44 protein-coding genes, 1 tRNA gene, 1 riboswitch and 1 other annotated feature are annotated in these 52,407 nt (G+C 38.9%); of the genes, 25 read left to right on the top strand and 20 right to left on the bottom strand.

The genetic code is table 11. The features are described from left to right. Positions 1-965: DUF1998 domain-containing protein (locus tag GXZ13_05745; protein ID NLX75316.1), on the top strand; the 965-nt coding region annotated here is incomplete at its 5' end. Positions 966-991: 26 nt separating this feature from the next. On the opposite strand, the gene GXZ13_05750 is transcribed toward GXZ13_05745, so the two are convergent. Both GXZ13_05750 and GXZ13_05755 read right to left on the bottom strand, forming a co-directional pair. After that, a complete protein-coding gene (locus GXZ13_05750) occupies positions 992-1,762 on the bottom strand; it encodes a prepilin peptidase (GenBank protein ID NLX75317.1) in 771 nt (256 codons plus the stop codon). Between the two features lie 90 nt (positions 1,763-1,852). Further along, on the bottom strand, positions 1,853-2,713 hold the full coding sequence (locus tag GXZ13_05755; GenBank protein NLX75318.1) for a hypothetical protein: 861 nt from the start codon (positions 2,711-2,713) through the stop codon (positions 1,853-1,855). 172 nt (positions 2,714-2,885) lie between these two features. Here GXZ13_05755 and GXZ13_05760 point away from each other — a divergent pair, with 172 nt between their 5' ends. Then, positions 2,886-3,266, top strand: a complete 381-nt coding sequence (locus GXZ13_05760; protein ID NLX75319.1) for a RidA family protein — start codon at positions 2,886-2,888, stop codon at positions 3,264-3,266. 89 nt (positions 3,267-3,355) lie between these two features. On the opposite strand, the gene GXZ13_05765 is transcribed toward GXZ13_05760, so the two are convergent. Next, complete coding sequence (locus GXZ13_05765; GenBank protein ID NLX75320.1) at positions 3,356-4,990, bottom strand: acyl--CoA ligase; 1,635 nt, start codon at positions 4,988-4,990, stop codon at positions 3,356-3,358. A gap of 72 nt (positions 4,991-5,062) precedes the next feature. Further along, positions 5,063-5,323: a binding site (T-box leader), on the bottom strand. Between the two features lie 367 nt (positions 5,324-5,690). Between GXZ13_05765 and GXZ13_05770 the strand changes: the two genes are divergently transcribed. The 14 genes from GXZ13_05770 (at position 5,691) to GXZ13_05835 (ending at position 22,414) form a co-directional block, all read left to right on the top strand. Further along, positions 5,691-5,766: transfer RNA gene (locus GXZ13_05770), tRNA-Asn, on the top strand. A 281-nt stretch (positions 5,767-6,047) separates the two neighbouring features. Beyond that, complete coding sequence (locus GXZ13_05775) at positions 6,048-9,137, top strand: efflux RND transporter permease subunit (protein ID NLX75321.1); 3,090 nt, start codon at positions 6,048-6,050, stop codon at positions 9,135-9,137. A 19-nt stretch (positions 9,138-9,156) separates the two neighbouring features. After that, positions 9,157-10,461 carry a TolC family protein gene (locus GXZ13_05780; GenBank protein ID NLX75322.1) on the top strand — a complete coding sequence of 435 codons (1,305 nt, stop codon included), beginning with the start codon at positions 9,157-9,159 and terminating at the stop codon, positions 10,459-10,461. Further along, positions 10,434-11,672, top strand: coding sequence for an efflux RND transporter periplasmic adaptor subunit (locus GXZ13_05785; GenBank protein ID NLX75323.1), 1,239 nt, complete (start codon positions 10,434-10,436; stop codon positions 11,670-11,672). Before GXZ13_05780 ends, GXZ13_05785 begins: the two co-directional genes overlap by 28 nt. A gap of 30 nt (positions 11,673-11,702) precedes the next feature. Next, a complete protein-coding gene (gpmA, locus tag GXZ13_05790) occupies positions 11,703-12,452 on the top strand; it encodes a 2,3-diphosphoglycerate-dependent phosphoglycerate mutase (GenBank protein NLX75324.1) in 750 nt (249 codons plus the stop codon). A 118-nt stretch (positions 12,453-12,570) separates the two neighbouring features. Beyond that, positions 12,571-13,947, top strand: a complete 1,377-nt coding sequence (locus tag GXZ13_05795; GenBank protein ID NLX75325.1) for a purine/pyrimidine permease — start codon at positions 12,571-12,573, stop codon at positions 13,945-13,947. A 196-nt stretch (positions 13,948-14,143) separates the two neighbouring features. Next, a complete protein-coding gene (locus tag GXZ13_05800; protein NLX75326.1) occupies positions 14,144-15,808 on the top strand; it encodes a phospholipid carrier-dependent glycosyltransferase in 1,665 nt (554 codons plus the stop codon). A gap of 2 nt (positions 15,809-15,810) precedes the next feature. Next, on the top strand, positions 15,811-16,977 hold the full coding sequence (locus tag GXZ13_05805; GenBank protein ID NLX75327.1) for a DegT/DnrJ/EryC1/StrS aminotransferase family protein: 1,167 nt from the start codon (positions 15,811-15,813) through the stop codon (positions 16,975-16,977). A gap of 1 nt (position 16,978) precedes the next feature. Then, a complete protein-coding gene (locus GXZ13_05810) occupies positions 16,979-17,914 on the top strand; it encodes a glycosyltransferase (GenBank protein ID NLX75328.1) in 936 nt (311 codons plus the stop codon). After that, positions 17,904-18,776, top strand: a complete 873-nt coding sequence (locus tag GXZ13_05815; protein NLX75329.1) for a formyltransferase — start codon at positions 17,904-17,906, stop codon at positions 18,774-18,776. The genes GXZ13_05810 and GXZ13_05815 overlap by 11 nt, the downstream gene beginning before the upstream one ends. Before the next feature lie 3 nt (positions 18,777-18,779). Next, on the top strand, positions 18,780-19,799 hold the full coding sequence (locus GXZ13_05820; protein ID NLX75330.1) for a bifunctional UDP-4-keto-pentose/UDP-xylose synthase: 1,020 nt from the start codon (positions 18,780-18,782) through the stop codon (positions 19,797-19,799). Beyond that, entirely contained in the window at positions 19,799-20,686 is an 888-nt protein-coding gene (locus GXZ13_05825) for a 4-deoxy-4-formamido-L-arabinose-phosphoundecaprenol deformylase (protein NLX75331.1), read from the top strand. The genes GXZ13_05820 and GXZ13_05825 overlap by 1 nt, the downstream gene beginning before the upstream one ends. Continuing rightward, positions 20,687-21,058, top strand: coding sequence for a hypothetical protein (locus tag GXZ13_05830; protein NLX75332.1), 372 nt, complete (start codon positions 20,687-20,689; stop codon positions 21,056-21,058). Between the two features lie 18 nt (positions 21,059-21,076). Next, positions 21,077-22,414, top strand: a complete 1,338-nt coding sequence (locus GXZ13_05835) for a UDP-glucose/GDP-mannose dehydrogenase family protein (protein ID NLX75333.1) — start codon at positions 21,077-21,079, stop codon at positions 22,412-22,414. A gap of 52 nt (positions 22,415-22,466) precedes the next feature. Here GXZ13_05835 and speB read toward each other — a convergent pair whose 3' ends face one another. The 10 genes from speB to GXZ13_05885 all read right to left on the bottom strand — a co-directional run bounded on the left by speB (position 22,467) and on the right by GXZ13_05885 (position 35,763). Beyond that, a complete protein-coding gene (gene speB / locus GXZ13_05840) occupies positions 22,467-23,312 on the bottom strand; it encodes an agmatinase (protein ID NLX75334.1) in 846 nt (281 codons plus the stop codon). Further along, positions 23,305-24,162, bottom strand: a complete 858-nt coding sequence (gene speE, locus GXZ13_05845) for a polyamine aminopropyltransferase (GenBank protein ID NLX75335.1) — start codon at positions 24,160-24,162, stop codon at positions 23,305-23,307. Before speE ends, speB begins: the two co-directional genes overlap by 8 nt. Positions 24,163-24,164: 2 nt before the next feature. Next, positions 24,165-25,610, bottom strand: a complete 1,446-nt coding sequence (locus tag GXZ13_05850) for an aminotransferase class I/II-fold pyridoxal phosphate-dependent enzyme (protein NLX75336.1) — start codon at positions 25,608-25,610, stop codon at positions 24,165-24,167. After that, the gene (gene speD, locus GXZ13_05855; protein NLX75337.1) at positions 25,603-26,421 is read right to left on the bottom strand and encodes an adenosylmethionine decarboxylase; all 819 of its coding nucleotides are present in this window, start codon (positions 26,419-26,421) and stop codon (positions 25,603-25,605) included. The genes GXZ13_05850 and speD overlap by 8 nt, the downstream gene beginning before the upstream one ends. A gap of 521 nt (positions 26,422-26,942) precedes the next feature. After that, a complete protein-coding gene (locus tag GXZ13_05860; GenBank protein NLX75338.1) occupies positions 26,943-28,466 on the bottom strand; it encodes a pyruvate carboxylase subunit B in 1,524 nt (507 codons plus the stop codon). A gap of 72 nt (positions 28,467-28,538) precedes the next feature. After that, on the bottom strand, positions 28,539-32,066 hold the full coding sequence (nifJ, locus tag GXZ13_05865; protein NLX75339.1) for a pyruvate:ferredoxin (flavodoxin) oxidoreductase: 3,528 nt from the start codon (positions 32,064-32,066) through the stop codon (positions 28,539-28,541). A 417-nt stretch (positions 32,067-32,483) separates the two neighbouring features. Beyond that, positions 32,484-33,098 carry a M23 family metallopeptidase gene (locus tag GXZ13_05870; GenBank protein NLX75340.1) on the bottom strand — a complete coding sequence of 205 codons (615 nt, stop codon included), beginning with the start codon at positions 33,096-33,098 and terminating at the stop codon, positions 32,484-32,486. A 134-nt stretch (positions 33,099-33,232) separates the two neighbouring features. Then, the gene (locus GXZ13_05875; protein NLX75341.1) at positions 33,233-34,063 is read right to left on the bottom strand and encodes a hypothetical protein; all 831 of its coding nucleotides are present in this window, start codon (positions 34,061-34,063) and stop codon (positions 33,233-33,235) included. A gap of 55 nt (positions 34,064-34,118) precedes the next feature. Next, positions 34,119-35,042 carry a phosphate butyryltransferase gene (locus tag GXZ13_05880; protein NLX75342.1) on the bottom strand — a complete coding sequence of 308 codons (924 nt, stop codon included), beginning with the start codon at positions 35,040-35,042 and terminating at the stop codon, positions 34,119-34,121. A gap of 109 nt (positions 35,043-35,151) precedes the next feature. Then, entirely contained in the window at positions 35,152-35,763 is a 612-nt protein-coding gene (locus tag GXZ13_05885) for a DUF502 domain-containing protein (GenBank protein NLX75343.1), read from the bottom strand. 92 nt (positions 35,764-35,855) lie between these two features. On the opposite strand from GXZ13_05885, the gene GXZ13_05890 reads away from it, so the two are divergent. Further along, positions 35,856-36,506 carry a 1-acyl-sn-glycerol-3-phosphate acyltransferase gene (locus tag GXZ13_05890; protein NLX75344.1) on the top strand — a complete coding sequence of 217 codons (651 nt, stop codon included), beginning with the start codon at positions 35,856-35,858 and terminating at the stop codon, positions 36,504-36,506. Between the two features lie 64 nt (positions 36,507-36,570). Next, entirely contained in the window at positions 36,571-37,848 is a 1,278-nt protein-coding gene (locus tag GXZ13_05895) for an HlyC/CorC family transporter (protein NLX75345.1), read from the top strand. A gap of 100 nt (positions 37,849-37,948) precedes the next feature. Here GXZ13_05895 and GXZ13_05900 read toward each other — a convergent pair whose 3' ends face one another. Genes GXZ13_05900 through GXZ13_05910 form a run of 3 tightly spaced genes read right to left on the bottom strand, consistent with a single transcriptional unit; the run spans position 37,949 to position 39,877 of the window. After that, positions 37,949-38,506 carry a Gx transporter family protein gene (locus GXZ13_05900; GenBank protein NLX75346.1) on the bottom strand — a complete coding sequence of 186 codons (558 nt, stop codon included), beginning with the start codon at positions 38,504-38,506 and terminating at the stop codon, positions 37,949-37,951. Further along, positions 38,440-38,811, bottom strand: a complete 372-nt coding sequence (locus tag GXZ13_05905) for a NusG domain II-containing protein (protein ID NLX75347.1) — start codon at positions 38,809-38,811, stop codon at positions 38,440-38,442. Before GXZ13_05905 ends, GXZ13_05900 begins: the two co-directional genes overlap by 67 nt. Beyond that, on the bottom strand, positions 38,798-39,877 hold the full coding sequence (locus tag GXZ13_05910) for an FAD:protein FMN transferase (GenBank protein ID NLX75348.1): 1,080 nt from the start codon (positions 39,875-39,877) through the stop codon (positions 38,798-38,800). The genes GXZ13_05905 and GXZ13_05910 overlap by 14 nt, the downstream gene beginning before the upstream one ends. A gap of 316 nt (positions 39,878-40,193) precedes the next feature. Here GXZ13_05910 and hydF point away from each other — a divergent pair, with 316 nt between their 5' ends. Together hydF and GXZ13_05920 are read left to right on the top strand one after the other, a co-directional pair. Further along, entirely contained in the window at positions 40,194-41,423 is a 1,230-nt protein-coding gene (hydF, locus tag GXZ13_05915; protein ID NLX75349.1) for a [FeFe] hydrogenase H-cluster maturation GTPase HydF, read from the top strand. 220 nt (positions 41,424-41,643) lie between these two features. Then, entirely contained in the window at positions 41,644-43,281 is a 1,638-nt protein-coding gene (locus GXZ13_05920) for a nucleoside kinase (GenBank protein ID NLX75350.1), read from the top strand. Positions 43,282-43,368: 87 nt separating this feature from the next. On the opposite strand, the gene GXZ13_05925 is transcribed toward GXZ13_05920, so the two are convergent. From GXZ13_05925 to GXZ13_05935, 3 genes are all read right to left on the bottom strand, one after another. Beyond that, positions 43,369-44,406, bottom strand: a complete 1,038-nt coding sequence (locus GXZ13_05925) for an ABC transporter ATP-binding protein (GenBank protein ID NLX75351.1) — start codon at positions 44,404-44,406, stop codon at positions 43,369-43,371. After that, the gene (locus GXZ13_05930) at positions 44,394-45,104 is read right to left on the bottom strand and encodes an ABC transporter permease (protein ID NLX75352.1); all 711 of its coding nucleotides are present in this window, start codon (positions 45,102-45,104) and stop codon (positions 44,394-44,396) included. The genes GXZ13_05925 and GXZ13_05930 overlap by 13 nt, the downstream gene beginning before the upstream one ends. A gap of 76 nt (positions 45,105-45,180) precedes the next feature. Continuing rightward, positions 45,181-46,017 carry a solute-binding protein gene (locus GXZ13_05935; protein ID NLX75353.1) on the bottom strand — a complete coding sequence of 279 codons (837 nt, stop codon included), beginning with the start codon at positions 46,015-46,017 and terminating at the stop codon, positions 45,181-45,183. Positions 46,018-46,106: 89 nt separating this feature from the next. Continuing rightward, positions 46,107-46,224, bottom strand: a riboswitch (molybdenum cofactor riboswitch). 304 nt (positions 46,225-46,528) lie between these two features. Between GXZ13_05935 and GXZ13_05940 the strand changes: the two genes are divergently transcribed. From GXZ13_05940 to GXZ13_05950, 3 genes are all read left to right on the top strand, one after another. Beyond that, a complete protein-coding gene (locus tag GXZ13_05940; protein ID NLX75354.1) occupies positions 46,529-48,238 on the top strand; it encodes an adenosylcobalamin-dependent ribonucleoside-diphosphate reductase in 1,710 nt (569 codons plus the stop codon). Positions 48,239-48,421: 183 nt separating this feature from the next. Further along, complete coding sequence (locus GXZ13_05945) at positions 48,422-49,924, top strand: hypothetical protein (GenBank protein NLX75355.1); 1,503 nt, start codon at positions 48,422-48,424, stop codon at positions 49,922-49,924. A gap of 88 nt (positions 49,925-50,012) precedes the next feature. Beyond that, a complete protein-coding gene (locus tag GXZ13_05950) occupies positions 50,013-51,356 on the top strand; it encodes an MATE family efflux transporter (GenBank protein ID NLX75356.1) in 1,344 nt (447 codons plus the stop codon). 141 nt (positions 51,357-51,497) lie between these two features. Here GXZ13_05950 and GXZ13_05955 read toward each other — a convergent pair whose 3' ends face one another. Next, positions 51,498-51,662, bottom strand: coding sequence for a hypothetical protein (locus tag GXZ13_05955; protein ID NLX75357.1), 165 nt, complete (start codon positions 51,660-51,662; stop codon positions 51,498-51,500). Between the two features lie 213 nt (positions 51,663-51,875). On the opposite strand from GXZ13_05955, the gene GXZ13_05960 reads away from it, so the two are divergent. After that, the gene (locus GXZ13_05960; protein ID NLX75358.1) at positions 51,876-52,247 is read left to right on the top strand and encodes a cupin domain-containing protein; all 372 of its coding nucleotides are present in this window, start codon (positions 51,876-51,878) and stop codon (positions 52,245-52,247) included. Between the two features lie 24 nt (positions 52,248-52,271). Next, the coding region (locus tag GXZ13_05965; protein NLX75359.1) for a phosphoglycerate mutase family protein at positions 52,272-52,407 on the top strand (136 nt) is incomplete at its 3' end.

Raw genomic sequence — 52,407 nt, forward strand, 5'->3', positions numbered from 1 at the left:
TAAAACATATCGTTTGTTCGGCATTTGAATTACCATTTCAAGAGGGCGAACTATTTGGTAAAAAGGACATAACGAAAATACTTAATTATCTTGCAAAAAACAAAATCCTTAATAAAATGTCTGAAAACGGAATTACAAAGTATTATTCATTTAAAGACAGCTTCCCTGCAGGAAAGCTGTCTTTAAGGTCTACAACATCTAAGGTTTATACAATATATGATATAAGTACTCCAAAAAAACTTCGGGCTATTGGCTCTATCAGCAAACATACGGCTCCTATTACTGTACATCCCGAAGCCGTGTATTTTCATAAAGGGAAATCGTACTTGGTCGAAAAGCTTGACTCCAAAAATATGTTATGTAATGCTAGGCCTCTCTCTCTTAATTACTATACAGAAGCGAAATACACAACACATATTAACATTAACAAAATACTAGAACAATCAAATCTTTTCGGGTTTGGTGAAGTCACGATTTCAACAAGACCGTACATGTATAAAAAAATCGATTTGACAACCCACGAAACTGTCGGATGGGGGAAAATAGATCTTTCTGACGAAACACTTCAAACAACTGCAACATGGATTTCTATCCCTACAGAAGCAGCAAACGATATGGAATTAAAAATAGGGATGGAAGGACTCAAAATGCTTCTCAAGAATATCATTCCTCTATTTTTGATGTGTGATAGGGAAGATATATTGGTACTTAGCAGGCAAAATGACCCTAATCTGGAACGACCTGCAATATTTGTGGCGGACAACATCCCGGGAGGAGTAGGCATAGCCGATGGCATGTATGAAACAATACATAAACTTCTCAGCTTCTCTTTAGATTCTATCTCCTCTTGCACATGTTCAAAGGGGTGTCTGGGTTGTGTCGGGATAATACCTTCTGAATATAATCCAAAGACTGCCGTTCAAAGACTTATTTTAAAAATTCTTAATAAAAACCATGTTTCATAATGTAAAAGAGTGACTGTTTTGTTTATCTAATACCATGGCCAAGGCAATGAAAATCTAAAATACGAAGAGATACATCTGCCAAAGAAAATAGCAAGAAGAGCTCCGCTCATCAAGAAAGGCCCCATTGGGATAGCATCCTTGCGAGACACTTTTTTCATTAATAACAAAGGAGTTATATATACTCCTCCCGATAAAAAGCCCAGATAAAGAGCTAGAAGCGTCATTTTCCACCCCAAGAAAGCCCCTATGCCAAGCATTAAGACCGAGTCTCCAAATCCCATACCACCACGACTGCATATTATTATTAGAAGGATTATTCCAAAACCAAGCGTCATTCCCAACAATCCGTCTATAACGCCGGCACTGCCCCCCAAAAGTCTCAAAGACAGACCAATAATCACCATAGCGAAGCACCAAAAATCATATATGTATCCGCTTTCTATATCAGTAAGGGTATGGAATAACAAAAATGGAAGCATTGCTAGGGAAAAAATTAGTGATTGTGAAAAGCCCAAATAACAGACGAGCAACGCCGCGATAAATCCCATAAGAAGCTCCGATATAATATGTCGCAAGCTAATTGGAGCATTGCAACTCCTACACTTCCCTCTTAATATTAGATAAGACAGTACCGGAAGCAAGTCATAAAAAGACAAAATTCTTCCACATTTATCACATGTAGAACGTTCAGTCCCCCACCATTTTCTTTCTGCAACTGTACGTAAGGCCACAACATTGATGAATGAGCCCAATGAAGCACCTAATAAAAATGCAAAGAAAGCATAAAGAAACATCATGTCTAAAACTCCTTAAAGTTTGCTGGTTAAGTAAGTGCTATGAAAATCAATATAAATACTTATAGTTAAATTTTATGTGAAAGGTAAAGGTCAATCTCCAGTTATCTCTCTAAAACGCCTGTGCTGCCAGAGCCACTGCCCCGGAGCTAAAAGTATCTGTTTCTCTATAGCTTTATTGACTAGAGTCGTTATTTCCTTTATGGTGCTATCTCGATTTGTACCTTTTTCCCAAATTATTGGAGAATCAAAAAATATTCTAATTTTGAACGGCTCTACTCGGTAAAAAGTAAAAGGCAAAAGAGTCGCACCTGTCAAATAAGCGAAAACTGCCGGGCCTACAACACTCCCTGTTTCGTAACCAAAAAAAGGAACCTTTATCCCTTCTTCTCCTGCGTGTTGATCGGCCACAATTCCCAATATTCCGTTTTTTTTAAGATATGAAAGCGCTCTTGTCATGGGTTCTTTTTTATCTATCAACTTCACGTTGCCGATGCTTCTGAGTTCTGCTATGAGTTCCTTTTGAAAAGAACTGTCAGATTCTCTAACTATTGAGGCTGCCTCGCCCTGTTTCCCCATCCAAATATTCGCAAATTCCCAGTTCGCCATGTGAGTGGCAACACATATTGCACCTTTTCCTTTGGCAAATGCTTCATTTAAATACTCAAGACCACCAACATATTCTATCCAATCTTCAAACTTTGAAGGGTCCCGATGCAAAGCCAACAACTCTATTCCAGTCCAGACCATACTTTCATATGATTCAGAAAGAATTTTCTCCTCTTCTTCTTTTGATATATTCGGAAAAACAAGCCTAATATTCTCCCTTGCCACTTTTTTTCGAGGGCCTATCAGTTTAATCAAGAAAATCAAGAGCGCAGCAATAAAGTTCGCTCGCCAACCCGGTTTTATTAAATGTGCTATCTTAAGAGACAGCTTTACTTTCCAATTCAAAAATTATAACCCTCACTTAAATACACAAAATTTTAAACATATAAAGTATATTGAGATAATAGCATATAAACAATAATCTTCGTCAACGCACAATTATCTAAAGTATTGTAAAATAAATTAACAACTGACAATATTTTTAAAATTAATGCACAGCATGGAAAGGAGAATTTAAATGAAAGAGATTGTAAACACAGATAAGGCTCCAGCAGCTATAGGTCCATATTCACAAGCCACAAAAATAGGAGGATTCCTTTTTCTTTCAGGACAGATTCCCCTTGATCCAAACACAATGGAAGTCGTTCCCGGATGTATAGCTTGCCAAGTTGAACAAGTTATGAAGAACACAAAAAACATACTTGAGTCACAAGGGTTGGATTTCTCTGATGTGGTCAAGACTACAGTTTTTATTAAAGATATGAACGATTTCAGCAGAGTAAACGATGTATACGCAAAGTATTTTAACCAAAATCCTCCTGCTCGCTCCTGTATTGAAGTAGCTCGCCTTCCAAAAGATGTTTTGGTAGAAATGGAATGTATTGCAGCATTAAGATGACATCCCTAATCAATAGGAGAGCTCCAAGGGCTACCATCCCTTGGAGCTCTCTCATTTATATTGTCTAAACTAAATATAAGCTAGATATCTTAAGACTCTGTTTGCTGAGCAACTAAGTTCTCGGCACAATACATCTTTCTGAGCTTTGGCTTTTCAATTTTCCCTGTCGGATTTCTGGGGACATCAGCGAATATTATTTTACGAGGTCTCTTATATCTCGGCAAATTCAAGCAATATTCATTAATATCATCTTCCGTGCACTTCATATTTGGTTTAAGCTCAATAATTGCCGCAGAAATTTCTCCCAGTCTCTTATCAGGCAGCCCTATTACCGCGACGTCCTTGATTGCCTCATTTCCTCTTAAGAAGTCCTCTATCTGTACTGGGTAAATATTTTCACCGCCGCTTATTATTACATCTTTCTTCCGGTCAACCAAAAAAATAAATCCATCTTCATCCTGCATTGCCATATCCCCTGTAAACAGCCATCCGGATTTTAAGGCTTTCTTTGTGGCTTCTTCATCTTTGTAATAACACTCCATCAGCCCCGGCCCTTTTACGATCAGTTCTCCCACAGAGCCCTGTTCTACTGATTCTCCTTTTTCGTCTACGATCTTAACCTTCCAGCCAAAGCCAGGAACTCCGATGGCTCCAACCTTGTGGATGTTGTCAACTCCAAGATGAACACACCCCGGTCCTATAGACTCACTCAACCCGTAGTTAGTATCATATTCATGATGTGGAAAAATCTTTTTCCAACGAGCTATCAAACTTGATGGGACCGGTTGGGCACCAATATGCATTAAACGCCACTGCGACAGGGTAAGTTCTTTTAGATCAACTTCTCCATCATCAATTGCATCAAGTATGTCTTGAGCCCAGGGAACAAGAAGCCATACTATCGTGCATTTCTCCTGCGAGATCGTTTCTAAAATGCTTATGGGGCTTACCCCTTTAAGCAAAACAGCACTGCCTCCGGAAATAAGACTACCAAACCAGTGCATTTTCGCTCCGGTATGATAAAGAGGAGGAATGCAGAGAAATACGTCTTTTTTTGTCTGTCCATGGTGAGCCTGCTCAACTTTGGCAGAATGTATAAGGCTCTTGTGTCTATGTAGAATCGCCTTCGGAAATCCTGTAGTCCCAGAAGAAAAATATATCGCCGCCTCATCATCTTCACAGAGGGGAACTCTCGGGCTATGGCTTGAAAGATTAGCCGCTAAATGAAGATAATTTTCGGCAAATCTTGGACAGCTGTCTCCTATATAAAAGACCAGTTTTACATGAGGCACATTCCCGCTTAAATCTTCCATACGTCCGATAAACTCCGGGCCGAAAAATATTGCAGAAACGTCTGCAAGCTCAACGCAATAACATATTTCTTCAGCTGTATATCTAAAATTAAGAGGCACTGCTATGGCACCTGTTTTCAATATCCCAAAATAAACCGGCAACCAATCAAGGCTATTCATCATCAAAATGGCAACCTTGTCTCCCCTTTTTATTCCTCTGCTTAATAGCAAATTCGCACAACGGTTAGCTTTTTCATCAAATGCACCCCAAGTTATTTCTCGACGATAGCTCTGAGTGGGGGAGGGTTCAATAAGCTCGTACTCTTTCCACGTAACACGGCGAATCTCTTTTATTTCAGGATTTATTTCAACTAGAGCTGTATCATTACAATATTCATGTGCATTCTTTTCAAGTAGTTCAGTAATTAACATACTCAATTCCCCCTTGCTCTCACAAATAATTCGTATTCAGGAGTCAAATACAAAAATACCCCGCCCCCTGTGACAGAGGACGGGGTATAGCAACCCGCGGTACCACCTCAATTTGACGGTGCCTCACGACAACGTCCTTACTGAGTACATTGTCTTAATAGACTTAGACTCATTTGCTATTACGGGCAAACCCGGCACAATTTAATCAGCCAAGACCTTTCACTGTGCTGCTCAAGGGATGTATTCAGATAACCAAGTTTATTGTCTCGCACCAGCCGACAACTCTCTGAAAAACTTTTAGAGATCGTACTTCTTCCCCATCATTGCATTTATTCTGTATATCTCAGGACATTTTACCTATCACACCATTTATGTCAAGCAATAAAGTTATTTACGAACAATTATTTTAGTAAACATTGAGTTCAGTCCCAAAATTTATATATGATTCCATTCTTATAAATCCGAAAAACTATCTTCAAATGAAGAAAAATAAGAAATTCGCAGTAATTATTATAATCAGTATAAATCAAGTCCATTAAACTCTATTTTGTGTTTTTTTCTCTTTCATTGTAAAATGATAAAAAGAGAAAAGGTGACACTATCGCTTATATTCACAAAAATCTTTATTTAAAATAAAAATTTGTATTGTCAAAATATAAATCAATGCTATAATGTTCACCGTTGATATTCCAACAGTTATTCCTCGATGGCGCAATCGGCAGCGCGGGTGGCTGTTAACCACTAGGTTCGAGGTTCGAGTCCTCGTCGAGGAGCCAAAAAGATAAGCCCTCTGTGCAAATGTACAGAGGGCTTTTTTATCCTGTAAAATTAGTAATATATCTAGCTTATGATTACATTAATATATGTACTGTATGCTATATTTTTTATTAATAACAGAGTAAATCGTTATTCACATCAATGCAATCCTATTACAACAAACTTTTATTGACTCTACATAATTTAATAATATAAATAAATTCTAAAAATATATAATTAGCAGTTATAATATCCTAAATTATGTGACGCCATATAACTAAGCAGAGGAAGATCGTAGTTAATGAAAATTACAAGCATCTCTTTACGCAGGCCTGTTACAGTCCTAATTTGCACTATGGCTCTTATTATATTTGGAACTTACTCTTACTTTGGTATGGGTGTTGAACGCATGCCAAACATTGAATATCCCATTGTTGTGGTTCGAACAACTCTAGAAGGGGCAAGTCCAGCCATTATGGACAACGATGTTACCGATGTCCTCGAATCTCGTATAAATACAATAGAAGGGATAAAAAATATAAGCTCAAGCAGCTACGAAGGACGTTCCGTTATAGTTGTAGAGTTCGACCTCGACAGAGATATCGATAACGCGGCCGCTGATGTTCGTGGAAAAGTGAGTCTGGCAACAAACCAACTTCCCGATGAGTGTGAAGACCCTCGAGTAGACAAGTACGACCCTTCGGATAGACCTATTATGAATATAGCCGTCAAAAATGACGGACAAACATCATCAAAAGTACTCTCTCATTTCGTTGATAAAATTGTTCAAGAACGCTTACAAACAGTCAAGGGGGTAGGAAGCATACAGCTTGCTGGATTTAAAACAAGACAAATTAGAGTCTGGTTAAATACAGATAGCCTCGAGTCATATAATCTAACCGCAAAACATGTAGGAGAAGCGATTCAAAACAAGCATGTCGAACTGCCTGCCGGACGTGTCGAAACAGGAACAAAGGAATATGGCATTAGATTACAAGGAGAGTATCTTTCTGTCCCAGAGCTTGAATATCTACCCGTTGCTGTAAGAAATGGTGCTGTAATACGCCTTCGTGATGTGGCGAGAGTAGAAGACGCCTTTGAAGATAGTAGAAGTATTGCTCAATTTGAGGGGAACCCATCAATCATAGTTCAGATAAGAAAGCAAAAAGGAGCCAACGAAGTTCTTCTATCTCGTTTGGTAAATGCACGTATAGAAGAACTAAATAAAATAGCGCCTCCTGGAATCAGCCTCGTTGTCGCACAAGATAATGCCACTTTTATTATGGATTCAATGAATGGAGTATTTTGGGATATTATATTCTCAATTATATTGACCTCCATTATAATGTTTGTTTTCTTAAGAACCATTAGAGCTACTATAATAGCTGTCATAACAATCCCGGTGTGTTTGTTAGGCAGCTTGTCAGTACTATACTTCATGGGAGTTACAATAAACAACATGTCTATGATGGGACTTTCTCTGGCAGTAGGGATGGTTGTGGACGCAACTACCGTGTGTATGGAAAATATTACACGACATCGTGATATGGACAAAACTGCTTTCCGTGCTTCAGAGGATGGAACGAATGAAGTTGCTTTCTCTGTAATAGCCGGTGCTGCAACAACACTTGCTGTTTTTATCCCTGTTGCATTTATGGGAGGCATGATGGGTAGATTTTTTAACTCATTTGGGATAACAGTTGCAACCACAATAAGTATCTCCCTTATCGTCTCTCTTACTCTAACTCCTTTTTTGTGTTCGAGATTACTAGGAAGAAAAAAAACAACCCTATTACAAAAAAAATTAGAACTTCCTCTATTGTGGCTTGAAGCAGAATATTCAAAATCTTTAAAATACGCCATATCGCACAAAAAAACGGTTCTTATTTCCGGATTGATCCTTTTCGTGGTAGGCATCGCTTTCGCTTCGCTATTGGGAACAGAATTTTTCCCAAGTGAGGACCAAGGGCGAATTCGTGCCATAGTTGAACTCCCTGCAGACACATCTTTAGAAGTTACTTCCGCCACAACCAAAGAAATGATTGACCTATTGCAAAAAAACAAAAATGTCCTTTTCACCTATGGGATTGTAGGAAGCGGAGCCGGACAGGAGATATATCGCTCAACAATTAACATTCAACTTATAAATCGAGCTCACCGTCCTAAGTCTTCCTTGCTTATGAGGCAGTTCCGAAATGAACTCAGCGCTTTCAAAGATGCCGATGTAAAGATGGGTTCATGGGGCGCTTCTGACATAACCTTGGTAATACAAGGACCAACCAGTGAAGCCCTTGCAGATATAGGAGAACTGATAAAAAAGGATCTTGAAGAAAACGCACGTGGTCTTGTTGATATCACAACGGACCTCCAAATGAATAAACCAAGAATAAATCTTGAACTTAACAGAGCTCTTGTAGATGACCTGAACATAAATATCCGCGAACTATCCGATGAGCTTTTGGCTTGGTTCGGAGGTAAAAACTATGGGTCTTTTAGCGAGGGAGGGAATCGCTACGATATAAGAATCAGAGCGGATGAGTCTTCTCGCAACAACCCATCAAAAGTTTTAAACACTCTCGTAACTACAAAAGATGGAAGCATAATCCGAGCGGAAGGATTTTTCACTCCAACCATAGGAATGGCGCCCAATGTTATAAAGAGATACAACAGGCAACGTTCACTAAAAATTGAAGCTAATGTTGAAAATATTCCTCCAGGTGAAGGGATAAGGATAATGGAGGAGACTTTTAAAAAATACGCTCCAAACGACGGCACATACAGTATGACTCCTGCTGGCGATTCTGAAAAAATGAAAGAAAGTTTTGGATATATGATGATTGCGCTGTCATTTGCAATACTGCTTGTTTATATGGTTATGGCCATCCAATTTGAATCCTTTTTACACCCTCTTACCGTAATGTTTTCTCTGCCACTAATGACAGCAGGCTCTTTTGGCCTTCTCGCATTAACCGGTTTGAGGCTAAATGTTATGAGTTTAATGGGGATAATTCTTCTTGTCGGAGTTGTTGTAAACAACGCAATTATACTTGTCGACTTCATAAACCAACTTAGAGAACAGGGGGAGGACAAAGTACAGGCTGTGTTGAAAGCAGGCCCACTGCGTCTTAGAGCTATTCTTATGACTACGATATCAACCATGGTAGGTTCTCTGCCTGTTGCTCTTGCACTCAGTCCCGGAGGAGAAACGCGACAGCCAATGTCCATAGCAGTCATAGGAGGATTGTTTACGTCTACACTGCTTACTCTTTTAGTAATTCCTGTCATTTATCTAATATTTGACGATTTCGCAAGCAGTACAAAAGCCGGAATAAACAAATATAGAGCATACTTAAGGCTTAAAGAACAGCAAAAAGAGATTAAAAGAACATAAAGCGCTCGGAGGAGAAATCATGAGAACAGGACTAAAAGCAGTTCTAATATTTGTTCTTATACTGGCTACACGAACCGCATTCGCTACTAATGCGCCGATGGACATTTATGAAGCTATAGATCTTACTTTAAAAAATAATGCTACTCTACGTTCTTTAAAACAGGAGATTAATAAGGCCACTGCCTTTAAATTAAAGGCAGATGGCGCTTCTTTGCCGTCACTAACTGCCTCTGGCAATATAAACAAACAAAAAGAAAGTATTTTTGTTTCGGATGGATCTGAACTAAACCAAAGTAAATCAGCGCTAGGAATTATGGAACAAACGCTTTATTCAGGGGGTAAAAACAGCGCAATGCGCAGGCAATCCTCACAGAAAAAAGCTATAGCAGAAATGATGATAGCCACAGGGGAAAACCGTGCTTTGGGCGAACTATTCGGTCGTTTTTATAATGTTCTCTTACAAAAAGAGTATATAAAAGCGGAAGAATCGGCCACAAAAACATCACAAGCACACTATAATAGGACACAAAACATGAATAAGCTGGGACTCTCAACCAAATTGGAAGTTATAAGAGCAGGTCAGCAGCTCGCGACCGATACTGCGAATTTAATTAAAGCTAAGGGGAACTATGAATCGGCCGAAATCTCTTTGATGAATTTTATGGGAATTGAACCCAATGAGCGCAGAACCATTATCGGAGTTCTTGAAGTAGAGAATGTTTTGGGTAATAGAGACGAGTCCTTGTCACATGCCACAGAATTTAGGTCCGATCTAAAGCAGCTTCAAGAACAGCTAAAACTTCAGGGCAATCAACTGCTAATAGAGAAAAGTGGACTTATGCCAAAGCTGACTCTGACAGGTTCAGGGGGCTGGAATCACCCCAACTCTAGAAGAAACATAACAGACAACACCTGGACAACGCAGCTGAACATTTCTATTCCCATTTTTGATCGATCTGTTACAAGAAGCAATTTAATTACAGCTAAAGCAACTCTTGAACAAGACAAAATAGCTTTGGAACAAAAAGAATTAGATATTAAATCCGAGATAGAAACAGCTTGGACATCTATTACTACAGCTTCTTCCAGCCTCAAAGCTTCAGAGAAAGCGCTTGAACTGGCCGAAGAATCTCTTAGACTGGCGCAAGTTGGATATGAAGAGGGTGTAACTCCTCAAATTGACCTATTAACCGCACAAACAGCTTTAACTTCTGCAAAACTTAATTATGCTAATGCACAATATAATCATCTTATGACAATTGTGGCTCTAAAAGTAACAGAGGGGACGATTGTTAGATGGAGTGGAGAGAAAAACTTCAAATGAATAAAACGACAAGATTAGTAAACGAAACATCTACAAAAGAAAAGAATAAAACGGGGAGAAGTTTTAGGATAATTATCCTTCTATCTATCTTTTTCCTGGTGTTTGTAGGGCTGTATAGCAGGCGGGAGAAGATTCTTTCTCTGTTTAAAACCAATAATAAAAAAGAACAACCTGCTTATGTAAAAGTAGAAACTGTTTCTACCGATAGGACAATACAATTAAGTATTGTCCAAAATATGTCCTTAGAGGCTATAAACAGAGTTAAATTAATCCCTCGTGTTACTGGAAGACTCGAAAAGTTGCATGTAAAAAAGGGTGACCCCGTCAGAAAAGAACAGGTGATTGCAACTTTAGAGCATACTCAGCAAGACTCCCAGATTGAAGCAGCAGTGGCAAGTGTTGCTTCTTCTATTGCTGAAACAGAGCGTGCAAAAGCTGAAATGATGAATGCCAAAACTAATCTCGAACGTTATAAAAGGTTAATTGCTGAGGGATTTAGCACACAACAGCAGTATGACTCTATTGAAACAACGTACTCAAGCACAAAAGCAAACTACAATGCCGCTATTGCAAAACAGCGTCAGCTCGCTTCTGAACTAAATAGAGTTCGTTCAGCAAGGGGAGATTATATAATCAAATCTCCTCTTGACGGAACAGTTCTCGATGATTATTCTCTCGCTCCCGGAGCAATGATTTCTCCAAATACACCTATTTTTGATATAGCAGATCTTACACAATTAAAAGCAACTCTTAAGATTCCAGAATCAAAAATCTTTGTCGTTAAAGAAAATATGCCCGTTACTCTAAGATTTGATGCCCTTCCCGAAAAAGAGTTTAACGGCACGGTAACCAGAATTGATAACTATGTGGCTCCGGATACCCGTACAAGCAATGTAGAAATAGCTTTAAATAATAGAGATACAGGAATGATTCTCCGCCCCGGCATGTTCGGACAGGCCTCGATAATAGAAAAAGAAAAGAAAGACTGCATCGTCATACCTGATGTAGCCCTTCGCGAAAGAGAAAGTGGTTTTTATGTTTTAACTGTTGTAGAAAATAAAGCCCTCCTTCGCCCTGTAGAAATAGGAATTAAACAAAATGGAGAGGTTGAGATAATAAAGGGACTTAACAAGGGAGAAAAAGTTATCATCTTCGGAGGAAGCAATCTAAAAAACGAAGACTATGTAAAGATTCAAGAAGACAATTCTTAACCTTATAATTATTATTTAGGAGGAATTTTAATGTTTAAATTAGTTCTTATTCGACATGGCGAAAGTAAATGGAACAAGGAAAACCGATTTACAGGTTGGACAGATGTTCCTTTGTCGGAGAGAGGTGTTCAAGAAGCAAGAGCTGCAGGAGAACTCCTGAAAAATAAAGGTTATTATTTTGATAAAGCCTATACTTCTGTACTAAAAAGAGCTATAAAAACTCTGTGGGGATTGCTTGAGGAAATGGATTTAATGTGGATTCCTATTGAGAAAACACCTATGCTAAATGAACGACACTACGGTAAATTACAGGGACTCGATAAAAGCGAAACCGCAGAACAGTACGGCGATGAGCAAGTTAAAATTTGGAGAAGAAGTTATGACGTTCCTCCTCCACTTCTAAGCAAATCAGATGAGCGTTTCCCTGGAACCGAACCTCGATACAAAGACCTAAAAGACGAAGAGCTTCCACTGGGAGAATGTCTCGCTGACACGGTAAAAAGAGTAATTCCATACTGGAGCAGCGAGATTGCCCCAGAAATAAAATTAGGGAAAAAAATAATAATAGCGGCTCACGGAAATAGCCTTCGCGCTCTTATTAAATATCTTGACAACATCTCTGATAAAGACATCTTGGAGTTAAACATCCCTACAGGGATTCCTCTCGTATATGAGTTAGATGAAAACCTAAAACCTATCAAACACTATTTTCTTGGGGATGAAGAAGCAATTGCTGCCGCGCAACAAGCTGTAGCCAATCAAGGTACTTCAAATAAGTAATATCAACACAATAAAATAGAGTAACTATGGATTTATAAGCCCTGAATATATATAATATATTCAGGGCTTATTTTCTGCAATCGGTTGCAAATCTTTTAAAATTTTTCGGAGGTGTATTATGGCTAGAAAAAAACTTGTTTACGGTATCAACGATCGTCCGACAACTCCTATCCTTATCCTTGCAGGTGCTCAACATGTACTTACTCTATTTGGAGCGACAACTCTTGTCCCTCTTATTTTTGGCCCTGCTATGGGTATGACGACACAGCAAATTGGAGCTTTTATCGGTTGTGTTTATTTCGCTATGGGAATAGCAACTCTAATACAGACACATCCTAAGCTTGGCTCAGGATTGCCTATAGTCCAAGGCTCTAGCTTCAGTTTTATTCCTCCTATTATGACAATAATAGGAGCATATAAAGCGATGGGGCCAGACGTGGTAATGCAATATATCGGAGGCGCTCTAATAGTTGGAGGGCTCGTGCTAGCTCTTCTGGGCTATAGTAAAATAGTGGGACGTATAACAAAATTTATTACCCCCATAGTCATTGGACCTACTATCATGGCTATAGGCTTTACTCTTGCTCCTGTAGCGATTCAGTCCAATGCCGCCAACTACTGGCCAATTTCTTTGCTAGTTGTGCTTCTTGTTTTTTTCTTTAGCATTGTCAGCAAAAATAAGTATTTCAATATCTTCGCTGTACTCGGTTCCATAACAATCGCATATATTCTATGCTTGCTTCTTTCTTTGGCCGGTGTTTTTTCACCAGATCATGCTGCTTTCATAAATCTCAAAGGGGTCATTGAAGCACCTTGGCTTCGACTCAACATATTTATGCCTTGGGGCGTGCCTAAATTCTCTGGATTGGCAATTGGTGCCATCTCTGCCGGATTTTTCTGCTGCATGATTGAATCTATAGGGGACTATCATAACTGTGCTTTTGCCGCCGGCATAGAAGATCCCACTCCAGATCAAATAAACAGAGGGCTTGGTGCAGAGGGTGCTACATGTGCTCTTTGCGGCGTGTTTGGCGCTGTGGGCACCACTTCATACACTGAAAACATCGGGCTTATTGGAATAACAGGGGTTGCAAGCCGACATGTTGTAAGGGCTGGTGCTGTTATCCTCATTATTTTATCTTTAATTGGAAAACTTGGAGCTCTCATTGCCACAATGCCATCTCCGATTATCGGTGGAGCATATATCACCCTTTTCGGCACCATAGGCGCACTTGGGATACAAAACCTCATGAGAGCAGACATGGGAAGCCAGAGAAACATTCTAATCGTTGGTTTTTCCTTCCTGATGGCACTTGGACTTCCCGGTTGGGTTGCAGAACAAGAACTTCTTTTTAAAAGTGGACTTGGTGATACTCTTGGCGGCACTATCTGGGCAATTATGAATACTCCTATGGCTGTTGCGGGAATACTGGCCGCTATTTGCGATAACATAATACCAGGAACCGATGAAGAACGGGGCATTAAACCAAGATAAAAAACATCATTAAATATTTCATAGGATAATGGAGCGGAATCACATATTATTGTTATTCCGCTCCATTATTTTATTAAATTCTTCTTTCATTATATAATTATGAATATTCAAGTAATGGTCTATCTGTATACCATTTATATTTTAATAAAGGTAATATGGTAATACGACGAGTTTTTATTCGGAAGGAGATACTATAATGATAGGGTTTCACAATAAGCACAAATCCTTCATTTACATTGCAATAATTTTTGCCATATTGGCAATATACTTAATTCCTCTTGGATCTCACGCTCTTATTGAACCCGACGAGGGCCGGTATTCAGAAATACCTAGAGAAATGATAGAATCCGGAGATTTTATAACACCCAAATTAAATTATATTAAATATTTTGAGAAACCAGTGCTTCACTACTGGATGAACGCTATTAGTTTCATGCTCTTCGGACAAAATGAATTTGCTGCTCGATTATTTACAGCCAGCTGCGCAATCCTTGGAATTATTGCTACGGGGGCATTGGGATCTTTTATATTTGGTGGGGCCTCCGGACTTTTATCTGCCATAATTACAGCTTTCTCTTTACTCTATTTTGCCATAGGCACAATAAATATTACGGATATGCCGCTTTCCTTTTTTATAACTATGGCACTCGTAAGTTTTTATTTTGCTCATATAGGAGAAAACAAAAAGTGGTATCTTCTTTTTTACGCTTCAATGGCGTTGGGAGTGCTGACAAAGGGATTGGTGGCAATCATTCTTCCCGGTGGGGTAATATTTTGTTATATTCTTATCACACGCAAGTGGAAGCTGTTTATTGAAGCTCTATACATCCCGGGAATTATCCTATTCTTTTTAATTTCCGTACCCTGGTTCTGGCTTGTTTGTAAAGAGAACCCTGACTTTTTTCACTTTTTCTTTATACAGGAACATTTTTTACGTTACGCTACTAAAATGCATGGCAGATATGAGCCTTTCTGGTTTTTTATACCTATGATTCCGGCCGGCTTAATGCCCTGGACCGGATTTTTATTTTCTCTTTTTTCTAAAAAAAGCATCCTTTTTTCCCCGGCCAATAAAAAAACTAAAGACTCGAATATTTTCCTTCTAGCTTGGTTTGGTGTTATTTTACTTTTTTATTCTCTATCAAGCTCAAAGCTTATTCCTTATATCGTTCCCTGCATACCTCCTCTTGCAATTCTTATTGCTGCAGACATATCTCGTATGGTTGAAAATAAGCGTTGGCACGGCCATGCCCTGTTATGGACTAGTGGGATTGCCCTGTTTTTCTCAACGGCATTTCTTGCCTATGCTTTTTTCGGAGACAGAGTGCCGTCAGAAAATACCTTGCCCATCGCGATAAAAACGTCTTTGGGACTTCTTATCGGCCCTTTTCTTGCACTGCTTTTATCTCATCCGAAAATCAAAAACTTTAAAGCGGCAGTAACAGCTTTAACCCTTTCATCTCTAATATTTATATATTCACTTTTAGGAGTATATGCCATTATTGGAGAAACTCGCTCCACCAAAGCACTGTCTGAGGTGATAATAAAAGAGATACAACCTGAAGAAATTATTGTCTCTTATGGAGAAGTTCTCCAGGGACTTCCTTTCTACACGAAACAAAGAGTGATGCTAGTTGACTATTTTGGAGAGTTGGAATTCGGAGGAAAACAGAAAGAAGGAGATGGCTGGTTCCTCACAAAAGAGGAGTTCCTGCCAGAATGGATAAATAAAACAAGGTCATTTATTCTTGTCGTAGAAAAAAAACGAATGAATCTTCTCTTCCCTGACGGGAACACAAGAGAGACAAAGAGAATTGAAATAGGAGATTTTATCGTAATATTTAACAGGAGGACTAAATAATAATGAGAAAAGACTTTCTTCCCTTCGCTAAACCCTCTATAGGAGAAGACGCTATAGCAGATGTAGCTGAATCCATGCGTTCTGGTTGGATTGCAATGGGACCGAAAACTATTCGCTTTGAAGAAGATTTTTCAAAATATAATAATGCAACTTGGTCTCTATCCGTCAATTCGGCAACAGCTGGCCTTCATTTGGCTCTTATGGCTCTCGATATTGGTCCGGGAGATGAAGTTATTACTACACCAATGACGTTCGCCGCAACGATAAATACAATTCTTTTTGTCGGAGCGAAACCGATTCTTGCCGATATAGACAGAAATACTTTAAATATCGTTCCTGAAAACATTGAGAAGCTGATCACTCCGTCGACTAAAGCCATTATTCCCGTACATTTCGCCGGAATGCCCTGTGACATGGACAAAATTGAAACAATAGCGAGAAAATACAATCTGGCTATCATTGAAGATGCCGCACACGCTCTTGGGGCATCATATAAAAATAAAAAAATAGGTGCTGACAAAGGAGCAAGAAGAGCAGCTGTCTTTAGCTTCCATCCCACAAAAAACATAACAACAGGAGAGGGTGGAATGATCTGCACAGAAGATGAAGAGTTTGCGGAAAAAGTAATGGTTTTAAGACAAAATGGAATGTCAAAGGGCGCATGGAACAGATATTCAGCGAAGGGATCTTCAAATTATGACATATTCTTTCCTGGATTAAAATACACAACGACAGATATACAAGCAGCAATAGGAATTTCCCAGCTCAAACAGCTTGAACAATTTAACAAAAGACGCAGAGAAATCGTTGATTTTTACAAAAATGAACTTGCGGATTTAAAAGCGATTAAACTTCCCACCCCAGCACCTTGGGAACATACTCATAGTTGGCATATATTTACTCCCCTTATTGACATAGACTACCTCGGAATGACAAGGGATGACTTTATGACAAAAATGAAAGAGAGAAACATAGGCACGGCGCTACATTACCAGGCGCTACACCTATTCACATGTTTCCATGAAGTCACCGGTCTGGGTAGAGGTGATTTGCCGGAAGCCGAATATGTCTCCGACCGGATTTTATCCCTGCCTCTCTTTCCTGCAATGACAGATGAAGATACAGTGGATGTTGTCAGAGCAGTTCGTGACATTTGTGAGGGAAAATAAAATGACACCTGAAATTTCAGTTGTAATCCCGGCATATAACGAAGAAGAAACATTACAGAAACTTTTTGATTCCTTGTACCGAGTAATGAAGGAGTTAAACCGCTCATTTGAGATTATTTTTGTAAATGATGGCAGCAAGGACAATACCCTAAATATTCTCCGTACTCTTTGTAAAAAGCATTCAGAAATAAGAGTCGTAGATCTTAATGGCAATTTCGGACAACACATGGCAATTATGGCAGGATTTGGACAAGTACAAGGCAATAAGATAATTACACTTGACGCAGACTTACAAAATCCTCCGGAAGAAATTCCTAAAATTATCGCTGAAATGGACAAGGGACATGATGTGGTGGGATCTTACAGAATTAACAGACAGGACCCAATATTTAGAAAAATTGCTTCCAAAATAGTAAATAAAATTACGAATAAAATAGCCAAGCTTAATATAAGAGACTATGGCTGTATGCTTCGGGGCTATGATAGAAAAATTGTAGACATTATCAATGAAAGTCAGGAATCTACAACTTTTATCCCAGCTCTTGGACAAAAATTCGCCGCCAACCCCGTAGAAATTCCGGTTGCACACAAGGAAAGAGAAAGCGGTACATCTAAATACGGAATTTTCCAACTCATTAGACTTAATTTTGATTTAGTGACAAGCTTCTCTATCTTTCCTCTACAAATGGTGACAGTGGTTGGTATGTCTATATCTTTTTTCTCATTCATACTTGTTTGTTACCTCTTTCTTCGCAGACTCGTATTAGGGCCGGAGGCTGAAGGACTCTTTACCTTGATGGCAATTCAATTTTTCCTAATAGGAATTACTCTATTCAGTCTCGGGATCGTGGGAGAATATATGGGACGTATTTATAGAGAAGTAAGCAGACGCCCAAGATATACAATAAGAAAAATATTTGAGCATAATGAGCCCTAGACCTAAGATTTTACTGTTCGCATATAGTGAAGTAGGAAGTTTGTGTCTTGATGCATTAGTGAAAGACAAAGCAAATATTGTAGCTGTATATACTCACGAGGACGACCCAAATGAAGAGATTTGGTTTCGTTCCGTAAAAAGAATAGCGGAAGAAAATAATATTCCTGTTAAAACCCCTCGAAAACTAGAACCTGCTGATATTGAAGAAATAAGACTGCTTGAACCAGAGCTTATTTTATCAATCTACTACAGAGCTATGATTCCCAAAGATGTCCTTGATATTCCTCACCTTGGAGCATATAACATTCATGGCTCTCTCCTGCCAAAATATAGAGGCCGAGCTTGTATAAATTGGGCCGTTTTAAATGGTGAAAATGAGACAGGGGCAACTCTTCATGTTATGACGGAATTCGCAGACAGAGGAGATATAATCGCACAAAAATCTCTTCCAATCCTTTTTGAGGACACCGGACATGATGTCTTTTTAAAAGTTGCCGATGTCGCACGTAAGATTTTGATGGACTCAATAAATGCTCTTGAAACGGGGACTGCAATAAGAACCCCTCAGGATGAATCTCAAGCCACTAAGTTTGGGAAGCGTACTCCGGAGGACGGAAAGATTGATTGGGACAAAACGGCGATTGAAATATATAATCTTATACGTTCACTAACTCATCCCTTCCCAGGTGCATTCACTACTTGGAACGGCAAGAGGGTGTTTATTTGGGAAGCGAAACCGGAAGAGGGAACGGGGCCTCCCGGAGAAATAATCTCCAAAAATCCTATGCTTGTAGGTACGGGAAGTGGATTGCTCAGAATAATCAATTTTCAGCCGGAAGGCGAACCAGAAAGGAATGCATAAAAAATGAAAATTCTTATAACAGGTGTCAACGGTTTTATAGGAACACACCTTATGGAAGGAATTCTTGCTACAACTAATTGGGAAGTACAGGGCTTTGATATTGCTTCGGACAACCTTAAGCCATTTGAAAACAATCCTCGTTTCAAGTTTTTTAAAGGCGATATGTTTAAAGAAACAGAATGGCTTGAAGAACAAATTAAGACAGCGGATGTGGTTGTTCCTTTAGCAGGAATTGCAAAACCCGCCTATTATCTTGAAAAACCTCTCTGGACTTTTGAGGTTGATTTCGAACAAAATTTAAAGATTGTGAGACTTTGTGCTGAACACAAAACAAGAATTATTTTCCCTTCAACATCAGAAGTATATGGAATGAGCGAAGACGGAGTTTTAAACGAAGATGAAAGCCCTCTTATTACAGGTCCAATTGCAAAAATGCGTTGGATTTACAGCTGCAGCAAGCAAATGATGGATAGAATGATCTTTGCATATGGACAGGAGAAAGACCTTGACTTTTCTATTTTCAGACCCTTTAACTGGGTGGGACCGCGACTGGATACCTTTCACGATGCAGAAGAAAGAAAAGCACGTTCTATTACGCAAATGATTTACGATATCCTTTTCAGAGGAGAAATATCTCTTGTAGATGGGGGAGAACAGCGCCGCAGTTTCACATGGATAGGAGACGGCATTGAAGGTCTCATAAATATAATCGAAAACAAAAACGGAAAAGCCAAGGGAGAAATATTCAATATAGGAAATCCCAATAATAATTACTCCATAAAAGAGCTCGCAGAGATGATTATAGAAGAAATGAAAGGCTTCCCTGTCTATAAAGACAAAGCGGCTGTCGCAAAACTTAATATAGTGCAAGCCGACAAATATTATGGAAAAACTTATGATGATTTAAAAAATCGCGTTCCCTCTGTAGAAAAAATGGAAAGACTGCTCGACTGGAAACCAAAAACCGAAATGAGCGAACTTCTTCGTAAAACTATCAGCTGGTATGCCGAAGGAGAAAAGTAATATTGAATAAACTTGCTATTAAGGTAGATATCGACACATTACGAGGCTACCGTGAAGGTATGCCCAATATGCTTAATTTATTTAAAAAACACTCTATTAGTGCTTCTATTTTCTTCTCTTTCGGGCCGGATAATTCCGGAAAAGCTATTAGGCGTATTTTCCGTAAGGGTTTTATATCAAAAATGCTTCGTACTAAAGCTCCCTCTACATATGGAATCAAAACGCTCCTATATGGAACCTTGCTTCCTGCTCCACTAATCGTGTCATCTGCGCCGGAAATCCTTATTAGAGCGATAAATGAAGGGCATGACTGTGGAATTCATGCTTGGGATCATGTCCTGGTACAAGATAAATTGAACGATATTTCAAAAGAACAATTTATTGCTCTTTTTGAAAGAAGTGCTAAATCGTTTGAAAAGTTATCGGGAGTTAAGCCCACCTGTTACGCTGCTCCGGGTTGGCAAGTCTCTGCTGCCTCCCTAAAAGCGGAGGAAGAGCTCGAATTAGATTACTGCAGTGATGCCAGAGGTGAATACCCATTTCTCCCTGTTTTTGAAGGAAAAGAATATAAGGTCCCACAGATACCGACAACCCTTCCAACTATGGATGAAATTTACGGCTTGCCTGGTATCGATGACGAAACGATTCCATCATATTGGCTGGAAAGAATGGATAAAGAGTATAACGTTTTGACTGTACACGCTGAAATGGAAGGGCTTTCAAAATTAAATGTCTTTGATAACTTCCTCACTATAGCAAAAAAACAGGGAGTTCTATTTTCTACTCTTAAAGAGTATGCCAAAAGTGCGAAGTTCAACCCTTGTAAAATAAAAAACGGAACCATGACCGGTAGAGCAGGAACTCTTGCCATACAGGAGGTAAAATAAATGGATAAAATAAGTTTATTTTTAATCCTTTCTTCTGCCGTAACCAATGCACTGGGCAGCACCATAATGAAGTTTGCCTATGGTGGAAAGGATGGACTTGTTATTTCCGGATGGCTAGAGACTTTTTTAAAAATACTTTTGAACCCTTGGATTATATTGGGGCTCGGGATGTTTGGGGTCTCGTTTTTCTTTATGGCTGCAGCTCTCTCTCGAACAGACCTTACTCTTGCTTATCCTATTATGTCTGCCGCGGTCTATATGCTCTTACTTATTACCGGTATTTTAATATTTAAAGAAAACATAACTTTTTTAAGAATCTTAGGAATGAGTTTTATTTTAATAGGGATAACCCTGCTAACAATAAAAAATTAATGAGGAGTTGCTATTAATATGAAAATATGTGTAGTTGGAACCGGATATGTCGGACTTGTAACAGCCACTTGTTTTGCTGAAAAAGGCAACGAAGTCTGTTGTATAGACATAGAAGAAAGTAAAATAGCAAAATTAAAAAAGGGTATAAGCCCTATTTATGAGCCTGGCCTCGAAGAGCTTGTTAAAAGCAACTCCGCTGCCGGCAGATTGTCCTTTTCTACGGACATTACAGTTGGACTTAAAGACGCCAAACTCTGCTTCATTGCTGTTGGTACGCCTCAAGGCAGTGACGGTTGCGCAGATTTAAATCAAGTAACGACAGCCCTTGACGAAATTGTATCTAATATCAACCACTCCTGCTTCATTGTTGTAAAGTCAACTGTCCCTGTAGGAACAGGAACGCTACTTTGTAAAAGAATTAAAGCTCTTGTATATGAACGAAATATTGACATAAATCTTGAGGTTCTCTCAAACCCGGAATTTCTAAGAGAAGGAGTCGCGATAGAGGATTGTTTAAGCCCAGATCGCGTTGTAATAGGTGCGTCCTCAGATGAAGCTATAGCAATTATGAAAGAGCTCTATAAACCCTTCGCAACGGAAGATCGCATCTTTATAATGGACCCCCTTTCTGCAGAAATAACAAAATATGCTGCAAACACTATGTTGGCAGCACGAATTAGTTTTATGAACGAAATAGCAGGCCTTTGTGACAAAGTTGGAGCAGATGTTGTCGCAGTAAAAGAGGGCATAGCATCTGATAAAAGAATCGGCAAATATTTTCTTAATGCGGGCTGTGGATATGGTGGCTCATGCTTCCCTAAGGATGTAAAAGCACTTTATCACGTCGGAGAGAGCCAGGGATTGGACATGACTCTTTCCACTGCTATAGACAAAGTAAATCGTAAACAGAAAGAAATCTTACACATAATGATAAGAGAGCGTTTTGGCAATGACTTGGAAGGGCTGAAAATTGCAGTCTTAGGACTTGCATTTAAGCCTCATACCGATGACATGCGTGAGGCTCCCTCTATAACTCTTATAAGAGGTCTTCTTAACTGTGGGGCCGCTGTTTACGCCTATGACCCTGTCGCCATGACTTCTGAAAATAAGAATTGGCTTTCCTCTGATGTAAATTATGGAGAAGGAATTGAAGAAATTCTTAAAGACGCTGACTGTGCGGTTCTGGTAACTGAGTGGCCTGAATTTAAAGAGATTAATTGGGGAAAAAATGCGCCTCTAATGAAAAATAAAATTCTATTTGACGGACGTAATATATATGATCCACAAACAATGGAAGATCTGGGCTTTGAGTACTACTGCATAGGCAGGAGCAACCGTCCAACTAAACTAAAATAAAATAAAAAGAAACGGGCCGGATTAAAAATCCGGCCCGTTTCTTTTAGAAATTTCAAAGTATGGATAGTATAAGTTCACGGATAACCTTACATGCGGTCACCGTTGAAACTCCACTAGAGTCATAGTGAGGAGAAAGTTCATTTATATCGCAGCCGACAATATTTAATTTCCCAACTTTGTGGACAGCTCTTATTAAATCATCAAAAGAAACTCCCCCTGGCTCCGGAGTCCCAGTTCCAGAAAAAACAGACGGGTCTAAAACGTCTAAGTCTATAGTTAAATAAACAGGCTTATCCTCAAGAGAGGCTATAACGTTATCAATGGTGGCTAAATCATATTTTCTCTGTATAACGTTTTTCTCCGCCCATATATCTTCATCTTTTGTCATAGAACGTATTCCAAATTGAAAGATTTTTCCGTCATTCAGCAATTCAAAACAACGCCTTATAACCGTAGCATGAGAAAGGGTTTCTCCAATATAATCATCACGCAAATCAGCATGAGCATCAAAATGAACCATGTTTAAATTGGGATATTTTTTGACCACTGCTCTTACCGAACCAAGGGTCACAAGATGCTCTCCACCCATCATTAAAGGAATTTTATTATCTGATATAATTTTTTGCGACATTTCTTCAATTTGTGATAGCACTTTTTTTGTATTTCCCATTGGGAATTCCAAATCTCCTGCATCGAAAACAGGTACATCTTCAAGATCTTTTTTAAGATTTGGAGAGTAAGTTTCTATACCAAAAGATTCGGCTCGTATTGCAGTAGGAGCAAATCTAGAACCAGGTCTATAGCTTGAAGTGCCATCAAATGGAGCTCCAAATAAAACAAGCTTTGATTCATCATAACTATTTTCACAAGCCATGAAAGGCAAAAAGTTTCTATTCAACTGCGACACTCTCCAACAGTTCTTTTACATAATTTGGGAGAGCAAAGCAGCCTAAGTGCAAGTCAGTGTTATAGTATTTTGTTTTTAAATTAAAATCATGCCACACAATTGGATTAAAATCTTTAATAGGATCTTTCTTCTTTGAGGCAAAACCAAACAACCAATGACCGGAAGGGTATGTTGGAATATGCGCTTGATACACACGGGCTATCGGGAAGAAATCTCTTATTTTCTTGTGAGCGCTCTTCATTGAACGAGCAAAATCAGTATAGTATGGACATTCATGCTGATTCACAAGAATTCCATCTTCTGTGAGGGCCTTAAAACAGTTGCCATAAAATTCTTTCGTAAAAAGACCCTCTCCAGGACCAAAAGGGTCCGTACTATCTACAATTATAAGATCATATTTCTCAACTTTATTGCGGACAAACTTCAACCCATCTTCGTAAAAAAGAGTAACTCTCGGGTCCGACAATTTTGAGGCAGTTTGCGGAATATATTTGACACAAGCATCCACAACCATCTTGTCAATCTCGACCATGTCTATGCTTTTTATTGAGGGATATCGAGTAAGTTCGCGCACCGTACCACCATCGCCACCGCCTATAACGAGCACGTTATTTATATTTGGGTTCGTGGCCAAAGGCACGTGAACAATCATATCGTGGTATATGAATTCATCTTTCTCCGTCAGCATCATTAAACCATCAAGAGTTAAAAATCTTCCAAATTCTTCAGAATCGAATATATCTATCCTTTGAAATTCGCTTTTCTCCGAATAGATTTGCTTATTGACCCGGATTGAGAATTTTATATCATCTGTGTGATTTTCTGTATACCAAAGTTCCATCTCTATTCCTCCAAAGTTTCAATATTCTTCATAGTAATATCTCTAGTCCCCATCATTGCACAACCTTTTTCTTTAGCATATCGCACATACTCTATTATTTCATTTGTAATGAGTTCTCCGGGAGCTAGAATTGGAATTCCGGGAGGATACGCCATAATAAGTTCTGCACTGACACGCCCTGCACACTTCTCTATAGGAAACGTGCGCTTTGCGGCATAAAACGCTTTCTGTGGAGAAGTAACTAAAATTGGCTCAATATATTCATGCTCCAACATATTCATAGGTTTTTTTCTAAAGCGACGGTAAATTTCAGAGAGAGCTCCCAATAGTCGCTCTATCTCCAACTCTCGATCGCCCACTGATATTATCGCCAAAATATTCCCTATGTCACCAAATTCTATTTGTATCCCAAATTCATCGCGAAGAAGATCATAGACTTCAATTCCAGCCAACCCCATCGCTCGTGTGTGAATGCTTAATTTCGTTTTATCAAATGCAAAAGCTGTATCACCATTAATTATTTCGCTGCTAAAAGCTTTAAACCCGCCAATTTTATTTATTTCAGCTCTTGCATATTCAGCAAAGGCACTTACTTTTTTAAATATTTCTTTTCCATTTAAAAAGAGATTTTTTCTTGCAATATCAAGAGAAATCATCAAAAGATAGCTTCCGCTTGTGGTCTGAGTTAGATTAATAGTCTGTCTCATAGCTTCAGCATCAACCTTGTCTCCAATAAGCAACATGGAGCTTTGGGTTAAAGAACCTCCGGTTTTATGGACGCTTATTGCAGAAATATCGGCTCCGGCATCCATGGCAGATAAAGGCATATCTTCTCCAAAATAAAAATGGGTGCCATGCGCCTCATCCACTATAACCAACATTCCTGCAGAGTGTGCTACTTTTACTATCTCTTTGAGGTTGCTACAAACTCCATAATATGTCGGATTATTTACAAAAACTGCTTTGGCACTTGGATTTTCTCTAATTGCATTTTTAATATCTTCTACCGACATCCCCAAACTGATACCAAGTTCAGGGTTAACCCCGGGATTTATATACACTGGTTCGGCACCACATATCACCATCGCATTAATAACACTTTTATGAACATTGCGAGGTAATATAATTTTATCGCCTTTTCCACAGCAATAAAATATCATGTTTTGCACCGCTGCGGTCGTTCCGTTTAACATAAAAAACGCATGTTCGGCTCTGAAAGCTTCCGCCGCTAATTCTTCCGCTCGTCGAATAGCTCCTGTAGGATGAGTAAGATTATCAAGAGGTTTGCTGGAATTGAGATCCATTGAGACGCACTGTTTGCCAAAAGCATCAATTAGCGCCTTATGTCCTTTGCCCTGCTTATGTCCCGGCACATCGAAAGAAACGATCCTATTCTCTATATATTGCCTTACAGCGTCATATATAGGCGTCTCTTCTTGTTTACTCATATATGTTTTGACCGGCAAAAATCTCTATCATTTCTCTACGAAGCATTTCTGTAATTTTAAGACGTTCTTTCGGACCGAACTCATGAACATCATTATTAAACAAATAATTTTGTAGAGAAAGTTCTTTTATTAACATATTTGTATGAAAAACATTTATTTGATAAACATTAGTGTCTTGTGCATCATATTTTGCCAGAGTATTAGGATCTATAAAATCTTGGATTGAAGTTATTTTATGATCAATAAAGCATTTGCGGCCCCCCATTTCACGAGTAAATCCGCGAACACGATAATCTATTGTTATGATGTCAGAATCAAAACTTCCTATTAGATAGTCTAGCGTGCGCAAAGGAGATATTTTCCCGCATGTCGACACGTCAATATCAACTCTAAAGGTTGAAATGTCTTGATTGGGATGGAACTCAGGGTATGTGTGTACAGTAAGGTGGCTTTTATCAAGATGTCCGCAAACAGTCTCCCTTTTGGAAAGAACATCATAGCCGCCATTACATGATTCATCTAAATCTTTTTCATTAACGGGCATTTCTGCGATAAGAACGGTAACACTTGCTCCCTGCGGCTCATAATTTTGTTTTGATATATTAAGAACATGAGCGCCTATCATAGAAGTAACATCGCAAAGTATCTTGGTTAAGCGCTCTGCGTTATATTGTTCATTTATATAAGCAACATACTCATTTTTGGCCCTTTCTGTTTTTGCGTAGCAAACATCATAAATATTAAAACTTAATGTTTTTGTAAGGTTATTAAACCCGTATAACTTAATTTTTTCATTAATTAATTCTGACATTTTGGTCTCCTTTCTAAACAGCTTCCTCCTGTATTGTACGAAAAAACAACCACTTGTAACTACATACTAGCAGTCACAAGTGGTTGTACTTGATTATGATCTCTACGTTATTTGTTTAATGTTTTAGCAAATATAGGTAGTTTATTTGAGCCTATACAGTAATAAATTACTTTTACTGCTCATGTCGACCATTCACAAGTACTACAACTTATGAACACAACTTCCGCGGATTCTTCCCGCTGTAAAATTTGAGCTTTCGCTCATCAACACGATATCACAATCGCTAGTTCGGCATTTGACCGGGCTGTCCGTATGCCCTTACTTCACCGTTTATACGGGTTAGGTCAATAAAACTAAATGCATAAAATAGTTTGTGATGATAGGCTGAAAAAACTATATTAACTAACTCATACTATCACAGTGTGTTTTTAACACATATAAAGAAAATATACAAGTGAAACTTACATAATTTCAAAACTTATAAAATACAGAGCAAAGATATTTCTTGTTAAGGGTCTTGTTTAACTTATAGGATACGCCTCCGGATCAAACTGGTCCTGTCGTCCCACATCAACTTTATTCTCTCGTGCATATTTATTAGGAATAAAATCTTTGGCAATCTGCGGGAACAGAACATAACTTAATATATCTTCCGGCTGTGTTGCAAAATGGCCTATCTCCTTACGTGCATTCTCCAGTTCAGGAGCTATGTTCTCTCCAGGTCTATTGGAAATAGGCTTCTCATCACCAAGGACTTTCTTCTGAATATCAGGATCAACAGGCGCCGGAGTTTTCCCGTAGTATCCAAGAAAATACTGTTTTACTTCCTTGGGAACAACACTCCAACGTTCGCCGGAAATAACATTTATCGTAGCCTGGGTACCAACTATCTGACTTGTAGGAGTTACAAGGGGAGGATATCCCATCTCTTTACGAACTCTGGGAACTTCTTCCATAACAGCTTTAAATTTATCAAAAGCATTGCTCTCTTTTAGCTGACTCTGGAGATTTGAATACATGCCCCCTGGAATCTGGTAGAGCAATATATTTACATCAACCCCACTAATTCCCATAATAACATTTTCATATTTTTTCTTTAAGCCTTCATAGTATTCAGAAACAGGCAATAGTTTTTCAAGCGAAAGCCCTGTGTCAAGAGGTCCTCCCTGAAGAGCAGCTACAATCGTCTCTGTCGCCGGTTGGCTTGTTCCCATTGCGAAAGGAGAAATAGCACAATCAACTATGTCCGCTCCTGCCTCAAGAGCAGCCAAATATGTCATTGCCGCCATACCGCTTGTGTAATGGCTGTGTATTTGAAGCGGAAGATCTACTTCTTTTTTTATAGCTTTTACTAAAGATGTAGCTGCAACAGGAGACAAAAGCCCGGCCATATCTTTTATACAGATAGAATCCGCTCCCATTCCTGCCATCTCTTTAGCTTGCTTAGCAAAAAGATCCAATGTATGGACCGGTGAGATGGTATAGGATATCGTCATCTGAAGCTGCCCGCCCTCTTTTTTAACAGCCTCTGCTGCAACTGACATATTGCGAGTATCATTCAAAGCATCAAAGACACGTATTATATCTATGCCGTTTCCTACCGCATATTTTATGAATTCACGTACTACCTCATCCGAATAATGTCTATAGCCAACAACATTTTGTCCGCGTAAGAGCATCTGTGTTTTTGTTTTTTTAAGGCGCTTTCTAAGAAGTCGTAGCCTCTCCCATGGGTCTTCATTCAAAAAACGCATACATGTATCAAATGTAGCGCCTCCCCACATCTCTATAGAGTGGTAACCTATTTCATCCATAGCTTCGGCAATGGGAAGCATATCATCTGTACGCAATCTTGTTGCCATTAAGGATTGGTGCGCATCGCGGAATCCTGTTTCCATGATTCCAACCTTAGGCCTCATCTTTTCTACAATCTTTTCTTCTGGTGATTTTTCCTTTACAGAAAAGACTGCTTCCACGGCGGCAATAGGTGCAGATCCTTTTTTCACTTCTTTTTCTTTTCGTTCTTCGGCCTCTGCCTGTGTCATTATTTTTGTTGCTATTACACGACCATTGCTATCTTTTATTTCATACTTAACATTTTCATTTTTCATGAGTCATTAATCCTCCATCGGCATTTTTGCCATGTGACTGTAGTAACGCCAACGTTTTTTAATTTCTTCCTCTTGCTCTTTTAACAACATTTCCGCGAGTTCTGGTTCGGTGTTTTTGAGACGTCTATACCTATTTTCGTTGTAAATATAATCCTCTAGTTTTATTGAAGGCTCTTTACTATCCACAATTAGAGGATTTTTTCCTTCTTTTATAAGATTGGGGTTATAGCGCATAAGTATCCAGTGCCCAGACTCTACCGCTTTCTTTTGCTGGTCCAATCCCTTAACCATATTTAATCCATGGGCTATACAGGGGCTGTAAGCTATTATTATTGAAGGTCCATTATAAGCCTCTGCCTCTTTAAAAACCTTTATTGTATGTGCGTCGTTTGCTCCAAGAGCAACTCGTCCAACGTAAACATTTCCATAGCTCATAGCAATAAGAGCAAGGTCTTTCTTTATCTGACGTTTACCTGCTGTGGCAAATTTAGCAATAGCCCCTAATGGAGTGGCCTTTGACATCTGGCCGCCTGTGTTTGAATATGCCTCCGTGTCTAGAACGAGTAGGTTTATGTTTTTGCCGGAAGCGATAACGTGATCCAACCCGCCAAATCCAATGTCATATGCCCAGCCGTCCCCTCCAACACACCAAACGCTCTTTTTGACGAGATTATCTGCCAGAGAGAGAAGTTCTTCTGCTTGTTCAGTATCAAGCTCTTCAAGACGGGCTTTAAGTTCCGCGACAGAACGTTCAACCGATTTGATTTCTTCTTCGGTATCTTGGGGAGCATTAAGAATCTTTTCCACCAGCTCTTCGCCAAGTTGATCCCTCATATTGTGAAGGGTTTCTGCCGCATACTCTGCGTGTTTATCAAGAGTTAGCCTAAAGCCGAGCCCAAACTCAGCAGCATCTTCAAATAGAGAGTTGCTCCATGAAGGGCCTTTCCCCTCTTCATTTACCGTCCAAGGCGTTGTTGGAAGATTTCCTGAATATATAGAACTACAGCCGGTTGCGTTCGCAATCATTGCTCGATCTCCAAAAAGTGCAGAAAGCAATTTTAAATAAGGAGTTTCTCCGCAACCGGAGCAAGCTCCGGAGAATTCAAAGAGCGGTCTTAGCAGTTGTACATCTTTTACCAAGTCTGTATTGAGTTTGCTTCTATCTGCTTCAGGTATGTCTAGGAAAAATCTCCAGTTATCACTTTCAGGTCCACGCACTTCCATTTGATTTACCATTGTAAGAGGACGATCCGTTGAACCCTCTTTTGCCTTTACCGGGCAATTTGCGACACATAGTCCGCAGCCGGTACAATCTTCTGTGGCAACCTGAATTGTGTATTTCATTCCTTCAAAATTTTTCCATTTTGCATCCAGTGACTTAAAGGTTGCGGGAGCATCTTTTAAAATCTCGCCATCATAGACTTTTGCCCTTATTGCTGCGTGCGGACAAACTATTGAACATTTGCCACACTGTATACAAAGCGAAGGATCCCATGACGGGACGTCTATGGCAATGTTACGCTTCTCATATTGAGTAGTACCGCTTGGGAAAGTGCCATCCTCTGATAACGCCGAGACAGGCAAGCTATCTCCTTTGAGTGCCATCATGGGAGCAAGTATAGATTTAACGTACTCAGGTGCATCATCAGACACAGGAGATTTAATATCAAATGTGCTGGTCGCACTTTCCGGAACCTTTACTTCACATAGATTCGCGAGAGTTGCATCAACCGCAGCTATATTTTTATCAACTACTAACTGTCCTTTTACTCCATAAGTGTTTACTATGGAATCCTTGATCGCTTTTATTGCTTCTTCTCTTTCTAATACACCACTTATCGCAAAGAAACATGTCTGCATTATCGTATTTGTACGTTCGCGCAAGCCGGACTCTCTTGCGATTTTTATTGCATCAATCGTATAAAACTTAAGTTTTTTGTTGATTATATGTTTTTGAGTCGTGAGAGGAAGCTTATCCCATACCTCATCCGCTGAGAAGGGGCTATTAAGAAGAAAAGTCCCTCCGGGGGCAGCTGCCTCTAAAATGTTTAGTTTTTCAAGAAAAGAGAAAACATGACAAGCAACAAAGTTCGCCTTGTTTATCAAATAGCTTGCAAGTATGGGATTCGGTCCAAAACGCAGATGGCTAACTGTTATGCCACCAGACTTTTTGGAATCGTAGCTATAATATCCCTGAGCATATAGATTGGTTTCGCTTCCTATAATTTTTATTGAGTTTTTATTAGCACCGACCGTACCATCAGCACCAAGCCCATAGAAAAGACAGCGTACTGTTTCAGGATCCTCTGTGTCAAATGATGGGTCATAATCCAAACTTGAAAAGTTTACATCATCATTTATGCCTATCGTAAAGCTGTCTTTGGGAGCTTCTTTTTTCAGTTCGTCAAAAACACCTTTAACCATGGCCGGGGTAAAATCTTTCGAAGAAAGACCATACCGTCCACCTACCACAGTTATATCCCTGCAGGCAAGGGCTCTCTTAACATCCATACAAAGTGGTTCACAAATCGATGTTGCTTCTTTACAACGGTCTAAAACTGCAACCTTCTTTACTGTTCGAGGAAGAGTATCAACAAATCTCGAAATATCGAAGGGGCGGAAAAGACGTATCACCAACACACCAACTTTTTCGCCATCTTTGTTGAGTTTATTTGCTGTTTCTCTAGCGACTGAAGCGCCAGATCCCATCAGTACAATAACTCTCTCCGCATCTTCTGCTCCGTAGTAATCAAAGAGATGATAGCTGCGGCCCATACGTTTTGCAAACTCATCCATCGCTTTTTGAGTAATGTCAGGCACAGCCTTATAAAAAGAAGAAGAGGCCTCTCTTGCTTGGAAGAAAACATCCGGATTTTGTGCTGTTCCACGTATAAAAGGCATATCTGGGCTAAGCCTATTGTAACGATGACTTCTTACTAAATCGTTGTCAATGAGAGCCCTCATATCGTCATAATCAATTTCTTCTACCTTCATCTCTTCATGGCTTGTTCTAAAGCCATCGAAGAAATGAACGATTGGCACACGGCTTTCTAGAGTTGCCATTTGTGCTATCAATGCCATATCCATTGTCTCTTGAACTGTAGAAGAGCAGAGCATAGACCATCCGGTCGATCTTACTGCCATTACGTCAGAATGGTCTCCAAAAATAGACAAAGCATGTGTGGCCAGAGTTCTCGCCGTTACGTGCATGACCGTACTCGTCAGCTCTCCAGCTATTTTATACATATTTGGAATCATGAGAAGAAGTCCCTGTGACGCGGTAAATGTTGTGCTGAGGGCTCCGGCTTGCAAAGCGCCATGATAGGCTGCGGATGCTCCTGCTTCACTTTGCATTTCCTGTATAAGAGGAATAGTTCCCCAGATATTTGGGCGATTTTCGGCAGTCCACTGATCTGACCATTCGCCCATAGGTGATGACGGTGTTATAGGATATATTGAGATAACTTCGTTTACTGCGTGTGCTACGTGCGCTACGGCTTCATTGCCATCAAGGGTTACCATTTTACGTGTCATATCTTAATTTCCTCCTAAATCCACTCTGACTTCGCTCAAAATATTTTTAAGCTATTAATTCTCTGTTCTACCGATAATTTTATTATACTAAAAAATATTAACAAAAAAGAGACATTAATTGTCTCAATTTTGTGTGAAACCCTGTAACACAGCTATTTGTTTTACAGCATTATATACATTATATGCTTAGAATATTAATGAGAATTTATAATGCTAAATTTACTGAAATAATGCATCGAAAATGAGACTATTTTCAAATTGAGTTTTAGCATTTTAGCATATTTTGTAAAAATACAAAACATTTAGTTCATCTATAGTAAAAACGTAAAGTTTATTTTATTCAAGATTTTTATTAATTTGAATTTTTTACTAGGAAATAGAGATGATCGTGGTAGTTCCTACTTGTTATTACACGAATCATTTTTTGTTTTGATACTGACTTTTTTCCAGTGCTGTAAAAAAATCGCTCTTGGGTAAATACTTTAGCGGATTAAGCGGATGTCCCTTGCTGTTTCTTATTTCGAAATGCACATGATTTGCAGTCGCTCGTCCTGTTGAACCTACTGTTGCAATAGTGTCTCCTTGTTTTACTTTTTCTCCAACTCTAACCTTTATAGTGGAACAATGTGAATAAAGTGACCAAAGTTTATTATCGTGGTTTATTATCACAACATTGCCATACCCTCTAAATCCCTTCCCTCCATTTGAACAGATTTCTACTATTCCATCTAAGACAGCATATATAGACGTTCCTTTAGGCGATAAAATATCTATTCCCGAATGCCTTCTGCCTTTGCCAGAGATATTGTATTTGCCAGCAATACAACCTGTTGGAAGAGGCCATTTAAGATTCTTTGCTAAACAGGGAGCACCACCAAAAAACGATTCTTGCTCCTCTTCCCATATTTCGTCACTTACAGAGGATATCTTTCTAAATGCTGTTTCAAGAGCGCTTTCTTGAAGGCTTTTATAATCGATTGAGGATGCAACTCCGGCATTTAACATAATAAAAAAAATAAAAAGGCAAGTCACAATTAAAATTAAGCTGCTTTTCAAAATTTTAATTGTAATTTTGCCGCAATATATCATTAAACTATGGCTAATATTGTTTAATTTAATATTTGATAAGAAGGTCAACCCCTCCCAAGTAAAAATTTTATGCCATTTTATATTCGTTTATGCTTGTTTTTATATTCTTTTTCGTTTTTATGGCGAATAACAAACTCTACCATTTCATTGGCTATATCCCTTGTTCTAATTTCGTCGTTCATACGAAATGAATGATCGACACATTCAATTTCCTTATAAATCTTTTGTTCGGCAGGTATTCCAATTTTATCCAACAAATCCGCACAACTTGCTCTAGAAAAAATTTCGTCATGTTCTCCTCTAAAGGAAATTACCGATTTTGTCTTCACTTTTGCCAAAAGGCTTTTTGAAATTGACTTTTCAACTGTAGATAATATAGGCAAATTTCCCATGCTTTCTACTATTTTAGGATTTGGAGTTATTCCTATTCCCCCCAGAATAATCATTTCCGGAGTAAATTCTATATTCCTTGAATGAAACATTTCCTCGGAAGCTGCCGAAAGAGCAATCGCTCCACCTAACGAAAAACCCCAAATCCAGACAGGCTTTCCATCAGATTTTTTAAGCACATAGTGAATTGCTCTAAAATCATCTTCCTGTTCCTGACAAAATGTTTTTCCGGCAAACGCGGCTTTTATCCAAGCTGAGGAGTCATCATCATAATTATGCCGATCACGCACCATGCGACTGGTTTCTACCATCCAGGTAGAGTATCCTTTCTGGGCGAGGAGTTCTGCAAAAAAAAGGATTTTGTTATTTGGTCTTAAATTTGCGGTGCTATGTACTCCATGAAGCAAAATAATTTGAATGCCTTTTGGACTATAAGGAACACAACCACTAATGTGAACCTCTTTATCTCCAAAGGTCCCGTCCACAACTATTTTCTCTTGAAAGATCTTATTCTGCATTAATTGCGTTTATGCGAAGGAACAACAAGTGGTATATTGCGAAAAAGTATTGCAATTATCTCTGTTTATTTGCTGCCAGTGCGACTGCAGCGGATATTGAGTACAGCTTCGTCTCAGCGCAATCAGCTCTACTTGTAAGCACTATTGGAGACAAGCCTCCGAGAACAAGTGCTGCTGTTTTATTTTCAGAAAAATAAATTATAGATTTTCCCAAAACATTTCCTGCCTCTATATTAGGAACCAATAAGATATCTGCATAGCCCGCAACATCTGAAACAATACCTTTGTGATTTGCAGCTGATGGTGAGATGGCGATATCTAGTGCCAGTGGACCATCTACCAAACAACCTTTAATCTGTCCTCTTTTATTCATTACAGTTAATGCCGCAGCATCCAAAGTAGAGGGCATATCTGGGTTTACAACTTCCACCGCTGCTAGGGCTGCAACTTTCGGACATTCAATTCCAAAGCCGCGAGCAAGTTCAACCGCATTATTTACTATATCAACCTTAGTATTTAAGTCGGGATACTGATTAAAAGCTGGGTCTGTTATAAAAATGATGCGATCATATCCTTTTATCTCATGGAAATAGCAGTGCGTTAGAACTCTTTTCCCATCGCGAAGACCAACTTCTTTGTTTAAGACCGCTCTCAAGAAACTCTTAGTATCTAGCATGCCTTTCATAAAAACTTGAGCCTGTCCTCCAGACACAAGCGAAACCGCTTTTAGAGCAACAGAATAAACATCACCGCGCTCATCAACAACTTCGTAATCAGAAATATTTACATTTATAGAGGATGCGGCCTCCTTAATCTTATCTGCATTACCTACTAATATCGCGTTTGCAATGCCAAGTTTCCTTGCTATTTCAACAGAAGCGATAACTTCAGCATCTTCAGCACAGGCGACACTCAGTTTTACAGGACCTACATCCTTTGCATATTCTGTTAACTTTGAAAGTGTCTTTATTTGTTTCATATTCATACATAACCCTCCCTTGTATTACTAATTCTTACATAGTTAGCTTTCGAAAACAACCAATGCCTTCTCTCTAACAGACCTTTATTATTCCTTGTCTTTTTATGTTTTAAGATCTCATCCCAAGTGAAATAATCCTTGTAAAAGCTTTTTCCGGCGACATGTTTAAATATTCTATCTCGCTTTCCGGATAAAAGAAAACCAAGCCAGTGGTAGGATTTGGAGATGTAGGCACAAAGATTGTTAAATTCACGATACCATCTTCCCCAGTTTCTTTTTTAGTAACAAAGCCTATAATATAGCCCGGACCACAGGGGACTTTGACTGTACCCAAATATGAACGATCTCCTTTTCCTGAGGTTAGGGCCGAAACCATATCTTTAAAGGCCTGATATACTCCTCCAATCAGAGGCGTTTTAGAAATTAATTGTTCAATAAAATTTAAAAACCATTTTTCCTTGCGTCTCAATTTGCGGCCGGTATAAATAAGTAAATATAAAACTAAAACAGCAACTAAAGACGCTCTCCAAACCGAATTAGTAATACCAAAAAGTAAATTTCCAAAATACTGAGCTATCGAAAAAAGGTAGTAAACTATAAGAGCAATGATAACTAATGGGAGAAATGCAACACATCCCAAAGAGAAATCTCTCAGAACTTTCCTAAAAAAACCACGAGAATTCTTTGCTTCTACGGCCTTTGTCTGCATATTTTCTGGCATAAATACCACCCCACATCTTGCCAATTTTATCATATCTGCGCTATCCTGTTACAATAAAGTAAGAAATGAGCCAAAATATAGGAGGCGTTTCTATGCTATACAATTTTGTTCGATTCATCGTTCTTGTTTATTTTAAACTTTACCATAGGCTTTCTATATATGATAAAGATAAAGTGCCCGTGAATAAACCAATTATATTTGCATCAAACCACGCAAGCTACCTTGATCCTCCCGTTGTGGGACTTGCTGCGTTCCCTATTCGTCTCAGATTTATTGCTTGGGATAAACTTTTCAGAGTTCCTCTATTCGGAACATTCTTACTTGCAATGGGAGCTGTGCCTGTTTCTTCAAACGACAAAGTAAGCTCCGCGGCACTTCTTAGAATGGTAATCGGATTTCTAGAAAATGGTGAAAATGTTTTTATTTGTCCTGAAGGACACAGAAGCGAAGACGGAACCCTTCAGCCTCTAGAGGGAGGAGTTGCTGTGCTGTCGCTAAAAACTGGAGCTCCAATTATACCGACCTGGGCCGGAGGCACTTTTCGCTCACTCGCTCCTCATATGAAGTTCCCTCGCCCACGCAAAGTCACTGTCACATTTGGAGATATTATTGACCCATCAACCTTTCCTTCTGAATTTGATGAAAAGGAAAAACGAAAATATATTCTTGAAAAAATTGAAGAGTTTTACATAAAAATGGATCTGAAAGACAGAGAAAAATACCCACGTAAAAAGGACAAATAACAAATTATCGCTGTGTTATAATATTTTCAATAAACTTCACAACATCCAAGGAGGATGATTTTTGTTGAGTTCGGACATAATTGGCAGTATTATCCTGCTAGCCGTACTTTTGCTCTTATCAATTTACTTTAGCGCGGCTGAAACTTCAATTACGGCGGCAGGGAAAAGCAAGCTTCTTATGCTTTCATTTGAGTATCCACATAGAAAAAACGGGCTTCTCTGGCTGTCTGACAATACTTCAAAAGCCATTAATGTTACTTTAGTTGGAAATAATTTAGTCAACATTGCAGCAAGTGTCGTGGCTACTTCTTTAGGCATAAAACTTCTCGGCAAATTTGGACCTGTTGTTGTTGTTGCAGTTATGACATTCTTTATTGTTATCTTTTGTGAAATATTACCCAAAAATTATGCAATAGCAAAAAAAGAAAGAGTGTTAATCTCCTCTCTTCCTCTTTTACATTTTTTTAGTTTTTTAATGACCCCCATAACATTTTTACTCTCCATTATTCTCAAAATTATTGGGAAAATTACCGACACGGATCTCGTCTCTTTTAGTTCGTTAATCTCCCGTGAAGAGATAGACTACCTCGTAACCGAGGGAAGTGCTTCCGGTGCTTTGGAAGAAGATGAGAGCAAAATGATACACGGTGTTATCGGTTTTGAAGAAACAAGAGTGTCAGAGGTTATGGCCCCCCGCACAGATGTCTACTCAATTGAAGAAGATGGAAGTGCTGCTGATGCGGTCAAAATCTTCGTTGAAAGCGGACATTCAAGAATTCCCGTATACAAGGAAGACTTAGACAACGTCATTGGAATGCTGTACGCCAAAGACCTACTACTACCCTTAGCAGACGGTGAAAAAGATATAAAAATAGTTGATATTATGAGAAAACCAATGTTCGTGCCGGAGACGATGAAAATTGACGAAGCCCTAGATATTATGAGAAAAGCAAAAAAACATATTGTTATCGTTGTTGATGAATACGGCGGAATGGCTGGCTTGGTTTCAATGGAAGACCTCATTGAAGAAATTGTCGGGGATATTCAGGATGAATACGACTCAGAAGCTCCTGAAATCCAAAAAGAAGCGAATAATACATATCTTGTTCAGGGACAAGTAAATTTAGAAGATTTGGCTGAAGCGCTAAATTATCCTTTTGATGAGGCCTTCGAAGAAGTAGACACACTAGCGGGAATGATGCTGGAACTCGCTGGAAATTTCCCCAGCCAAGGAGAAACATTTTCTTATGGCCCTTGGAAAATTACTGCTCTGGAAGTTCAAAACCATCGCATCGTACAAGTACGAATGAAGTATGACGGTAGCGATTCAAATTCTAAATAAAACAAACTTCTTTAATTAAATTAAAATATTTACATAAAAAATAGCCCATATTATTGACAGGGCTATTTTTTATTAACTTTTTAAGTTCTAGCCTTAGATTTTATTTAAGATGTTCCAATCTTATGCAGAGCGTCTCCGCAAGCTTTCCCACAATCCAACCGGAAATAGTTCCTATTACAAGAAGAGGAAGAAGGTAGTACATCAATCTAAAGTCTCCAACTACAAAAGATGCAACTAAAGTTTGCCCTAAATTAAATGCCCACGCTCCTGCGACGCTAATCCATGAAAGAGAAAAATATTTCTCTAATTTTGTGTAAAGTAAAACCATTGTTACTGTAGCTAGCAATCCCCCTGTGATAGCACAAAAAAATGAAAAAAAATTGCCGGTTATCAGCAGGGCCAAAAAGACTCGCAGTATTGTTACCATAAAAGCTTCCCTAGTCCCCATCATAACAAGTGCGGATAAGGCGAATACATTGGCTGTGCCAAGCTTCACTCCCGGCATTGGAAAAGGCAAAAGCCCCTCTATAAGATTAAAGACCAATGCAAGAGAGACGAAAAGAGATGATAAAATTATTTTTCTCAACGTCATCAGAATGTCACCGCATCCACTTCTGCTTCCCCTTTTAGCCTTATCGAAAGATGATTCGGAAGACATATGGAGGAGTCTCCTTTATATTTTAGCCAACCACGTTTTATACAATCCTTATCGGGACAATCAGCACTTATAACTGCGACTCTTCCCTCTTCTATAAGTATGATATTTTTACCGTTTTTATATTCAATAAGAATTTCTTCAGTCAAATTTTTGTTTAGCTCTATTTCTTTAATTAAAACTCCGTCACTACGAACTTCCACACTCAAACCATTCTGAGGCCTACAATATCTTAATGTATACACAAGAATAGTCAGTGATAAAAGCAACAAGAATATGGCAGATAGCACCTTGTCACCGCGTTTCATCTTTTTCTCCGATGACATCAACCCTTATAGCTGGATCTTTTATAGTAAAAGATTTTTTTAATCTTTCTGTAATAATGGCTCTCTCGCAATTTTTGACAACCAATACTGCCTGAATATTTTTATGTAAATTAAGAAATTCTATGCTTTTTTTCTCGCCCATTATAAAGAAAGCTGTACAAAGAGCATCAGCCTCTGCTGAATTTTTTGAAATAATTGTCACCGACTCTAAATCAGAGTTCGACGGGTGGCCGCTACTTGGATCGAAAATATGGTGATAAATTACACCGTTTTCTTCAAAATAACGCTCATACGGACCAGATGTTACAACAGATGTATCTATCGCATCGATAACTGCGAAATATCGGCCTCTTGGACTCTTCGGATGCTGCAGCCCCAGCCTCCAGGCTCTATTTTGGGGAGCTTTTCCTACGACAGCAATATTTCCACCCAAGTCAATTAGTGCTGAAGAGATTCCCTCTTTTTTTATGTTTTCTGCCAATCTGTCTGCTATCCATCCTTTTGCAATGCCGCCTAAATCGAGACTCTGATTTTCGCCGATAATTACCATATCTTTTGTTAAACATACTTTTTTATAGCCCACATAGGGGAGAAGAGCATCCACCTCTATCTTTTCCGGCAATCGAGCTGACTCCGTACCTATACCCCAAAGCTTTACGATAGCTCCGATTGTAGGATCAAAAGCTCCATTCGTATCCTCAGCATACTTGAGAGAGTCGGTTATTATCCGCACTGTCTCTTCGCTGACAATGGATTGCTCTCCTGAATTTATTTTCGATATTTCTGAAGTCCTAATATTGACAGAGAATAACCCTTCATACCTGCTTATCTCTGACATCGCATTCTCCATTACTCTCTCTAATTTTTCTCTGTCTGCACCATATAGAGTAAGTCGAACAATAGTCCCTAATTTATAAGATTCTTGCTCAACCTTAATGGACTTTGGTGATATGGTTTTAAGCCAAGAAATGAGCAATACAATGGCAACAAGGAAAATCAGTATGCTTTTATAATTTTTCAACACTATGTTTTTTATTTTTAGCTTCAATGAATAGCCCCCGATATAAAAATATCTTTTATTATATAGCCATTAAAAATCCCGCTGTGTTAGATTACATAAAATGTCATAAATTAATGTTTATACAAAGGATATAGTAGGGGATATAATAGCGTTATTTTATAAAAAAGAAAACTGCCTTAGAAAGAAGTTGACGGAATTTTTCAAGAAAATAAGCATAACAGTGATATAGTTATGCTGTTAGAATAAAAGGAATACATTTTACATAATTAAGCTGAAAACTCTTTAATTTATCTACATTAATATCTTTATTGTTATATACAACTTATTGATAGGCGGTGATTTTTTGAGCTTCAATGAGACCCCCCGTGCCAACAGATTACATATCGGGTTTTACGGAAGGCGAAACGCAGGAAAATCAAGTTTAATAAATCTTTTAACAGGACAAAATACGGCTCTCGTCTCCGAGTTTGCGGGAACTACAACAGACCCAGTTATAAAGAGCATGGAGCTTCCTCCTCTTGGCCCCATTACTATTATTGACACTGCCGGGCTTGATGATGAGGGGAGTCTTGGAGAGCTTAGAATTTCGAAATCGAAAAAAATGATGGAGCAAACTGATCTCGCCATTCTTGTAATACCTGCTCATTGTGCCGAGAATATTGAAGATGAAAAACTTTGGTTAAACGATTTAATCACTATGGATATCCCCGTGCTCGGCGTTATAAACCAAATAAAGGAATCAACTACAGAAAAAATAACCTCTATTAAAGAAACTATTGAAAAAGAGTTAGGAATTCCTTTTATTGTGCTCTCCTCTCTTGATAAAAGGGATAGAGCAGAACTCCTTTCTGCAATAGTACAAAATGCTCCTACAGCTTTTGAGAGCTCAACGCTTGTCGGCGACCTTTTTTCACCAGGCGCACTTGTAGTCCTAGTCATGCCACAAGATATTCAAGCTCCAAAGGGACGTCTTATACTTCCACAAGTACAAGTAATGCGCGATATTCTTGATAACGAAGGATTTGTCTTGGCATCTTCCGTAGACAAACTCCCCATGCTTCTGGATTCGCTAAAAAATCCTCCTGATTTAGTTATCACTGATTCACAGTATTTCTCCGAAGTGAATAGCTTGTTGCATGAAAATATTCCTTTAACATCTTTTTCCATTATTTACGCGAGAAATAAGGGAGATTTGGACTTATTTATTCATGGTGCAAAGTTTATTGCCAACTTAAAAGAATATGACAAGGTTCTTATAGCCGAAGCTTGTACACATGCTCCTCTTACAGAAGACATAGGAAGAGAGAAAATTCCACGCTGGCTGAAGACTAAATTTGGAGAAAATTTACAAGTTGATATCGTATCCGGGATTGACTTTCCTGATAACCTTAAAGAATACGCTCTTATAATCCATTGTGGTGGCTGTATGTTTACTCGAAAACAGCTTATGTCGCGCCTTATAAAGGCAGACAACCTCGATATTCCCATAACTAACTATGGTTTGACTATTGCTTTTCTCAATAATATTTTAGACCGTTCAACCGAAATATTCACAAATAAAGAAATTAAATAAACGCTCTTTAATTTATATTTTCATAAAACACAACATTTCCCCGTTCTTTCTAGTTGTTATGTAAAAAGAGCGGGGATTATTGTAATTACAAAAATATTTACTTTTATTATTTATAACGGCAATGCCGCAACTCCTTATGCTACAATTATTAAAGCTGTGTTATTACAGGCAGAAACAGTAAATGTTTGGATACTCTCTTATCTACTAAGGGGGACTTGTGATGTTAAAAATAAAAATACCGGAAATGCGAGATGTTACTGTCAAAGCTTTTACGACAGTGCAAGAGCTTCTTAGAATGATCGATTTTCCAAACAAAGAAAGTGTTGTTGCTTGCAGGGTAAATAAGGTTCAACGCTCACTTTCTTGGGTTTTGTCAATAGATTCTTATGTTGAATTTATCACAACTGATAGCATTGAAGGCATAGATGTATACCTACGCACTCTTTCCTTTATGCTTACATCTGCTGCAATCAGAAAAACCGGACTAAAACTTCACCTTTCTCAATCGATGAATCAATCTTTCTACTATAAATCCATTGAAAAACCAATAACTATGAAACATAGAGATCTTATTTTTAATGAGATGCAGCGTATGGTAAAGGAAAAAATCGCTATTGAAAGAGAAGAGGTTTCTGTGGACGAAGAACGATCAATAATGACCTCTCAAGGCTATTACGACAAAGAAAGGCTTTTATTTTGGACCGGAAAAGATCCCATTACCTTATATAAGTGTGAGGGAATCTATGACTTCTTCGGACAAGCCGTTGCCATTTCAGCGGCAGACACCCCCGTTTTTGACCTTCATTTATATGAAGAGGGGCTCTATCTTTCCGGACCGACTTTTGAAAACTTCAGGGAGGTCATTGAACTCAAAGTTGATAAAAAAGTTTTTGCAATATTGCAGGATTATTCAAAATGGCTAAATCATCTCTCAGTAGATTCTATGGATTTAATACATAATTTAGTTGCTCGTGGACAGACAAGGGATTTCATAATGCTAAGCGAAGCTCTTCACACAAAGAAAATCTCTGCGATAACGGACGAAATCGAGTCTCACCCCGATGTTCGTTTAATCTGTCTGGCCGGCCCCTCAAGCTCAGGAAAAACAACAATTTCACGAAGACTCCGCATTAATCTTTTGGCCTCTTGTATTGACTCACAAACTATAGAACTCGACAATTACTTTGTAGACAGAAAAAGTACGCCAAAAGATTCAGAGGGTAATTATGACTTCGAAGCGCTAGAAGCAATCAATATTTATTTAATAAACAAACACTTGAAAGCACTTCTTTCCGGAGAAGAAATTGCTGTTCCAAGGTTTGACTTTATGAACGGACTTAGTCAAGAGGGGTATTCTCTCAAGCTAAAACCTAGACAGCTGCTAATTATTGAAGGTATACATGGACTAAACGAAAAATTGACAGAAGGCATTCCGCCTGAAAAAATATATCGTATTTTTGCAGGGCCTCTTACCGGAACGAATCTGGATTTACACAATAGAATTGGCACAACGGACACGAGACTTTTACGACGGTTAGTGCGTGACAATAACAAAAGAGGACATCCGCCAGAGACAACTTTAAAACAGTGGCCATCCGTTGTCAGAGGCTCTTTTCGTTATGTTTTCCCCTATCAAGAAAGTGCTGACATTATATTTAATTCTGCTTTGGCCTATGAGCTGCCCGTACTTAAGGGTTATGTAAAACCCTTGTTAAAATCTATCAGCGAAGATTCTGAGGCATACGGCGAAGCACAAAGGCTGCTCTCTCTTCTGCAGTTTGTTCCAGTAATTCTACCTGACGATGTTCCAAACTTTTCTATTCTCAGGGAGTTTATTGGGAAAAGTTGCTTTGAATAAAAACATTTATCACAGCTGTAATAAGGAAGGTTTTGGAGAGAAAAATCACACGGTAGACGGAGAAAAATATAATATCTAAAATTTTAATTAATACAACCAGTTTAAGTTGTTAGGAGAAAAAGAAATCCAAACCTGCGTTGATGGATAAATTTTATCTTTTTGCATCTGTCCAAGAGGCATGAGCACTTTTATCATCGATTCTCCAACTTTTACGAAGACATATACGCTTTCTTTTTTGGAATCAAGCGTTGTCTGTACGACAGTTCCTTTAATAATATTTAGGCTATCTGAGCGAGGTTGTTCAACTGTTGTTATCTTAATTTTTGAAGGACTTATTGAACCGGCCAAAATATTTTCTGTTTCACAACAAAATCCTCGAATAATTTGACCGTCAGAAAAATTTCGAACTGCGAAATCTCCGTTGATTTCCCAGCTTCCCTGAATAATGTTCTCCGCCTCTTTGCCGACAATACGCCCTTTATATAGGGTGACAATTACCGTAGATACCTCATGTAGCCAAGTCAAATCATGTGTCGCTATTATAACGGTCGTACCCCATTCTTTCCATGCAGAAAGAGCCGCTGCTTTCACCAACTGTGCACTTTGTTCATCTACATTGGCCGTTGGCTCATCAAGAAGCAATACCTTGGGGCGTAGTGCCAAACGCATTGCCAGAGCGACCCTTTGTGCCTCTCCGCCAGAAAGTCTGTACCATGGCCTATTTATAAAATTGTCCGGATTAAGCCCTACTCTTAAAAGGGAATCACATACCCGCTCTTTAACATTAAAATTCTTTCCGCGAAGTTTTAGTCCATAAGCAATGTTTTCAAAAATGGTTCGTTTTAGGAGATATGGTTCCTGCAGAAGATATGTGATTTCTTCGCGCAATTCGGTTTCGATTCCGGAAGATTTATTCCCCTTATATAAAATACTTCCTTCAGAAATAGGTTCAAGGAATGCCAATATTTTTAGAAAAGTGGACTTCCCACTTCCATTAGGCCCCACAACCCCCATAACATCACCTTCCTCTATCGAAAGAGAAGGGATGTTTAGAGTTACATCACCCGTACCGTACCTATGTTTCAAAGCGCTTATGTTATAGAGACTTCCGTTTAATTTAGAAATTGTAATTTCTCCGTTCTACGTCGAATGAGAGAGAGAGTAAAATTCAAGACAATTGATATCGCAATAAGAATTACTCCTAAAGCTATTCCCAATGCGAAATCCCCTTTGCCTGTTTCCAGTGAGATGGCCGTAGTTATTGTTCTGGTATACCACTTAATATTGCCTCCAAGCATCATAGCTGAACCGACTTCGCCAATTATCCTGCCATATGACGTAAGAGCTGCAACCAGTATTTGAAATCTACTTTCCCATAAACTCGTTATAGCGAGTTGAAAACCCGAAGCACCCACCGTTTTAAGAGTCATTTTGAGTCTACTATCTAATTCTTCCACGACCGTCGCAGTATAAGCTATTACTATAGGCAATCCTAATATTAATTGACCAATAGCCATGCCTCTTATAGTAAAAAGAAGTTCATATCTACCAAATGGACCATTGCGACAGATAAAAGCATATACAAGCAACCCTATTACCACTGTCGGCAAGGAAAGGAGTATATCTACCAAATAGCGCAGAAATGATTTGCCAGGAAAATCGTGATAGCCTATGAGGAACCCAAGTGGAAGGCCCAGAGAAAGTATGCCGAACATAGACAAAGCTGTAAGACGCAAAGTTGTTGTCACAATATTGGCGGTCTCTTCATCCATTGAAAAGATTAGTTTTATGCCCTGAGCCAAACCCTCTAATATAAAGTCCAAATGAGAACACCCCTTTAGAAGAAGAAAGGCGGGACTTTGGCCAAAGTCCCGCCAAACAATGAGTTAAGCGTCTACACTACTTGCCATTTGCGTTGGGAAAGAACAGCTGTTTTCCTTCTAGTTTAAAACCGGCTATATCCTTTTGTACTTTTGGAGATGTAATCCACTCAATATACTTAAGTGCCAAATCATATTTGACATGGGCATGCTTGGCAGGGTTAACCGCCATTACACTGTACTGATTTAAAAGATTTTTATCTCCTTCTACAACAATGACCAGTCCTTTTTTCCCTTTTAATGCTGCATCATACTTTACAAAAGTCCCACGGTCGGTGAGGCAATAACCCTGTCTCTCGTCAGCGATATTGATTGTTTTTAACATTCCTTGTCCAGCTTGTACATACCAAGAAGCCTTATCAAAATCTTTTATTCCCGCCTTATCAAGAAGTTTAAGTTCGGCGGAGTGTGTTCCTGATTTATCAGCGCGGCTGACAAGGGGTAGTTTTTTATCCGCAATAATTTTCAACGCTTCTGTGACAGGTTTTCCCTTTATTCCGGCTGGGTCACTATCGGGACCTATAAGTACGAAGTCGTTGTACATTACTTGCCGACGATTAGTCGCAGCTCCCTCGGCCATAAACTTATCCTCTGCCGCCGGATCATGAGTCAGAACCACGTCCACATCTCCGTTTCTGCCGTGATTAAGCGCTTTCCCAGTACCCACTGAAATCCACTTGATTTCAATATTTGTATCTTTAAGAAGAATGGGGGCAAGGTAATCCAAAAGCCCTGTGTTGTCTGTGCTAGTTGTTGTCGCCATCTTGAGCACTGGAGCTGCTTGTGCGCTCCCTCCAAAAAGAAAAAGACAAAGAACAAGAGTCGTAATTATGGAGCGATACTTTTTGATTTTCATAAAACATGGCCTCCTCATAATTTGTTCATAGCCTGAAGTGTGCCATTCGAAGGAGGGTTGACATGGCGAGACTCCTTTAGAGCACGCCACATTGGCAATCCGAACCTCTTTCCACAATGGGAGACGGAACTGTTTCCTATTCCGCCCTAACGGCTTTTTCTCCATAGCAAGTGCCTTAGAAAAAAAAGCTTCAAGGTCTATGACGGTGGATGCTGCAATACATCCGTTGTCATATTACACTATTTCCTCTTTTTTTAAAATATTTAATTTATTAAAGATATATTTCTTTCTAGAAAATATAAAAATATCAAATAAAATTCTAATTTTAAAATAACAGCGTAGAGGCCTATCTCCCTGTTTTTTTCCACAAAGATATCCACAGAGATAATCACACAATATACAGTGTTTCGTGGAAAAGAACCCTGTATATATAGCGTTATCCACTTTACAATCTTGTGTCCTCTCTGATAGTATTACTCGTGAGCGAATAATATTCGCAATTAAGGGGGAAATGATTATAATGCTAATAAAACCATCATTTAATAAGTCTGCGCAAGACATTTTGTTGGATCGCTATCTTTGGAAAGATGACAATGGCGCCGTAAAAGAAACACCGGAACAGATGTTGCTAAGAATTGCAAAACACGTATCTTCAGCGGAGAAAACAACTCCTTTGCAGTACAAATGGGCTGATGAGTACTATGAAATTATGGCGAAACTTTTGTTTTTGCCCAACAGTCCCACAATAATGAATGCCGGCCGACCCGCCCCCCACGGTCAGCTAGCTGCCTGTTTTGTTATAGGCATAGAAGATTCAATGGAAAGTATTTGTGAAGCTATCCGTAAACAAATGCTTATACATAAAAGTGGTGGTGGTACCGGCTTTAATTTTTCCAATCTTCGTGGCTGCGGAGCTAAAGTAAACAGCACAAACGGACGTGCTTCGGGCCCGATTTCATTTATGAGTCTTTTTGATAAAGCCACAGAAACAGTTCAGCAGGGCGGTATGCGTCGCGGTGCAAATATGGGAATACTAAACGTAGACCATGACGATATTCGTGAATTTATCCACTGTAAAGATCAGGATGGCACGATAAGCAATTTTAATATTTCCGTAGGAATATTTGATGACTTTATGGAGAAAGCTCAAGCAAATCCTGATGGAGAAGAAGCCGCTCTCCTTTACGATATTGCAGAATCTGCATGGCGCTCCGGTGATCCCGGCATTATTTTCTTGGATGCTATAAACCGTGGCAATACAACCCCTGATTTAGGGCCGCTTACAAGTACCAATCCCTGTGGAGAGTCTCCGCTTTATGCCAATGAGGCATGCAATTTGGGATCAATAAACCTTTCAAAAATGGTTAAAGATGGCAAGTTTGATTTTGAACTGTTAAAGGATGTCACAGCAGTTGCAACACGCTTCCTTGATAGCGTTATAGATGTAAACCACTATCCTCTACCTGAGATAGGAGAAGCGGTAACTTTAACAAGAAAAATCGGACTCGGCGTCATGGGGTGGGCGGACTTGCTCTTCCAGCTTCTTATTCCTTACGACAGTGACGAAGCATTGGATTTGGCGGATCAAATCATGTCTACAATACAAGAGACATCACATTCTGTTTCTGTTGCTCTCGGAAAAGAAAAAGGCATCCCTGCGTCATTGGAACACCTCGGACGTCGCAACGCCACTTTGACATGTATTGCTCCGACAGGAACTATTGCTTTATTGGCAGATTGCTCTTCCGGGATTGAACCTCTTTTTGCGTTAGAGCATTCAAGAGTGAGAACTCAAATAGATGGGACAAAGGTTGTAATGAAACAGGCCAATCGCTACTATGAGAAAGCCATGAAAAACAATTTATCCGAAGACATTATTAATTCTGTCTTTATTACGTCTCATCAAGTCGCACCGATATCACACGTAAAGACACAAGGGGTTTTTCAAAAATATACAGATCTTGCTGTTTCCAAAACAATAAATCTCTCTAATGACAGCACAGTTCAAGATGTTATTGATTCCTATACCCTTGCTTGGAAAGAAGGTTGTAAAGGGATTACAATTTATCGTGACGGATCGAAATCCGTGCAAGTTCTTTACCGCAAAGAGGAAGATGCCGCAAAAAAACCTGAAGCAGAAAACACAAAAGAACCTGTTCCAGTCCTTGCAACAACAGCAAAGAAACCCTTAAAACTTATGCTTAAACGTAACAGCTACTAAAATTCATCTAACTTATTTATATTATAAAACAGGATGGGTTCCCAAATTTGGGACCCCATCCTGTTTTATGCTCTATAATTTTATTATTAAATTATTAATTTATTTTATTTATAACTTAACAATAACAACATCTATTTTTATAATTATGATAATTCTGATGCAACGAGGACAGGAGTGCATTTTATGCTTAAGAAAAAAACATTAATAAAGATGGCCGTGGCGCTCATATTATTGTGCACTCCATGCTCGCGGGCCTATGCTTTAAAAATTTATATTACAGCTCCCAAACTTGAAGAGCAGGTACTAGAATCCGGAAGAGATTTCTACGTAATTGGCCGAATAGACAGAGAGGGGAGAAAAGCTTCTGACTCTCCAATAGACATCAAAGTAGAAGTTGTTCTTACAGGAGATGCAAGAGATGGGAAAATGAAACCGGTACGAAGTGTACAAAGTCGTGTTGATAAAAAAACCGGAGTCACTCCCATGCGTGATATTTTACTAAAATATGATGGCAAAGCACCACACGTTAAACTAACAGATGAAGAACTGCTTAAATCACCCCCTCCCGATCTTGTTTATCACAGTGAAACTCCAGAAAGTTTCTATGATCCGAGAGTAAAAGCTGTTGTGACAGAGAATAGTTTTGCCGTTTTAATTCAGGGTGGTTGCACAAAATCTTTTGACAGCAGCTATAAAGAAATATATGAAAAAGATTTGGAATGGGGACTATATAGGGTATTACTAACCGTCATATCCGGTGACACAACGCTCAGTGAACATGACGTTTCGCTAAACAGCCATTCTTTCGATATAATGTTTGGTTCTGTTCAAGAAAAAATTCTCGCTCGTTTTTCTCCCATTCAACACGTAAAAAAAGTGGAAAAATTCGTTGAGAAACGAGGAATAAGAATGTACAGAGACCCCTTTCCTGGGTACTGGAGCATAGGGCTCCCCTCCGCATATGAAATACCTTTAAGATGGAGAGAAAATGATGGTTTAGAGTATGTTAGCGGAAAAATCCATGCGATTTTATACAATATTGCTCAAGAGAAATGTGCAACTCAATCAGTTGAAATAGGACGCATTGCTTTTGAAGGCTTTCTCAATTCTGACGAGGTTCTTTATTATTATTACGATATAGGAGAACCTCTCCTTAATATCAAAACTCCTTCCGGAATAAAATCGATTGAGGGCGAAATAATTCCATTTGGATATGAGAAGAAAATTCGTTTTACACGTGCAGAATTTAACAACAAAAGTACCTATAACCCTGCCGACGTCATTGACGTGGTGGATACAAACGTTTACAATTCCGTAGCTGTTAACCGAGGGGAAGACTTTGTTGTCAACGGCGTGGTTACTCCAATTCAACCTCTCCTCTCTGAAGTGGAGCCAAATAGCGACGGAACCTTTTCTGTCAACAATAGAATCTCATATCTCCATTACGATTTTGTTAACATGATAGAAGGAACTCTTCATTCAGAAAATAAACCAGTTCTGTTACAAAGAACTTTTGAGGAAAATAATAAAAAACTAACAGAAGAATCAATATATGAATTTCGACATGCTTTCAGATTTCCCCAAAAAATGGACGGGAAAATAGTTACTGTTATAGTAAAAGGGTATGATGTAAAAGGCGACGAAGTAGCGGGAACTGAAGAAAAGTTCTATTTGCGTGTAAGATAACATATAGAGATGTGGGACATCAACATTATGGAAAGGAAGAATCGTCATAACTACAGAGATTAATACCGGGGGAAGTCAAACTCATAACATGATGCTAAAGGAAAAAACTACAACGTTATTACTCCGCTTTGCCTTGCCTTCCATGTTTGGGATGATTGCTGGTGCAATATATAATATTGTTGACAGAATTTTTGTCGGACACTATGTGGGATCTACCGGCTTGGCTGCAATTACAACAGCCTTTCCTATAATGGTGCTAATGACAGCTCTATCTTCTCTTGTAGGAGTCGGTGGAAGCTCACGAATTGCTATTCTCTATGGTGCAAAAAGAAAAAGAGCTGCCGAACATGTCCTTTCTCAGTCAATAGTGCTTCTATTTTTTATTGGCTGTCTGGTTTCTGTCATAGGCTTTTATTTCACGAATAATATTTTGCACCTCTCCGGAGCCAGTGAAACCCTACTCCCAATGGCTCGCGATTATATGTATATGATTCTTCTTGCAGGCCCTCTTGCATTGATATCCTTTGCGCTAAACCCTCTGATTCGTTCATGTGGCAGCCCACGATATGCAATGACAACTCAAATTCTTGGTGCAATTGCAAACATCATCCTAGACGCAATATTTATTGTTTATTTTAAAATGGGAGTAGAAGGTGCAGCCTTGGGAACTGTTTTGGCCCAAGCGGCCGTAACTGTTTTCGGGCTTGCTTTCTTTACTTTTAAAAACACTCCATTGAGAATAAGGTTCTATTTTATGGTACGCCCTAAAATTGAAATCATAAAAAGGATTATGACTGTAGGAAGCGCGAATTTTATTATGCAGCTTGCCTTCGTTATTTTGGTCACCATTATGAATCGCAAGGTACTTTTTTACGGTGGAGAAATAGGATTATCGGCATTCGGAGTGTTCTTCAGTATAGACACTCTTTTATTCCTTCCGGCCTTTGCCATAGCCGACGCAGTGCAACCTATCATTGGATATAACTATGGTGCCGGCCTTCCTAAGAGAGCAATAGAAACTATTAAAAAATCTCTAGTTCTTGTCACTTCTTTCTATACTTGTAGTTGGATTCTCGCTCAATTTTTTGCTAGAGAAATTATAATGCTGTTTAGTGATGAACCCGAACTCCTCGCATTAGGAATCCCTGGAATGAGAATAGGGTATTCCGGTCTTGTTTTTTTTGGATTAACTGTTATCACGAATGCTGCGCTTCAAGGTCTTGGAAAAGCGAAAGAATCTCTAATGCTTTCGACTATGAGGCAAGGACTTTTCATGTATCCCCTCGTTTTCATCCTTCCTCGCTTCTTTGGTTTTTGGGGGATATGGGCTACTTTCCCGGCAGGAGATTTCTTAGGAGCATTCACAGCTTTCTTTTTCATGAGACGCACAATAAAGTGGCTAAAATCGCCCGAAGCTTTGATAATAAAATAATCTGTTTATAAAAGCATAGACAGAGAAAATGAGCGGTGCTACGATATTTCTCCTGTGAAATAAATTCATGAGAGTCTAACACGCACTACTACATGATGTGAACTATAACTTTTTGTTTGTTTTGTCCCTTACGAAAAAACCTTACTCCATAAAATACTTTATCAGTAAGGTAAAGACTGCAACTCCTACAAAAATAGCCACAGTCCCTCCCGTAGAGATTGAGGAGGATTTTGAAGCCTCCGCCGTAGCAGAACACAACAAGAGAGTAATAGGGGTAAGCAACAATATACTTTTCGTTTTTTTCATACCGTTGGATAAACCACCTTTCAAGACGATTCTGTCTCTATTTTTATATATTTATTTTACTTCCCTTATCAATATCATATCAATATTGCCCTGTTTTTAATAGTCAAGCAATCTCCCTTATACATTATCCTCTTGTATAAATAAAAATAAGTGTTATTCACATTTGTCTTTTTAGGGATAATGATAAAATTAAGGAGCATTGGGGGAGAAAAAATGGATTATCACATACGTAATTTTAAGGATACGAAACGCATAATATCCAGAGATTTATGTGACTTGGCAGAGCTGTTGCATCCCGGCAAAGAAAAGCTCCCATTCGATTCTTTTTCCGTGTCGCATGCTATGCTTTCTCCTCACAGTAAATCTCTTCCACATAAACTTGTTGAATCGACAGAAATATATATAGTCATAGAAGGAGCCGCAACGCTTCATTTAAACCAAGAAAAGATAGAATTAAAAAAGGGGACAACTGTAGTGATTCCTGCATCGGCAGAGCAGTACATAGTCAATGACTCTGATGATAGCTTAGAGCTTTTATGCATAGTTACTCCGCCATGGAGCTATGATGATGAGATAATCAATTAATTTTTTATAATAGAGAGGTTAGATATGACAAAAGGACTTAATATTTTTTTAATGAGACACGCAAAACCGGACCTTCCTCATGGAGGAAGGCTTTATTACGGACAAACAGATTATCCTCTTTCAAAGGAAGGCGAAACTCATGCCATGCAAATTGGAGAGA

The organism is Synergistaceae bacterium (assembly GCA_012728235.1).
GTDB lineage: Bacteria > Synergistota > Synergistia > Synergistales > Synergistaceae > JAAYFL01.

Bases quoted from the DNA above. Each gene is read 5' to 3' on its own strand.
- GXZ13_05750 (NLX75317.1), bottom strand. From the start codon at position 1,762: ATGATGTTTCTTTATGCTTTCTTTGCATTTTTATTAGGTGCTTCATTG.
- GXZ13_05760 (NLX75319.1), top strand. From the start codon at position 2,886: ATGAAAGAGATTGTAAACACAGATAAGGCTCCAGCAGCTATAGGTCCA.
- GXZ13_05765 (NLX75320.1), bottom strand. From the start codon at position 4,990: ATGTTAATTACTGAACTACTTGAAAAGAATGCACATGAATATTGTAAT.
- GXZ13_05775 (NLX75321.1), top strand. From the start codon at position 6,048: ATGAAAATTACAAGCATCTCTTTACGCAGGCCTGTTACAGTCCTAATT.
- GXZ13_05780 (NLX75322.1), top strand. From the start codon at position 9,157: ATGAGAACAGGACTAAAAGCAGTTCTAATATTTGTTCTTATACTGGCT.
- GXZ13_05785 (NLX75323.1), top strand. From the start codon at position 10,434: ATGGAGTGGAGAGAAAAACTTCAAATGAATAAAACGACAAGATTAGTA.
- gpmA (NLX75324.1), top strand. From the start codon at position 11,703: ATGTTTAAATTAGTTCTTATTCGACATGGCGAAAGTAAATGGAACAAG.
- GXZ13_05795 (NLX75325.1), top strand. From the start codon at position 12,571: ATGGCTAGAAAAAAACTTGTTTACGGTATCAACGATCGTCCGACAACT.
- GXZ13_05800 (NLX75326.1), top strand. From the start codon at position 14,144: ATGATAGGGTTTCACAATAAGCACAAATCCTTCATTTACATTGCAATA.
- GXZ13_05805 (NLX75327.1), top strand. From the start codon at position 15,811: ATGAGAAAAGACTTTCTTCCCTTCGCTAAACCCTCTATAGGAGAAGAC.
- GXZ13_05810 (NLX75328.1), top strand. From the start codon at position 16,979: ATGACACCTGAAATTTCAGTTGTAATCCCGGCATATAACGAAGAAGAA.
- GXZ13_05815 (NLX75329.1), top strand. From the start codon at position 17,904: ATGAGCCCTAGACCTAAGATTTTACTGTTCGCATATAGTGAAGTAGGA.
- GXZ13_05820 (NLX75330.1), top strand. From the start codon at position 18,780: ATGAAAATTCTTATAACAGGTGTCAACGGTTTTATAGGAACACACCTT.
- GXZ13_05830 (NLX75332.1), top strand. From the start codon at position 20,687: ATGGATAAAATAAGTTTATTTTTAATCCTTTCTTCTGCCGTAACCAAT.
- GXZ13_05835 (NLX75333.1), top strand. From the start codon at position 21,077: ATGAAAATATGTGTAGTTGGAACCGGATATGTCGGACTTGTAACAGCC.
- speE (NLX75335.1), bottom strand. From the start codon at position 24,162: ATGGAACTTTGGTATACAGAAAATCACACAGATGATATAAAATTCTCA.
- GXZ13_05850 (NLX75336.1), bottom strand. From the start codon at position 25,610: ATGAGTAAACAAGAAGAGACGCCTATATATGACGCTGTAAGGCAATAT.
- speD (NLX75337.1), bottom strand. From the start codon at position 26,421: ATGTCAGAATTAATTAATGAAAAAATTAAGTTATACGGGTTTAATAAC.
- GXZ13_05860 (NLX75338.1), bottom strand. From the start codon at position 28,466: ATGACACAGGCAGAGGCCGAAGAACGAAAAGAAAAAGAAGTGAAAAAA.
- nifJ (NLX75339.1), bottom strand. From the start codon at position 32,066: ATGACACGTAAAATGGTAACCCTTGATGGCAATGAAGCCGTAGCGCAC.
- GXZ13_05875 (NLX75341.1), bottom strand. From the start codon at position 34,063: ATGCAGAATAAGATCTTTCAAGAGAAAATAGTTGTGGACGGGACCTTT.
- GXZ13_05880 (NLX75342.1), bottom strand. From the start codon at position 35,042: ATGAAACAAATAAAGACACTTTCAAAGTTAACAGAATATGCAAAGGAT.
- GXZ13_05885 (NLX75343.1), bottom strand. From the start codon at position 35,763: ATGCCAGAAAATATGCAGACAAAGGCCGTAGAAGCAAAGAATTCTCGT.
- GXZ13_05890 (NLX75344.1), top strand. From the start codon at position 35,856: ATGCTATACAATTTTGTTCGATTCATCGTTCTTGTTTATTTTAAACTT.
- GXZ13_05900 (NLX75346.1), bottom strand. From the start codon at position 38,506: ATGTCTTCCGAATCATCTTTCGATAAGGCTAAAAGGGGAAGCAGAAGT.
- GXZ13_05905 (NLX75347.1), bottom strand. From the start codon at position 38,811: ATGAAACGCGGTGACAAGGTGCTATCTGCCATATTCTTGTTGCTTTTA.
- GXZ13_05920 (NLX75350.1), top strand. From the start codon at position 41,644: ATGTTAAAAATAAAAATACCGGAAATGCGAGATGTTACTGTCAAAGCT.
- GXZ13_05935 (NLX75353.1), bottom strand. From the start codon at position 46,017: ATGAAAATCAAAAAGTATCGCTCCATAATTACGACTCTTGTTCTTTGT.
- GXZ13_05940 (NLX75354.1), top strand. From the start codon at position 46,529: ATGATTATAATGCTAATAAAACCATCATTTAATAAGTCTGCGCAAGAC.
- GXZ13_05945 (NLX75355.1), top strand. From the start codon at position 48,422: ATGCTTAAGAAAAAAACATTAATAAAGATGGCCGTGGCGCTCATATTA.
- GXZ13_05950 (NLX75356.1), top strand. From the start codon at position 50,013: ATGATGCTAAAGGAAAAAACTACAACGTTATTACTCCGCTTTGCCTTG.
- GXZ13_05955 (NLX75357.1), bottom strand. From the start codon at position 51,662: ATGAAAAAAACGAAAAGTATATTGTTGCTTACCCCTATTACTCTCTTG.
- GXZ13_05960 (NLX75358.1), top strand. From the start codon at position 51,876: ATGGATTATCACATACGTAATTTTAAGGATACGAAACGCATAATATCC.